This is a genomic window from Candidatus Omnitrophota bacterium (assembly GCA_040755155.1).
GTDB lineage: Bacteria > Hinthialibacterota > Hinthialibacteria > Hinthialibacterales > Hinthialibacteraceae > JBFMBP01.
In genome coordinates this window covers 1-57,671 of the sequence record JBFMBP010000130.1, presented here as the reverse complement: position 1 = coordinate 57,671, position 57,671 = coordinate 1, and the positions used below count along the sequence as shown (strand labels likewise).

At 51.3% G+C, this 57,671-nt stretch carries 46 protein-coding genes (1 of these 46 running past the window's edge); 23 read left to right on the top strand and 23 right to left on the bottom strand.

The window, feature by feature from the left end:
- Window positions 1-795, bottom strand: the 5' portion of a protein-coding gene (locus AB1656_19245) for a Gfo/Idh/MocA family oxidoreductase (GenBank protein ID MEW6237525.1). It extends 279 nt beyond the left edge of the window; 795 of the gene's 1,074 nt are visible here — the first part of the coding sequence; the start codon lies at window positions 793-795; its stop codon lies beyond the left edge, outside the window.
- Between the two features lie 14 nt (window positions 796-809).
- Window positions 810-1,973, bottom strand: coding sequence for a Gfo/Idh/MocA family oxidoreductase (locus AB1656_19240; GenBank protein MEW6237524.1), 1,164 nt, complete (start codon window positions 1,971-1,973; stop codon window positions 810-812).
- 594 nt (window positions 1,974-2,567) lie between these two features.
- On the opposite strand from AB1656_19240, the gene AB1656_19235 reads away from it, so the two are divergent.
- On the top strand, window positions 2,568-3,734 hold the full coding sequence (locus AB1656_19235) for a uroporphyrinogen decarboxylase family protein (GenBank protein MEW6237523.1): 1,167 nt from the start codon (window positions 2,568-2,570) through the stop codon (window positions 3,732-3,734).
- Between the two features lie 58 nt (window positions 3,735-3,792).
- Entirely contained in the window at window positions 3,793-4,785 is a 993-nt protein-coding gene (locus tag AB1656_19230; protein ID MEW6237522.1) for an aldo/keto reductase, read from the top strand.
- Window positions 4,786-4,905: 120 nt separating this feature from the next.
- Here AB1656_19230 and AB1656_19225 read toward each other — a convergent pair whose 3' ends face one another.
- The 3 genes from AB1656_19225 to AB1656_19215 form a co-directional block, all read right to left on the bottom strand.
- Window positions 4,906-5,319 (bottom strand): HEPN domain-containing protein, encoded by a 414-nt coding sequence (locus AB1656_19225; protein MEW6237521.1) that lies wholly within the window; start codon window positions 5,317-5,319, stop codon window positions 4,906-4,908.
- Window positions 5,316-5,636: a nucleotidyltransferase domain-containing protein gene (locus tag AB1656_19220; protein MEW6237520.1), complete on the bottom strand. Its 321-nt coding sequence runs from the start codon at window positions 5,634-5,636 to the stop codon at window positions 5,316-5,318. Before AB1656_19220 ends, AB1656_19225 begins: the two co-directional genes overlap by 4 nt.
- A gap of 343 nt (window positions 5,637-5,979) precedes the next feature.
- Window positions 5,980-7,071, bottom strand: a complete 1,092-nt coding sequence (locus AB1656_19215) for a polyprenyl synthetase family protein (GenBank protein ID MEW6237519.1) — start codon at window positions 7,069-7,071, stop codon at window positions 5,980-5,982.
- Window positions 7,072-7,476: 405 nt separating this feature from the next.
- Between AB1656_19215 and glp the strand changes: the two genes are divergently transcribed.
- Window positions 7,477-8,712: a gephyrin-like molybdotransferase Glp gene (glp, locus tag AB1656_19210; protein ID MEW6237518.1), complete on the top strand. Its 1,236-nt coding sequence runs from the start codon at window positions 7,477-7,479 to the stop codon at window positions 8,710-8,712.
- A 129-nt stretch (window positions 8,713-8,841) separates the two neighbouring features.
- Window positions 8,842-9,657, top strand: a complete 816-nt coding sequence (gene mutM / locus AB1656_19205) for a bifunctional DNA-formamidopyrimidine glycosylase/DNA-(apurinic or apyrimidinic site) lyase (protein MEW6237517.1) — start codon at window positions 8,842-8,844, stop codon at window positions 9,655-9,657.
- A 36-nt stretch (window positions 9,658-9,693) separates the two neighbouring features.
- Here the strand turns inward: mutM and AB1656_19200 are convergent, their stop codons facing one another.
- Window positions 9,694-10,098 (bottom strand): hypothetical protein, encoded by a 405-nt coding sequence (locus AB1656_19200; GenBank protein ID MEW6237516.1) that lies wholly within the window; start codon window positions 10,096-10,098, stop codon window positions 9,694-9,696.
- Between the two features lie 580 nt (window positions 10,099-10,678).
- Between AB1656_19200 and ligA the strand changes: the two genes are divergently transcribed.
- The 4 genes from ligA to AB1656_19180 all read left to right on the top strand — a co-directional run bounded on the left by ligA (window position 10,679) and on the right by AB1656_19180 (window position 16,384).
- Window positions 10,679-12,685, top strand: coding sequence for an NAD-dependent DNA ligase LigA (gene ligA, locus AB1656_19195; GenBank protein ID MEW6237515.1), 2,007 nt, complete (start codon window positions 10,679-10,681; stop codon window positions 12,683-12,685).
- 265 nt (window positions 12,686-12,950) lie between these two features.
- The gene (locus AB1656_19190; GenBank protein ID MEW6237514.1) at window positions 12,951-14,831 is read left to right on the top strand and encodes an SUMF1/EgtB/PvdO family nonheme iron enzyme; all 1,881 of its coding nucleotides are present in this window, start codon (window positions 12,951-12,953) and stop codon (window positions 14,829-14,831) included.
- Between the two features lie 102 nt (window positions 14,832-14,933).
- Window positions 14,934-15,155 (top strand): hypothetical protein, encoded by a 222-nt coding sequence (locus tag AB1656_19185; GenBank protein MEW6237513.1) that lies wholly within the window; start codon window positions 14,934-14,936, stop codon window positions 15,153-15,155.
- A 107-nt stretch (window positions 15,156-15,262) separates the two neighbouring features.
- Complete coding sequence (locus AB1656_19180) at window positions 15,263-16,384, top strand: hypothetical protein (protein MEW6237512.1); 1,122 nt, start codon at window positions 15,263-15,265, stop codon at window positions 16,382-16,384.
- Between the two features lie 28 nt (window positions 16,385-16,412).
- On the opposite strand, the gene AB1656_19175 is transcribed toward AB1656_19180, so the two are convergent.
- Genes AB1656_19175 through AB1656_19165 form a run of 3 tightly spaced genes read right to left on the bottom strand, consistent with a single transcriptional unit; the run spans window position 16,413 to window position 18,291 of the window.
- Window positions 16,413-17,357 (bottom strand): DNA-processing protein DprA, encoded by a 945-nt coding sequence (locus AB1656_19175; GenBank protein MEW6237511.1) that lies wholly within the window; start codon window positions 17,355-17,357, stop codon window positions 16,413-16,415.
- Complete coding sequence (locus AB1656_19170; GenBank protein MEW6237510.1) at window positions 17,344-18,066, bottom strand: hypothetical protein; 723 nt, start codon at window positions 18,064-18,066, stop codon at window positions 17,344-17,346. The genes AB1656_19175 and AB1656_19170 overlap by 14 nt, the downstream gene beginning before the upstream one ends.
- Window positions 18,067-18,078: 12 nt before the next feature.
- Window positions 18,079-18,291 carry a hypothetical protein gene (locus AB1656_19165; GenBank protein ID MEW6237509.1) on the bottom strand — a complete coding sequence of 71 codons (213 nt, stop codon included), beginning with the start codon at window positions 18,289-18,291 and terminating at the stop codon, window positions 18,079-18,081.
- A gap of 201 nt (window positions 18,292-18,492) precedes the next feature.
- Between AB1656_19165 and AB1656_19160 the strand changes: the two genes are divergently transcribed.
- The 3 genes from AB1656_19160 to AB1656_19150 all read left to right on the top strand — a co-directional run bounded on the left by AB1656_19160 (window position 18,493) and on the right by AB1656_19150 (window position 23,898).
- Entirely contained in the window at window positions 18,493-19,584 is a 1,092-nt protein-coding gene (locus tag AB1656_19160; protein MEW6237508.1) for a quinone-dependent dihydroorotate dehydrogenase, read from the top strand.
- Window positions 19,581-21,476 carry a glycosyltransferase gene (locus AB1656_19155; GenBank protein MEW6237507.1) on the top strand — a complete coding sequence of 632 codons (1,896 nt, stop codon included), beginning with the start codon at window positions 19,581-19,583 and terminating at the stop codon, window positions 21,474-21,476. Before AB1656_19160 ends, AB1656_19155 begins: the two co-directional genes overlap by 4 nt.
- 184 nt (window positions 21,477-21,660) lie before the next feature.
- Entirely contained in the window at window positions 21,661-23,898 is a 2,238-nt protein-coding gene (locus tag AB1656_19150) for a bifunctional (p)ppGpp synthetase/guanosine-3',5'-bis(diphosphate) 3'-pyrophosphohydrolase (protein MEW6237506.1), read from the top strand.
- Window positions 23,899-24,147: 249 nt separating this feature from the next.
- Here AB1656_19150 and AB1656_19145 read toward each other — a convergent pair whose 3' ends face one another.
- From AB1656_19145 to ggt, 4 genes are all read right to left on the bottom strand, one after another.
- Complete coding sequence (locus tag AB1656_19145; protein MEW6237505.1) at window positions 24,148-24,867, bottom strand: flagellar hook basal-body protein; 720 nt, start codon at window positions 24,865-24,867, stop codon at window positions 24,148-24,150.
- A 28-nt stretch (window positions 24,868-24,895) separates the two neighbouring features.
- Window positions 24,896-25,789: a metallophosphoesterase gene (locus AB1656_19140; GenBank protein MEW6237504.1), complete on the bottom strand. Its 894-nt coding sequence runs from the start codon at window positions 25,787-25,789 to the stop codon at window positions 24,896-24,898.
- A gap of 117 nt (window positions 25,790-25,906) precedes the next feature.
- Window positions 25,907-26,137 carry a DUF2283 domain-containing protein gene (locus tag AB1656_19135; protein ID MEW6237503.1) on the bottom strand — a complete coding sequence of 77 codons (231 nt, stop codon included), beginning with the start codon at window positions 26,135-26,137 and terminating at the stop codon, window positions 25,907-25,909.
- A gap of 315 nt (window positions 26,138-26,452) precedes the next feature.
- Window positions 26,453-28,141 (bottom strand): gamma-glutamyltransferase, encoded by a 1,689-nt coding sequence (ggt, locus tag AB1656_19130; GenBank protein MEW6237502.1) that lies wholly within the window; start codon window positions 28,139-28,141, stop codon window positions 26,453-26,455.
- A 378-nt stretch (window positions 28,142-28,519) separates the two neighbouring features.
- On the opposite strand from ggt, the gene AB1656_19125 reads away from it, so the two are divergent.
- The 4 genes from AB1656_19125 (at window position 28,520) to trpC (ending at window position 32,538) form a co-directional block, all read left to right on the top strand.
- Window positions 28,520-30,868 (top strand): DUF2298 domain-containing protein, encoded by a 2,349-nt coding sequence (locus tag AB1656_19125; GenBank protein MEW6237501.1) that lies wholly within the window; start codon window positions 28,520-28,522, stop codon window positions 30,866-30,868.
- An 86-nt stretch (window positions 30,869-30,954) separates the two neighbouring features.
- Window positions 30,955-31,317, top strand: coding sequence for a type II toxin-antitoxin system RelE/ParE family toxin (locus AB1656_19120; GenBank protein MEW6237500.1), 363 nt, complete (start codon window positions 30,955-30,957; stop codon window positions 31,315-31,317).
- Complete coding sequence (locus AB1656_19115) at window positions 31,289-31,651, top strand: helix-turn-helix transcriptional regulator (protein MEW6237499.1); 363 nt, start codon at window positions 31,289-31,291, stop codon at window positions 31,649-31,651. The genes AB1656_19120 and AB1656_19115 overlap by 29 nt, the downstream gene beginning before the upstream one ends.
- Window positions 31,652-31,752: 101 nt before the next feature.
- Window positions 31,753-32,538 carry an indole-3-glycerol phosphate synthase TrpC gene (trpC, locus tag AB1656_19110; GenBank protein ID MEW6237498.1) on the top strand — a complete coding sequence of 262 codons (786 nt, stop codon included), beginning with the start codon at window positions 31,753-31,755 and terminating at the stop codon, window positions 32,536-32,538.
- A gap of 166 nt (window positions 32,539-32,704) precedes the next feature.
- Here the strand turns inward: trpC and AB1656_19105 are convergent, their stop codons facing one another.
- Window positions 32,705-33,742 (bottom strand): zinc-binding dehydrogenase, encoded by a 1,038-nt coding sequence (locus tag AB1656_19105; protein ID MEW6237497.1) that lies wholly within the window; start codon window positions 33,740-33,742, stop codon window positions 32,705-32,707.
- Window positions 33,743-33,917: 175 nt separating this feature from the next.
- Here AB1656_19105 and AB1656_19100 point away from each other — a divergent pair, with 175 nt between their 5' ends.
- Together AB1656_19100 and AB1656_19095 are read left to right on the top strand one after the other, a co-directional pair.
- The gene (locus AB1656_19100) at window positions 33,918-35,639 is read left to right on the top strand and encodes an ADP-ribosylglycohydrolase family protein (protein ID MEW6237496.1); all 1,722 of its coding nucleotides are present in this window, start codon (window positions 33,918-33,920) and stop codon (window positions 35,637-35,639) included.
- A 169-nt stretch (window positions 35,640-35,808) separates the two neighbouring features.
- Window positions 35,809-37,350 carry a Na+/H+ antiporter NhaC family protein gene (locus AB1656_19095; GenBank protein ID MEW6237495.1) on the top strand — a complete coding sequence of 514 codons (1,542 nt, stop codon included), beginning with the start codon at window positions 35,809-35,811 and terminating at the stop codon, window positions 37,348-37,350.
- Between the two features lie 392 nt (window positions 37,351-37,742).
- Here AB1656_19095 and AB1656_19090 read toward each other — a convergent pair whose 3' ends face one another.
- The 8 genes from AB1656_19090 to AB1656_19055 all read right to left on the bottom strand — a co-directional run bounded on the left by AB1656_19090 (window position 37,743) and on the right by AB1656_19055 (window position 47,586).
- Window positions 37,743-39,290 carry a tetratricopeptide repeat protein gene (locus tag AB1656_19090; GenBank protein ID MEW6237494.1) on the bottom strand — a complete coding sequence of 516 codons (1,548 nt, stop codon included), beginning with the start codon at window positions 39,288-39,290 and terminating at the stop codon, window positions 37,743-37,745.
- 298 nt (window positions 39,291-39,588) lie between these two features.
- Window positions 39,589-40,686 carry a KamA family radical SAM protein gene (locus AB1656_19085; GenBank protein ID MEW6237493.1) on the bottom strand — a complete coding sequence of 366 codons (1,098 nt, stop codon included), beginning with the start codon at window positions 40,684-40,686 and terminating at the stop codon, window positions 39,589-39,591.
- 389 nt (window positions 40,687-41,075) lie between these two features.
- Entirely contained in the window at window positions 41,076-42,947 is a 1,872-nt protein-coding gene (locus tag AB1656_19080; GenBank protein ID MEW6237492.1) for a glycosyltransferase, read from the bottom strand.
- 280 nt (window positions 42,948-43,227) lie between these two features.
- A complete protein-coding gene (nth, locus tag AB1656_19075) occupies window positions 43,228-43,899 on the bottom strand; it encodes an endonuclease III (GenBank protein MEW6237491.1) in 672 nt (223 codons plus the stop codon).
- 13 nt (window positions 43,900-43,912) lie between these two features.
- The gene (locus AB1656_19070) at window positions 43,913-44,332 is read right to left on the bottom strand and encodes a secondary thiamine-phosphate synthase enzyme YjbQ (GenBank protein ID MEW6237490.1); all 420 of its coding nucleotides are present in this window, start codon (window positions 44,330-44,332) and stop codon (window positions 43,913-43,915) included.
- A gap of 204 nt (window positions 44,333-44,536) precedes the next feature.
- Window positions 44,537-44,827 (bottom strand): acylphosphatase, encoded by a 291-nt coding sequence (locus AB1656_19065; GenBank protein MEW6237489.1) that lies wholly within the window; start codon window positions 44,825-44,827, stop codon window positions 44,537-44,539.
- Between the two features lie 32 nt (window positions 44,828-44,859).
- Complete coding sequence (locus AB1656_19060) at window positions 44,860-45,540, bottom strand: glycosyltransferase family 2 protein (GenBank protein ID MEW6237488.1); 681 nt, start codon at window positions 45,538-45,540, stop codon at window positions 44,860-44,862.
- A gap of 447 nt (window positions 45,541-45,987) precedes the next feature.
- A complete protein-coding gene (locus tag AB1656_19055) occupies window positions 45,988-47,586 on the bottom strand; it encodes an ATP-binding protein (protein MEW6237487.1) in 1,599 nt (532 codons plus the stop codon).
- A gap of 327 nt (window positions 47,587-47,913) precedes the next feature.
- Here AB1656_19055 and AB1656_19050 point away from each other — a divergent pair, with 327 nt between their 5' ends.
- The 4 genes from AB1656_19050 to AB1656_19035 all read left to right on the top strand — a co-directional run bounded on the left by AB1656_19050 (window position 47,914) and on the right by AB1656_19035 (window position 54,080).
- Complete coding sequence (locus tag AB1656_19050; GenBank protein MEW6237486.1) at window positions 47,914-48,282, top strand: DUF4870 domain-containing protein; 369 nt, start codon at window positions 47,914-47,916, stop codon at window positions 48,280-48,282.
- Window positions 48,283-48,777: 495 nt separating this feature from the next.
- The gene (locus tag AB1656_19045; GenBank protein ID MEW6237485.1) at window positions 48,778-49,023 is read left to right on the top strand and encodes a hypothetical protein; all 246 of its coding nucleotides are present in this window, start codon (window positions 48,778-48,780) and stop codon (window positions 49,021-49,023) included.
- A 198-nt stretch (window positions 49,024-49,221) separates the two neighbouring features.
- On the top strand, window positions 49,222-50,355 hold the full coding sequence (rffA, locus tag AB1656_19040; GenBank protein MEW6237484.1) for a dTDP-4-amino-4,6-dideoxygalactose transaminase: 1,134 nt from the start codon (window positions 49,222-49,224) through the stop codon (window positions 50,353-50,355).
- Between the two features lie 107 nt (window positions 50,356-50,462).
- A complete protein-coding gene (locus AB1656_19035) occupies window positions 50,463-54,080 on the top strand; it encodes a S41 family peptidase (protein MEW6237483.1) in 3,618 nt (1,205 codons plus the stop codon).
- Window positions 54,081-54,276: 196 nt separating this feature from the next.
- Here AB1656_19035 and AB1656_19030 read toward each other — a convergent pair whose 3' ends face one another.
- Window positions 54,277-55,782, bottom strand: a complete 1,506-nt coding sequence (locus tag AB1656_19030) for a CehA/McbA family metallohydrolase (protein ID MEW6237482.1) — start codon at window positions 55,780-55,782, stop codon at window positions 54,277-54,279.
- A 155-nt stretch (window positions 55,783-55,937) separates the two neighbouring features.
- Between AB1656_19030 and AB1656_19025 the strand changes: the two genes are divergently transcribed.
- Window positions 55,938-56,510 (top strand): sigma-70 family RNA polymerase sigma factor, encoded by a 573-nt coding sequence (locus AB1656_19025; protein ID MEW6237481.1) that lies wholly within the window; start codon window positions 55,938-55,940, stop codon window positions 56,508-56,510.
- Window positions 56,500-57,528 carry a FecR domain-containing protein gene (locus AB1656_19020; GenBank protein ID MEW6237480.1) on the top strand — a complete coding sequence of 343 codons (1,029 nt, stop codon included), beginning with the start codon at window positions 56,500-56,502 and terminating at the stop codon, window positions 57,526-57,528. Before AB1656_19025 ends, AB1656_19020 begins: the two co-directional genes overlap by 11 nt.
- Window positions 57,529-57,671: the final 143 nt, after the last annotated feature.

Genomic DNA, 57,671 nt, shown 5'->3' with positions numbered 1-57,671 from the left:
GACGCGCAGGCCGTCCGGCGTAAACCAATCCACGCGGAAATAAAGCGACGCGCCGTTGCTTCCCAGCAGCAGGGCGTCGCCGAAATCTTCCAATTCGGGATAGTCTGGGTGGTTGTAATTGGCGATTTGACTATGCACGACTTCAGCTTCCTTCACATCGGCGTAATAGAGAAACTGCTCGATCTGGTGGCTGCCGATGTCGCAAAGAATGCCGCCGTATTTTTGCCGTTGGAAGAACCAGGCCGGGCGATTGGCGGGATTGAGGCGATGGGGCGCGATGGTCGTTACTTGCAAGACGCAGCCAATCGCGCCCTCTTTGATTAATTGCCCGGCGAAGACGGCGCTTTCGTTGTGTACGCGCTCGCTATAGCAGACGGCCCAGATCAATCCCGTCTGCGTAACCTTGGCGCGGGCTTTTTCCCATTGCTCCATCGTCGTAAAGGGAGCTTTGTCGCTGAGGTAGTGTTTGCCGTGATCCATAACCCGCAAACCCAATGGTCCCCGTTCGCAAGTAACCGTTGCGCTGGCGATCATGTTGAGGGATGCGTCTTCCAAAACCTGTTGCTCCGATGCTGCCGATTTGACTTGCGGATATTCCTTGCAAAAAGCGGCAACCTTGGCAGGATCGGGATCGTAAACCCAAATCAATTCCCCGCCCGCTTCGGTAAGGCCGTTGCAGATGCCGTAGATATGGCCATGATCCAAGCCGATGGCGGCGAAGCGAAAATCGCCTTTTTGACATACGGGATTCGGTTTGCCTTTGGGGGCGTACATGCCGCCGTCCGTTCTTGACATGGAAATTGCTCCTTCTATTTCTTTTGATCGCGGCTGGAGCCGACGATGATGCGGTCGTCGCCGAAATTCTCAACGGACGATTTTTTCTCGTGGAAATGAACGGCGTTAGCCAAGACGCCTTCTCTCGTATAAAAAGGATCTGCTGGCGTCATAGGCAGCTTGACCGTCTTATCCGTAAAGGCGGATTGATAGATGGCGGAGATTAGTTCCAGCGTTTTGCGTCCTTCCCGTCCGCTTATCAGAACCTCGCCGCCGCTTTCGATAGCCGTCAAAACGCCATTGAATTCGCCCTCATATCCCTCGAATTCCAGCCATGGGATGCCGTCATATAAATCTTGAATCTCTTTTTCCCGATCAGTATCCGCATCAGGAAAGCCATTGTCGCGGGATTTCATGGCGCAGACTTTCCAAGGGAAGGAGAGCCGCGCTTTTTCCGCCTGGAAGATCAACTGCTGCTCTTCGCCGTGATGAACGACGGAACTGGTAATTTGCGCGAGCGCGCCGCTGGGATATTTCAAAATGGCGATAGAGAGGTCTTCCACCTCGGCGTTGTCATGAGCTGTATTGGCCAATACGGCGCGCACTTCGGATGGCATGCCCATCATCCATTGAAACATGTCAATATGATGGACGGCGTGATTCAAGGTGCAGCCGCCGCCTTCTTTTTCCCAGACGCCGCGCCACCAGAGATCGTAATAACAATGGCCGCGCCACCAATAGGATTCCACCTGGGCGTGCAATACTTTTCCCGCCGCGCCGGAATCCAGCAGTTTTTTCAATTTCCAGACTGGAGCGCGAAATCGGTTTTGGGCGATAATGGCGAGAATTTTCCCATTGCGCTCGGCGGCCTCGAGCATAGCATCGCATTCAGCTAGAGAGGACGCCATCGGTTTTTCGCAGATGACGTGCTTGCCCGCATTGAGGCAATCGACGCTGATGGGAGCATGAAGGAAAGGCGGCGTGCAGACGGAAACTAGACCGATTTCGGAATTTTCCAAAATGCGTTTATAATCGTCATAAACTGCCGCTCCGAGTTGAAATTCGTCGTTTTTGGCTTGCGCTTTTTCCGGATAGGCGTCCGCCAGGGCGGCGATGCGGCAGCGTTGGGGAAATTGTTTATAGGTTTCGATATGAGTGCGGGAGATGCCTCCAGCGCCGATTATGGCTGTTTTTATCATGGACGATCATCCTTGAAAGAATGGGAATGAAAAAAAGCGCCGTTGTTTTAAGGAGGTCTTTCCCAGAATAATTCCATAAATGCCGCGATGTTCCACTTTGTTCAAAGCGCAAACCAACGATAATCTTGTCAAGAACATAAGTCAACGAATCGCGAAAAGAATAAGAGGCATTTATTAGGTAAAAGATTATCCGCCGCATTGCCTGAGGAACTCATGCTACGCGCGAAGGACAATTAATGGGAACTTTTTCAATTGTCGTTTGAATCACGAAAACGCGAAAGGAAAAAGAAAAACACGAAAAAAAGAAAAAAAAGTTGGAGCATGGGATCGCTTTATGAAATGCTTTTTTTCGTGAAATCCAAAAGAATCCGCAATATCCGCGATTCGAATATTTCGTGGAATTCGAGTGATTTCGTGGTTTCGTGATTCAAAAACGCAACAGATAGAAATCCCATTCGCCGCTCTGGGACGGTTTCTCCAACTTGCGGGTGGGACGCCCGTACTTCCAGGCGCGTAACATGAGTGAATAAGGCAGCGTGGCGATAGACGAAAAAGAATCCCTTAGAACGGCGCATTCAAAAACAGGGAGCGAAGATGACGAAACGGGAATGGATTCAAGCCATGCTGGAGGGACGTAAAGATATACCCGTTCCTCAGCATTGGATGTCGTTTTTCAACAGCGATCTGGCGAGAAGATTGTCGCCGGAGCCATGCCATTATTCTCCCATGTGGATTTACGATGTTCCTGATCGATTCGATTCCAGTGCGATGGGTGCAGACAATTTGGATCGGTTGATCCGATTCAACAATCATACGGGACGATGCTTTTCATGCCTGGGAAAAGGCGCCAATATCTGCTTCGGCCACGGCGGCCCCGGCGAGTTTTTCTGCCGCTCGATCAAGCGCGACGAGAATGAACTCGTCGTCGAATACGAAACTGGCGTGCGCGCCAAGGTGCAATTTCACCCCCATTTCTATCATCACTACGATCATCCGGTGAAATGCCGGGAAGATTTGCAGCGTCTGGAATTGCCCGATCCCGCCGCGCCGGAACGTTACGCAGGATTCACGCAAGACGCCGCCTATCTCAAATCGAAAGGCGAATACGTTCTCGGATCGCTGAACGGCTTCTTTTCGGGGCTGCATTATTTTCTTATGGAATATTCCGAGACGCTCATGAATCTCATTCTGGAGCCGAACTTAATCCATGAATTGGCGGAACGGTTGGGAGAGTGGAATTTGACGGCGGCGCGCAAAATGATAGAAGCGGGCGCGGATTGCATCGCGCTTTGCGACGATCTAGGAACCAAAAAATCACTCCTCATGAAGAGGGAGCATTATCGAACCTTCTTCCAACCTTGGCATATGAAACTTTGCAACGCCGTCCACGATTTGGGAGGCAGAGTTCATTGTCACAGTCACGGGGCGATAACCGCTATTCTCGACGATTTGGCGGAATGCGGCTTCGATTTTATTAATCCATTCGATCCCGAAGAAGGACATACTATCGAGCACGTTATGAAAACTTATTCGGATCGTTTCATTGTAACGGGCGGATTTCCTGCTAGCTTTTGGAATTGGGAAGCCGATCGGCAGAATGTTTTTTTGCATGAGATGGGAAGATTGGGCCAAAGATACGGACGTCTTATCTTCATGGATTCCGGCGGAGTGCCCGACGATGTTAGCCCGCAAGATTTCGAACGCATAACCCGCAAGAGCCGCCAGGCGCGAGGAGTAGAAGACGTAGAAGGCGCCGTTTAATAATCTCGCTGGCGGCGATAACGGCTTCCGAAAAGAACGCATAGAAAGGCGATGGATCATGGAAAAACAATCCAACGGCGTTTCTCGCCGCGACTTCATGAAGCAAGCAGCTATCGGCGCTGCCGGAGCGGCGTCGATGGAGTTTTTGTCTCCCGTCTCATCCACAGCGGCGGAAGCAGGAATGCCGTTTCGCATTTTGGGGAAGACGGGCATGAAAGTTTCTTTGCTCACTTTCGGCGGCGGCTCGCAGTTTTTGGAAAATAAGGACGGCGTATGGGAGCCGATGTTGGAAAAAGCCGTAGCGGAAGGCGTGAACCTATTCGATACGGCCCCCAGCTATCACTGGAATTATCCCCAAGCCAGCGAAGACCGTTTTGGAGCGATTTTGGCGCCCTATCGCAACCGCATATATCTATCCACCAAGATGGATTCCCGCGACGTAACGACGGCGTTGTCGGAATTCGAACGCAGCCTCCAGCGCCTGAAGACGGATTACGTCGATCTTCTTCTCATTCACGATGTCAACAATAACGACAGCTTCTCGGCGGTGGAACGAGGCGTTTACAAAGAGGCCGTTCGGCTGAAAGAAGAAGGCGCCGCCCGCTTCATCGGCTTTTCCAGCATGAGCAGCGCCATACGGTCGAAGGAATTCATCGAAGCGATGGATTTCGACGTCGTCATATTGGCCTTGACGCCGACGCTCTACGGCGATTACGCGGCGACGCCATTGCCCGCCGCGCGGGAAAGAAATATCGGCGTCTTGGGTATGAAAGTCATGCGCAACGTTGTAGGAGCGAATGCGGCGCCTAAAGAATTGCTGGAATACGTTTGGAATCTCTCCGGCGTAGCGACGACATTGGTAGGACATATCGGAATGGCAACCTTTGAAGAGAATCTCCAAATTGCCAAGACATACGGCGCCTCGAAAATCAAGGATAGCTATCGTTATTCCATGCAGAAAGAAGAACTGGAAAAACGCCTGGCGCATCTGGCGACGCCAGACGCCCTATGCTGGGCGAATTCCGATTACCGCGATAGGAAGTGGTGTTAGGACGATTTTCAAATAGGCATCGGCAGCCGTCGAACGTTCGCGCGTATTATCCTCAAGGCAATATCTCGGTAGGAGGATTTTTTTTACGATGAGTAGGAAACTACGATTCGTTTATAGGGACTATTCCTCAAGAAAACCTTCTTGGTGAAGATGCGTGCGTATAGCTTGAACAAATTTTTCGGATGTTTTCAGCGCTTGTTCGGATTCTTCGCGAGAGACCGGTTCCAAACTGATATAGTCCTCTTTATTTCGCGATGCGAAAAGCCAATGCAGCGCTTCGGAAAGTTCCTTGGGCAACAATCCCGTTTTAACGAATTCCACATCGAACAGGACAATGACGCCTCTATGTTTTCGGGGTATTTTTCCGAGGGTTTGGAGCAAAGCCAGAACCGAATAAAACGCTGCATAGTACGATCGATTTACGATGGTTCGCCATCCTTTTTCATAAGCGAAAAGAGTTCGAGCATCTTCCAAGCACTCATCGGCTTGGCTCATTCGAATATCGACCAATGACTTGACATCTTCCGGCGTCATACGCTCACTCCTTCTTCTTCCACGGCCATTAGAAGCAACGAGGATTTTTCCGGACCTTCCTTGGCTTGTTTATAGGTCATGACAACCGGTTGCACGATTACATCCGCCTCGAAACCCACTTCCCAAGCATAATGGCTAATCCGCCGATCCATCTCGGAAGTTTTCCAATCCAAAAGCACCAGCACATCCAAGTCGGAATCCTGGTCTGAATCTCCCCGCACGCGAGAACCGAACAGGAACATCTCTCGAACCGGTATCTGGTTTTCTATTAGTTTCTTTTTGAATTGTTCGGCAATTAGGCGATCCTTTTCGCACATGGGGATTTCCTCTTTGCATTCGAATTTCAGGATGGATTACGTTTTTCTAATTTATTCCAAAATTATTGTACCTAAAAACAGCGGTCAGTGGCCAGTGGTTAGTAAAAGAAATTCAATAGATTGCGAAATTTATTAAAAACTATATGTGGAAAATTTTTATTCTTGCGGAGAATTTCTTTGAGAAAAGACGAAATGCGGCGCGACGGGTGGCCGGGTGGCAAAGGCAAGACGTAATCTGCCTTTGATCAATCTTTCAAGGGCTGGCTAACGCCTAACCCATGCTACCCGTCCCGCTATTTAGCGAAGGAAATGGAAAGATGCGAGAAATTGAGAATTTGCTTTCCTAGCGTTCGCGGATAAGAATAAAATCGACGAGGTTGTTGAGCGAATGGATGCTATGGGAAGAACCGGCAACCTTTTCCACTTCGGCCAGGTTGTTTTTAGCGATTGCGCCGTAGCGAGAAGCGGCGTCGTAAGCGTAATCGATGGAACCCATCTCGTTCATGAGGGAGAGAAGGCGCGCCGCTTTTTCTTCGAAAGGCTGCGAACTCTCCAAAATTCCCCGCGCCGCCACGCCGTCGTTATGTAAAAGGTGGATGAGTGGAAGCGTCGTTTTGCCGTTGCGCATATCCCACCCCTGCTCTTTTCCCAGGATGCTCGTGGGAGCCGTGAAATCCAAAACGTCGTCCGTAATTTGGAAAGCGATGCCGACGGCATGGCCGTAAGCGTGCATGCACTCCGCCAGCCGGCTATCCAATCCGCCGAGATGGGCGCCGGAAGCGCTGGCGGCGGCCATAAGGGAGGCGGTTTTATTTTCGATCATCTCCATATAATCTTTTTCGGATATCAGCCCCTGATCCGAAATGACCAATTCTTTAATCTCTCCCAGGCACATTTGGCCGGTCGCTTGGGTTAACAGAGATTGAGAAGGCAGCGAGCCGCTGGCGAGCAGCAATTTGAATGCTTTGGAAAAGAGAAAATCGCCCAGCAGAACGGCGATGGAGTTGCCCCAATGCCAATGAACCGCTTCCACGCCCCGGCGCATAGGAGCTTCGTCGATGATGTCGTCATGGACAAGAGTAGCCATGTGGATCATTTCCACCGCCGCCGCTACTTGACGAGCGGGAAGTCCGTTGAATCCGCAGGCGTTGGCGGTAAGAAGAACTAGAGCGGAGCGGATCCACTTTCCGTCGCTTTCCAAGAGGTGTTCGGCGATCCGGTCGGCGGTAGCGATGCGGAATTCTTCCGGCAGGTAGGGAACTCCGCCGGAAATCAAGGTATGCAGATAGTTGCGTTCCGCCGTACGCAGAACGGTTTCCCGGTATAAGGAAATCGTCTCGGCCAGTTCATCCGCTATCGGTTCGAAGAGGTTGGATAAGGATAAATTCATGGAGGATGAACGTTCGTCGGGAAACGCGGAAGCGAAAGAGTTCATAAATACGCCTTATCGGTAAATTAGCGAATCTACCTGTTGGGATTGAAATGGAAAACGCAATCCACCGGTTTTTGCGCGGTTCGGGCGCGAATAACGCTTTTGCGAGAAGACGATTATCCAATCCGGCGGAATAAGAATATTATCTTCATTAGGAGTATTCTTCCAGCTTTGATCGACCTGTCAAGGAAGACTATTGCCGAATTGAATCGCTTGTCCGGAGACGCGCCGGTTGATTTCTACCTTGGATTTGCCTGTATCTCGAACGAAGTTGTACTTTGATCTCCCGCCCCATCGTCACTGTAGATAATTTAGAAATTTGGTAGACTTGTTTTAAGCGGGTAACGAAGAAACGATCTTTTTCTCGAAATCATCCATATACGCAATGAATTGGAGATATCCAATATTATGAATGAATCCCTCCTTTCTTATAGAGAAGCGTTGCGGTTGATAGAGGATCATCTGACGCCGTTGCCCATTCGCCGCATCAATTGGCGCTGCTCGATCGGCGCGGCGTTGGCGGAAGACGTAGCGGCTATAGAAAACCTGCCGCCCTTTACGAATACCTCCATGGACGGCTACGCCGTGCGATCCGAGGACGTCCAAGGCGCATCGGAAAACCGCCCCGTCCGTCTGCACGTCGCAGAAGCCATCTTCGCGGGCGACTCTCCTTCCCGCCAAACGCTTCAACCCGGTTGGGCGGCGAAGATTATGACTGGAGCTCCCTTGCCGCAGGGCGCCGACGCCGTGATCATGGTGGAATATACGAAAACGCATAACGATAGCGTGGATATTTTTTCATCGGCGCAACCGGGAGAAAACCTTCGCCCCGAAGGCGAGGAAATAAGGCGGGGCGACGTCTTGCTGCCCCTCGGAATTGCCGTCGGTCCCGTGGAACGGGGACTTTTGGCGCAGCAGGGTATCCGGGAAGTGAGCGTACGCCAACCGCCTCGCGCCGCTTTGCTGGCGACGGGAGACGAATTGGTGGAGCCGGAGTCGGAAATCGTTCCCGGACAGATCCGCAACGTGAACGCCTATACGCTTGCCGCCGAATTGGAACGCCTGCGTTGTCCCGTCGCCGATCTTGGAATCGGGCGGGACGATCCCGGCGCGCTGAGGGATTTGATCCGGCGCGGCGTGGAAGAAGCCGATCTGCTGATCGCTTCCGGCGGCGTTTCCGCGGGCGAGAGGGATTTTCTTCCCGGCCTGCTGCGGGATATGGGTATGCGGACGATTTTTCACAAAGCGTCGGTGAAGCCAGGGAAACCGATTCTCTTTGGCCTGTTGGACGAGCGTCCGATATTCGGGCTGCCGGGAAACGTCGTCTCCGTTATTGCCTCTTTTCATCTCTTCGTGAAACCGTCGATCAAACTAATGATGGGAAGGAAGGATTGGCGCAATACCACTATGTTCGCTCGGATGGGTCAATTGGTTCATAATCCCGGTTCGCGGACTCATTTTATGCGCTGCCGGCTTTCCCACATGCCGTCGGGAGCGCCGATCGCTTACCCAACGGGGAAGCAGGAATCGGGGATGCTCACTTCGCTATTGGGAGCGGATGGCTTTGCGGTGATCCCCGGCGACGTGGATACGGTGGAGGAGTTTACGGAAGTCGAATTCATCCCCCTGCGGGACGATCGATGACGCCGAGAATCGTTGGGAGCGATTCCAGCCGCCTCGTTATTGGCCGATAATAATAATCGTACGCGCTTAGACTCGCCATGCAGCTATGCGATGCCGAATTCCCTTCGATGGAATGCGCGGGATGGGAATATGCCCGAACTGCCAGAGGTGGAAACCATACGCCGGGCTTTAAACAACCGGATCGCCGGACGGCGGATTACCGAGTACGTTCTTCTTCGTAAGGATTATTTGCGGCGCGGAGGAGAGCTAATCCATTTGACGCCGGGCGAGACGATATTGCGGGCGGAGAGGCGGGGAAAATTCATCCTGCTGTATCTCACAGGTCCCTATGTACTGCTTCATCATCTGGGAATGTCCGGACGCTTGTTGTTGACGAAATCCACCGACGCCTTGGAGCCGCATACGCATATCCGCATCTTGTTGGATAAAGGTTCGCAGGAATTGCGGCAGCGCGACCCCCGGCGCTTCGGCTTCGCCGCCTTGTTCCGCCCGCATGAATTATCCCACTTCCCTCCCTGGGCGAATTTAGGACAAGACCCATTCGAAATCGATCCTCCCCAATTTTTCGATAAAATCCATAAACGGAAACGGCCGATCAAATCGCTTTTGCTCGATCAAAACGTCATAGCGGGCTTGGGAAATATCTATGCCGACGAATCGTTATTCCGAGCGGGCCTTTCTCCTCTGCGTCCAGCATGCGGATTGGAGGAGAAGGAAGCCGCTCAACTGCTGGATCGCATCCGCGAAGTATTGAACGAGGCGATCGACGCCGGAGGTTCTTCCACAAACGATTACCGGCATCTGGATGGGACATTAGGGGAATTTCAGCAGCGCCTTCGCGTATACCGGCGGACGGGACTGGTTTGCTATCGCTGCGGCAGCGCGATTGAGAGACGGCTTATCGCAGGCAGAAAGACGCATTTCTGCCCCTTATGCCAACGCTAGGGAGCTAATAAAAAAACGCAGGAATGCCGGCCGGAACTATGCGATATAGCTTTCCGCCTGATCCGTCCGTTGGTTTGGAGCGGTTCTTTGACCGAACAACATCCGATGGATGAACGCTTGGTATCGTTCTTCCGCTTCTTTAGAATTGTTGCTTAGCGAAAGGCGAACCTCATATTTCGGCGGCGATTTCCAGGTCCAGAAGTTTTTGGGGCGTTCGATGCGAGAGATGATGTCCACATTCAACTCGAGGAAACCACGGCCATTCCCCGTAGAGAATTTCACGACGCCTTTCGAAGGAATGGGGACTTTGTTGTCGCAGTAAAAATGCATGCAGGCCACGGTAAAACATGTCACTTCGCCCTCCACATCGATGGGAGGATTGTGCACGTTGTTGATATGAACGGTGGCAGACGCTTTCAACTGCAATTCATGAACAAACATATTTCCCTCCTGTTTATTTCCCATACTTGCTTTTTCTCCCAGGAACTGCGCGCTTTTCGCGATTCGACGCGATACGACAACTACCGACTTATTCTAAAAGCCCAGCGCCCAGGAAAAATCGAAAATAGAAAACAAAAAAAACGTCAAACAAATGAATACGCCCAACCACATTACCAATAAAATTAGATATTGTCTAATTTTAAAATTATTGTTTCGAGATGTCAAGTTAAAAATTCAGTAATTATTCATTATCGTTTCTTTAAGGCTTATTCATAAAGAATTTGCTCTTTTAAAGTCGCATTTCACCAAATATAATTTTACAAGAAAACCGGGAGGAGTAAAAAAAATCAAGTTCTATGGCTTGATAGGCTGAGAAAATAGGCGCTTTGCCGCTTTACCAGCAGATTCCGCTTTCATTCCTAATAAGATTTTGATCGTTATTATGCCTCCTATACAGCCGTCTATGATCTCCGGCTCCTATTCCAAATCGTTCTTCGCCAACTCGTCTTTCTTCTTTTTACGATGGCTATAGGATACATTTTCAAATACGATTCATTTTTCTATACGCAGGAAAATCGCAATGTCCGAAGACATCAAGGATAAAATCATCCAACTGCGAGATGATATCCGCAGGCATGAGTACTTATATTACGTATTGGCGCAACCGGAAATCGGCGACGAGGAATTCGATCGCCTGCTGAAGCAATTGGAGGATTTGGAAGAGAAACATCCCGAATTCCGCACGCCGGATTCGCCGACGCAGCGGGTCGGCGGGCAGCCGTTGGAATCTTTCGTTTCCTTCGAACATCGGGTTCCCATGCTTTCCATCGGCAATACCTATTCCGAGGCGGAGATCAGGGAATTTCATAACCGCACTGTGAAAGGACTCGGCGGAGCAGAAGTTACCTACGTCGTACAGCCGAAAGTCGACGGCGTGGCGGTTTCTCTTCATTACCGCCAAGGCCGGTTCGAACGCGCCGTAACGCGGGGTGACGGCAAGACCGGCGACGACGTAACGCAAAACGTCAAGACGATCCGGTCTCTGCCGTTGATTCTACGGGGAGAGGACTGGCCGGAATTCCTGGACGTACGCGGCGAGGTTTATATCCCTAGCCATGCCTTCCTTAAGATGAACGAAGAACGCGAGGAGGAAGGCGAGATGCCCTTCGCTAATCCCCGCAACGCCGCCGCCGGAACCCTGAAATTGCTCAATCCCGCGCAGACGGACAAACGTCCGCTTGATCTCTTTATCCATACGATTGGCGAAATCGCCGGGAAAACGTATGCGGAGGATTTCGCGCTGCTGCAAGCGCTGGAAACATGGGGATTGAGAACCGTTCCCGGCTGTACGTTGGAATTGGGCGTCGAGGGCGTGATTGAACGGGCGCGGCAATGGGATATCAAGCGGCGCGAGTTGGAGTTTGAAGTAGACGGGCTGGTCGTCAAGGTCAATTCTTACGCCGCCCGCGAAAGGTTGGGGTATACCTCGAAAAGCCCGCGTTGGGCCATCGCCTATAAATTCGCCGCTGAAGAGGCGGAAACAACGCTGTTAGCCATCGAACTGGGCGTGGGCCGCACCGGCGCCGTTACGCCGCGCGCTATCCTGGAGCCGGCGCCGTTGGCGGGTACCGTCATCCGCCATGCCACGCTGCATAATTTTGAAGAGATCAAGCGCAAGGACATCCGCGTCGGCGACCGAGTCATCATTCAGAAAGGCGGAGAGATCATCCCCAAGGTAGTGCGCGTCCTGGCGGAGAAGCGCGACGGATCGCAGAAGCCTTACGAGCTGGAAACGAAATGCCCTTCCTGCGGCGGCGGGATCGTGCGGGAGAGGGAGGAAGTGGCGTTCCGCTGCATCAATCTCTCCTGCCCCGATCAGTTGAAAAAACGCATCGAACATTTCGTAAGCCGCAACGCCATGGATATCGAAGGCGTCGGGGAAAAACTGGTGAATGTATTAGTCGAGAAAGGATTAGTCGCCCGCCTATCGGATTTGTACCGCCTTCAACATGAACAACTGGCGTCATTGGAACGCATGGGGGATAAATCCGCGCGAAACACTTGCTCCGGCATCGAGCGGAGCAAGTCGCGGCCCGTCGATCGCATTCTCTTCGCGCTGGGCGTGCGCCATGTGGGCAGCCATCTCGCATCGGTGTTAATGCAAAACCGGAAAAGTCTATGGGAATTGAAAGACCTGTCGGAAGAAGCGCTATCGTCCATCGACGAAATCGGTCCTACCGTCGCCGAGAGCATCTACCATTTTTTCCATCGAGAATCGAATTTGGAAGAATTAAAGCGTCTGGAGGAAGCGGGATTGCGCTTCGAACAGGAGATCGCCGCACCCCCCGCCGCCAATTCGCCCTTCGCGGGGAAAACCTTCGTACTCACGGGAACGCTGGCGAAATATACTCGCGAAGAGGCTTCGGAACTCATCCGCCAACGAGGAGGCAGAGCGACCAGTTCGGTGAGCGCAAGCACCGATTTCGTCATAGCAGGAGAAAAAGCCGGTTCCAAAAAGTCCAAAGCGGAGAAATTGGGCGTTACGATTCTTTCGGAAGAGGAACTCGAGAAAATGATCGGGCGATAGAGGAACGCTGAGGCGCGCCTGTGCGTCTATTCATGTAATATAAAGGAATGATATAAAGGAATTCACCCCGAAGGGGTGATTTCTTTTATTTAATCCTTCTCCAGGGGCGTTGCCCGCTGGCTGTTATATTTCGCCCCTTTGGGGCTAGGCGTCGAGAGCCGAACGTCTCGTTATATAGAATAGGCTCAAAACGAAGCGCAGCCTGCCATAACGGCTATTCGATCTCGAAGCGATCAATCTATATGGGAAAGAAGAAAAACCCATCATGAAGAAAAATATCGTTTCTCTCTTGGCCATATTCTTTGGGATGATGTTAACGGATGTAACGAGTTTTGCGCTTTCCCAAAATACCGTCGAAGTCTTCGATGACGAGCGCAGTCAAGAACCGCTTTCCGGATCGACCGATTTCGACGACATCGGCAACCGTTTGATCGATATTCGTTGGAATTACGACGGCGATTTACCGGTTTATGCTTGGCAGATTTATGTCCGCAGAGGCGATGGCGGTTATTTTTTTCTGGGGAGTACCACCGATGGAACCTATCGCCGCTTTGTCTGGAAAAATCCGGATGTAAATGCGCAGTATCAATTCCGAGTTTGGGGCTTATATAAAAACGACAAAAATCAAAATCGGTCGACCGTGTTAAATCAACCTGCGCCCATAGGTTTCAATTTAACGGGAGGCGCTTCCATCGCTCTGAAAAAGATCGCCAATCCTGACGATATTCCCGCGCATAAGGCCATTGTAACCGACGATTTGTATCATGGAACGGATTTAAGCGGCGGTTTCGACGCCGATTCCTCATTGGAAAGAGCCTTGGCGATCAAGTTCAATCCAGGGACGGAAGAGTATGCCAACGTTCATATTTACATCAGTAAAAATGGCGCGCAGTACGATTTTCTCGGCCAGACGGGCGCACCGGATATTTATTATTTTCGCTTTGATGGCAATAGGACGTTTCTATTGAGCGATAATTATTCTCAAGGGCCGCAGCCATTTGAAAAGTATTGGTTTCGCGTCCTGGCGATAAAAACCGAAGGCGGCGTTTCGCAAATGGAGGCTGGCCCAGTGGCCTTTGCCGTAGAAGGGATTCCTACACCGACGCCGACAAACACCAATACTCCCACCGCAACGCCATCGCCTACCTCCACTCCTACAATGACCAACACGCCAACAGCTTCTTCTACGCCTACGAAAACGCCCATCCCGGTTAAAACGCCGACCCCCTCCCTAACGCCGACAATTAGGCCAATATTCACTCAGACGTCTACTCCCAGATTAACGCCAAAGATGACTCCGACGCTTACTCCAACGATTACTCCCGCCTTGGCTTCGACGGCGACGCCGACGATGGCTCCATCGTTTACGCCAACGAAAACCTCCATTCCATTTACCTCAACACCTACGTCCAGAGTCTCCGATAATCAAACCATCACAATTCCTCTTCCCCTTCCTGATGGCGTCAAACAATTAGAGATGTCGTTGATCCCCGCCGGAACCTTTATTATGGGCAGCCCCAGCGATGAGACGGCTCGCGATGCGGATGAAGGGCCGCAGCATCAAGTTACGATCTCTAAAAGTTTCTATATGGGAAAATACGAGGTAACACAGGCGCAATGGCAAGTGGTGATGGGGAACAATCCTTCCAATTTTAAGGGATTAAACCTTCCAGTGGAAAAAGTGTCCTGGTTCGATTGCCAAACCTTCCTCGTAAAATTGAACCAGTTGGGGCTAGGAACGTTTCGCTTGCCGACGGAAGCGGAATGGGAATACGCCTGCCGTGCGGTTACCGTGACGGCGTTTTATTGGGGCGACGATCCGAGCAATACGCAAATCAGCGACTATGCGTGGCAAGCGTCCAATTCAAAGACGAAAACGCATGAAGTAGGATTAAAGACGCCCAACGTCTGGGGACTGTACGATATGAACGGCAACGTTTGGGAGTGGTGCCAGGATTTGTATGGGAGATATCGCGATGAATCCCAAATTGATCCAACGGGTCCAACCGGCGGCTCGTTCAACGTGCTTCGCGGCGGCAGTTGGAACGACTACGCCTGGACTTGCCGGTCGGCATACCGAAACAATAACATCCCATCCAACCGGGATAACTCCAGTTTTGGCTTTCGTATCGTGAAAACGCAATAGCGGCGCAGCCCCGCAGGGCAGGCTCATAGCGAAGCGCCGCAAGATCAATAGTAAAATACCTGCGATGAATCCGGCGCAGTTTTGCTTAAGTGAGGAATTGCTATGAAGCCAGAACGATATCTTGAGGACGATCTAATTGTAAAGAAAGGGATTTACGCCTTACTGGATCAGCTGGGTCCAGTCGAGACGGATCGCTTCATCGCCCTGGCGCGAAAGAAACGAGAAGAATCGCTTAAAAGACATCGCCGCTGGCAAAAGGAAATAGTGAAAGAAACCTTCATGCAAGAAATTCTTAACGAACAGGATTTTCTGGAAAAAACATGAAACGGCGCAGGGCAGGCTCAAAACGAAGCGCCGCCCGCCGCGCAACTGGCATAAAATCTGCACTAAGGATCGGTTGAACTCATGCCATGCCGAAAGGAATGGAAAAAATGGCCGATCCTTATGTTTCCCTGGGGAAAAATCTTCACTCCATCCATAACGGTGGCCAATTATCGCCATCCGCTGTCCAAACTCCTAAAGCGCCGAGCGATCTCACCTTTCAGAATGTGCTCAATCGGACAAAATTGACTTCCGCCCAATTGCAAGCGCTGGAGCCGCCTACTTATCGCCCATCGGCGCCGATGGCGTCGAATTTAGCGGCGGCGAGACCGGCGGCAAGGACCGCCGATGCCGTTTCAGATTCAAGCGCTTCCCTTCCCTCCCTCGCGGCGGAAACGAACGAAGAATATTTGAAATATATTCCCTACATGCCCGCTGATATTCCGCAAGGCGAAGAATTCGAGAAAAGGGTTTTGAACGATTTGAATAACTATATGGCTTACCGCAAGGCGAAAGCGGAGGAAATCCAATCGAACTCTCTAAATGCGCCTTCCTTATCGCCGCGAAAAGGGGGGGCTTTCGGCTTGATCCCCAAATCCGCCCCGGTTCAAACGGCCGGAGCCTTGAATGCGCCTGACGTTTCCGCTAGTTCGTTCAATTCCGTCTTTTCCAAAACGCCGGAGCCGGTCGATTCGGGCATATCAACATCATATTGGGACGACAAGCAGAAGGAGGATTCTGCTTCGCCCTCGATGACGGAAGAGACCAAGAAGACGGTGAAAAGCCGCTCGCGGACCCGCGCCGGATTTGGCCGAGTCAACGCTCGGAAGACGAAAACGGAAAAATCCGTCGAATCCAATGCGGCGGCGGACAAATCCGCCGAAACCATAACGGAAAAAAAGCCAGGCGGCTTCGACGCCGTCTTTTCATTCTTCAAGGATGTCGCCAGCGGAGTTACTCTTGGTTTTTATCAACCGGAGGGAGACAAGGCGCCGGCGGGAGTAGGCCGGATTCTCTATCCCTTCAAAAAATTGTTGATCGACGCGCCAATTAAAGACCTGGCTATCGGCGTACCTGTCGGATTAGCCCGTACGGCGGGATCGGCATTCCATAAAGAGAAAGAATCGGCGAATGAGGCCCAGCAAGATCAAGCCGAAACGAAATCCGTTCGCCGCCGCAGCGCCGGTGTGGGATCCAAACCGTGGTTATTAAGCCGAACCGATCGTTTTTAATTGGAAAAATTAGCAATTCGCAGGCGTTTCAATCGAACAACAGTGGCTGCTCTTCGGCGGCGGCGGAAATTTCTTTTTTGCTCAATGCCTCCAAAATCGAATCGATAACGGCGCCGTCTTCATCGCCGTAAGGCAATAAATCCGCGCCGTGATCAAGAAAATATCGTATTCCCTCGCTGCCGGATTTTCGGTCCGCATCCCCTATAACAAACAACGGACGCTTCAACCTTAACGCCGCCTGCGCCGTGGCGTAGGCGCCGCCTTTCACGCCCGGCTCTACGGCGATTACGGCTTGGGATAAGGCGCAGATAGTTCGATTGCGCTGCATGGCGCATCCGGCCAGCCATGCGCTATTGGGGGAAAATTCCGAGACGACGAGATGATTGCCCTCGCGCAGGTAAGGCGCGATTTCCTTCTTTATACGGAATTGCAGGATGCCTTCAGCCAAAACCAACGTCGTCGTTCCGCCGCTTTCCAACGCGCCCTGATGGGCGGAAAGATCGACGCCATCTGCGTAACCGCTGACGATGTTGGCGCCGATTTGCGACAAACGCGCCGCATAGCGGTTGGCCGCTTTGGCGCCTTGCGGCGTGGGACGCCGCGGTCCTGTGAAACCTATGGCGCTTTGAGGAAAGAGCAATTCGTTGCCGCGCGCGAATACCGCCGCTGGCGCATCTTTTCCCCGCGATTGTAGACGATGGGGATATTCAGCGCGGCCTTTGATAAGCATTTTGATGCGATGCTCTTCCAATCGTTGCGCCATACTCTGCGCCTGAGCGAGCAATTCATGAAGAACGCGGACGATCTCCGGCTTTAGAGCGTATTCCAAGGCCATCGCTTGCGGGGAGAGACTAAGAAAATCTGCAGGAGAAAGATTTTCTCGTTGGATTTTAGTAAGAATCCGCTCTAAACTTCTTCCCCCCAATCCGGGCGTCATTACCATCTGCAAAATGGCGATTTCATCCGGCGTCATCGCGTTGCTCCTTGATAAGGCCATCCGCCGTCAAACCGAAAATCGCTGCGGCGCCCGCTTGCCGCAACGCTTTTTCCGCTTTGTCGAGGCCGATTTCTGGATGAGACAAATCGTCCACTAAAACAATGGATTTCTCTGCGAAAATAGAAGTTTCCGCCTTCATAGCTGAGTCTTGGCGGGAATATTCCAGAAAGCCAGCGGCGTTATATAAACCCGTTTCTCTTGCTATCCATTTTAGCCAAAAGGCGGATTGTCTTGATTGTCCGGCGGAATAAGAAGGAACGGCGGCGATGACGGAAGAATCGCGGTAGATGGGATAGCGCCGGATGAAATCCGTCAGCTTCCAGGCGATCCGCTTCGCCTCGCTGCGGTCGTCCGTTTTCCGCTTCTCCGCGTCATCCCATGCTCTGTCGGAAGATTGAAATGATAGAGCAAAGCAGAGATCGAGAACGCCGCGGCGATAAACAGCGTCGCGCAGAAGCGATAAATAATCCTCCAACAGATCGCAGGTGGAATGGGAGAGCGGCTTGAACTGCACGCCCCAGGAAAAATCCGATGGAAGGGACAGCGTCGCATCCATGAAGAAAAGAGCGGGGAAAGCCTCTTCCAGCAAGCGCCGGAAATGCCATGAACCTTGAATGAAGAGGCGCCAATCGCCCGCGGCGCCATCTTCTTTCAAAGAATAATCGATTAGTTGGAAAGATTCCACGTTGGATAATTGTTAGCGGTTAGTAAAACCCGCGCTGACGCTGCCGCCCGCATGGATAGAACTTTTCTCTGAAATCGAGGCGGAATCTTTGCCCGCTGAACTCGAAAACGATTTCGTGGAACTGGAATTCATAGTACCGCCTGAAGCCGTGGCGCATCCCGCCAGGAAAATCGAAGCGGCGCAGAGAAGCCCGAATGCCATACTATACTGTTTTATTTTCTTCATAATTTTTACCTGTTTTCATTTTCCATACGCTGAGATTATATACGGCTTCGTTGGCGCTTCCCAAGGTTTCAACGATCGCTCCAAACCGTCCATCTTGCTCAATGGGCGGCGGCGAGGCAACATGATTTATTATGATGGCTATCGATTTTTTGATGAAGGCTCTATTTGCGCTGAATACTTTGCGGAGCTGGCGATAGTACGATGATGACGCCTTTCAATCTCTTCTACCAATACGCCGCCAAGCCGATTCTTTTTCGGTTCGATCCAGAATTCATTCATGAACTGGTTCTTTCTCGCATGGGATTATGTCGTCCTTTTAAGTCCATCATAAATCGCATGCTGGCGCCGCAGGATTCGCGGTTGGAACGGACAATCTGGGGGCGGCGGCTGCCGCATCCTATCGGGCTGGCGGGCGGCTTCGACAAAAACGCCGTTTGTACGGACTTGTGGGACGCATTCGGCTTTTCTCATTTCGAAATCGGAACCTTGACGCCGCGTCCTCAGCCGGGCAACCCCAAACCCCGCCTTTTCCGCTATCCTGATAGCCGCGCATTGGTGAACCGCATGGGATTCAATAATGGCGGCTCGCAAGCGGCGGCGGATCTCTTGACGCGAAAGCAAAGCCAAAACCGTTCACCCACCGCGATGATGGGCGTCAGCCTCGGCAAGCAATTCGATACTCCGGCGGACGATATAGGCCGCGTGATTGAGGATTATACGATTTCGCTGGAACGACTCTACCGCTTCGGTGATTTCTTCGTAGTCAACGTCAGCTCGCCCAACACGCCCAATCTGCGGACGCTGCAAGAGGGAGAGAAATTAGCTCAACTGCTTGCGGCGATGCAAAAGAAAATGGACGAAATCGCCGCCGGAGAAAAACGCAAGCCGCTATGCGTCAAACTTGCGCCCGACTTGAGCGGCGAGCAAATCCGGGAAGCCCTCGGCGTCATTCGGCAACTGCGACTGGACGGCGTCATCGCTACCAATACCACTAACCAAACCGGCGGACGCGAAAGCGGCGGCATGAGCGGCGAACCGCTGCGGCAGCGTTCGACGGAAGTTGTACGATTGGCGGCCTCGGAACTGAAGGGTAAGATTCCCATTATCGGCTGCGGGGGAATTTTCAACGCCGAAGACGCCGTGGAAAAACTGGCGGCGGGAGCGCAGCTGCTGCAAATCTATACCGGCTTCGTCTATCAAGGCCCGGCGATCGTGCGCGATATTCTGAAAGGCATTCTGCGCATGATGGACGAACGGGGATTGAAGCAATTGGACGATTTCCGCGATGGATGAATATGGCCTGGATTCCCTTATCTAAACTCGAAGGCGATTGTCGGCGCCGCAACCTGCAAGCGCTGGCGGCTCGCCGTCCAGACTTGGCGGAGTTATTGCGCCGGCAAACGGTGAGGGAAGACATTCTCGTCGAAACAGCGTCAAGAGAACTGCATCGCTGCAAAAAGATACTCCTCGATGGCGGCGAATATTGGACCGACCTCGAGCAGAGCGGCGCAGCGGAGACGCAGGCGTTTCTTCAAGCGATGTCAACCTGGAAGCCGGATCAAGCCTGGACGTTTCTCTTCCATATAGGCGCAGGGCATGGTTTGAATTTTTTCCAACGCCGCCCCATCCAATCCCGGCCGCTCATTATAATCGAACCCGATCCCGGTTTTTTGCTTGCGGCTTTTTCCCTATTCGATCTATCGGCGCTGATCGCTTCTCCCTTGGTTTATTGGATCGTTGGAGAAAATGTAGAAGGGCAATTGCGCCAGGCGTTGGAATCGGAACTGTATCCCTTTCATCTCGTCGATTCCGAATATCGCAGCTTCCCTGGCGAGTTGGTTGGAGCGTTGCATCCCCGCCCCGTCTGGTTGAATTATGAAGCAATCGTCAAAAAATCCTTTTCGGAAGCAGGTGTAAAATTTCCAGCGTTGCGCGAGGAATTCGCCCGTCATTACGAGCATCATCCCATTCGCCGTATCGAAAAAATCGCCGTCCTCGCGCTGCAAAGCGGCTGCTGGGAAACATTGGCGCAAGGACTGGCCGAGGGATTCGCCAGCGAAGGCAAAGAGGTTCGCATCCTCTCGCTGGAGTCGTTGGCAGACGCCCCCGCCGCCTTAAAAGCCAATTTGGAAGTTTTGCGATTCCGTCCCGACGCCATCGCCATCGTCGATTTCCCCTCCACCCACTTTTTCGGAGGATCGATTCATGACGCGCCGATTCCCCGCATGATTTGGTACGTTGACGATCCCGTCAACTTGCCGCCAGGCCGCCACGGCCCTTTCGACATCGCCTTTCCCGTCGATCCCTCCCAGGCGCCGGATTTGGAACGCATGGGCGCTCGAATGGGCGGCGATATCCCATTATGCGCTTCGCCGAATATTCAGGCGAATTATCGTCCCGAACTGGCGAGCGTCGTTTCCTTTGTGGGATCGATATTCGATGTCAGCCGCATTCGCCGCCATCTGCCAAACTCCACTGTCGAACGAATCGAATCTATCGTCGATGAAAAACTGAGTGATTTTAAATTCGATGCAGCGCGTGCGATTCAAGAACGATTTTCCCCCGGCGAAGAGCGCGATAGCCTCTTGCGGATTCTGCGCCAAACCGTCGCCAAGAAGAATATGACGGATGAAAATTTGCTGCGCTATTATTTCAACCTGGAATTCAATTGCGCCCGACGCGCGCAAGTCATCGCCGCATTGAAAGATTTTCCCATAAAAGTCTACGGCTCGCTGGATTGGGGCGCCATTTTAGCGAAGCATGGAATGCAGGACGCCTATCAAGGGCGTTATCTGACAATGCAGGAAGGCTTCGATCTATTCCGCTCTTCTCAAATCAGCCTCAACATCCATACGATGTTTACGCATTCCTCGCCCAACGAAAGGGATTTCGAAATCCCTCTATGCGGCGGCTTCGTCTTGAGTGATATAATTTCCCATGCGCAAAGCCGCATGGGAGAGTTTTTCGCCGTAGGAAAAGAGATGGAGGCATATGGCAATCTGGATGAGTTGAAAACGAAAGTAGATTATTACCTATCTCATCCCCAGGAACGGGATGAAATTACGCAAGCAGCGCGTGAACGCATCCTCCGCCAGCATACCTTCGCCCATCGCGCGCGGGTGATGATCGCGGGCGCAGAAGCGATGATGACGCAATGGAAAAAGTTAGTAATTAAAAATATCTAATCTCTCAGTCTCCTAGTCGGGGTGGCAAGGGCAAGGTTGTTTGTAAGTTATCAAGAGATGCTGAACAACCTTGCCCTTGGCGCCCGCCTTGAAACAAAAGAGATATAATGTTAACCAAGGAGGGGTTGAGCTGCTATAAATTATTGTTGGGATCAAGCAAAATGGAGTCCTGGAGGAACTCCTCATGACGCCGCAGGCCGATACGTTACTTCCTATTCCTACCTCAATGGATATCGAAGACGATTTTCCTATCCTGGAACTCATTCTGCGCAATTATCTTCCTGAAAACGACATTTTACGCATCCGTAAAGCCTATTTCTTCGCTTACGCCGCGCATAGCGAGCAAAAGCGGGTCAGCGGCGAACCCTATATCGTCCATCCTATCAGCGTCGCCGAAACGCTGGCGGAATATCAATTGGATGCTGATACCATAATGGCCGGACTTCTCCATGACGTTTTGGAGGATACCGGCTATAAATACGAGGACTTAAAGCGCGAATTCGGCGAAAACGTTGCGACTCTGGTGCAACAAGTTACCAACGTCAGCAAAAACGTCAATCAAATCAGTTCCGCCGACCGCAACGAAACCGAACTCGAAAATCTGCGCCGCATGTTGGTCAGCACCGCTAAAGATCCCCACGCCCTGGTCATCAAATTAGCCGATCGCCTTCATAATATGCGAACGCTTCAACACCTTCCGCGCAGCAAGCAAATTCATATCGCCAAGAATACCCTGCGCTTCTTTGCTCCTCTGGCTCACCGCTTAGGTTTGGGGCAGATCAAGTGGGAGTTGGAAGACCGCTGTCTCATGTTTCTCAATCCGGAGAAATACCGCTATATCAAAAAAAAGGTTTCGCTGAAAAGGCGGGAGCGGGAAGAGATCATCCGCCAGGCGCGCCGCGAATTGGAAAAGGCGCTTCTGGATAAGGGATTCCACGTCAGCGTTGAAGGACGAGCCAAGCATTTCTACAGCATTTATATGAAGATGGTGCGGGAGAACCGATCGTTCAGCGAGATTTACGATCTGATCGCCCTGCGGGTCATCTGCGAGACCATCGGCGAATGCTACGCCATTCTCGGCGAAGTGCATACGATGTGGAGACAGGTGGAAGGCCGTTTCAAGGATTATATTTCCAATCCCAAGCCCAATAATTACCGTTCCATTCATACGACCGTTCTCGGTCCGCACGGGCGCATGATGGAGATTCAAATCCGCACGCAGGAAATGCACCAGATCGCCGAGCACGGAATCGCCGCTCACTGGCGCTACAAGGAATCTCATCAACGCCGCGTAGGCCGCGACTTGCAATGGCTGGACCTCTCCACCAACCTGCCCGATACTCAAGATCCGGACGACTTTCTGAAATCGCTCTCCACCGATCTCTTTTCCGACGAGGTCTATTGCTACACGCCCAAAGGCTCCGTCATCGCCTTGCCCAAAAATTCCACGCCCATCGATTTCGCCTATAAAATCCATACCGAATTAGGCAACCGTTGCGGCGGCGCCAAGGTGAATGGACGCATTGCTCCTCTCAATTATTCCCTCAAAACCGGCGACGTGGTGGAAATCCTCTCTTATCAGAGCAGCCATCCCACTCACGCCTGGCTGGAGATCGTAACGACGGCTTCCGCCCGCAACAAAATCCGGCGCTACCTTCTCGAATCCGGCCGGGATCAGTTGCTGAAAATGGGTCAACACCAATTGACGCAGGAATTGAAGAAAGCGGGTTACAAGCCGTTGGAGTTCTATAATTCCCCGGCGGCGGAAGAGATCGTCGAATCGCTGGATCAAAAAGACCTCGACGATCTCTTCGTCAACATCGGCTTCGGGCGCATATCCACCAAGCAAGTGCTTTTTCGCCTGCTCAAACAAAAGGCCAAATCGCAAGAACCAGCGAAGGAGGCCGACAAAAAACCGGAACCGGCCAGCGACGAATCCGCCATCAATAAAACCGTCGTGCACATGGGAGACATCGACGACATTATGTATCGCCGCGCCCGCTGTTGCAGCCCGCTGCCGGGAGATGAGATCATCGGCTTCGTTACGCGGGGACGGGGCGTTACCATCCACAAAACGACTTGTTCCAATTTAAAATACGCCCGCCAAGACAACGACCGCATCATGCCGCTCTTTTGGGAAGGGGATCATAAAGAACGGATATCGGTTTCTTTGGAGATTCGGGCGCGGGACCGCCACAATCTGCTCAGCGATTTGTCGCAGATGATCTCTTCCACCGGAACCAACATCACCGGCTGTCAAAGTTCTACGACCAGCACGCAAGCTTCCTTTCTTTTCGACGTGGATGTGACCAGCATCAATCACCTGAATACGATCATGCAGCAATTGCTTGGCATCGAAGGCGTGAAAACCGTCCGCCGCGTCCGCGGCTATTCCCGCCGCAATCCCCGCCGCAAGCCTTAAAGACAGTGAACAGTGGTTAGTGGTTAGATGGCAGCCGTAGAAAGCGTCACACGCGGCGTCCCCATATATCTAAACGCGTAACAAGAGTTATATCAACCTGCATTGAGATTGTTGTTTTTAAATTCCTATCCCAAGATGGGGAGAGGTTAGGTGAGGGTTGATATTATTAAACTTATAATCCCCTCACCCTAACCCTCTCCCAGAGGGCGAGGGGACAATTATAAATGTCACAGAGTACTAGGAGCGGGATTACGCCTTAACGTCAAGGAGGGTTTTCTGCATCGCATCCGCCGTTCTAACGACGGCGGCGTTGGCTTTCGTCATGTTTTCTTCATTGAGCAGCGTAATGACCTCTTCCGCGATGTTGACATTGGAGGATTCCAGATAGCCGCTGAGGATGGCGCCTCGGCCTGCCGTTCCCGGCGCGCCCGATTGCGGAGTTCCAGCGGCGGGTGTGGGCGTCAATAGATTGCCGCCTTGCCGGGAAAGCCCGCCGGGATTGTTGAAGCGGGTCAATTGAATCTGGCCCAGATTGGCGGTGGTTCCATCCGCCATGTTCGCGGTAACGGTTCCATCCTCGCCGATGGAAACCCTGGCGGCATTGGGGGGAACCGTAATCGCTGGGGAGAGCGGCATTCCTTGAGAATTCACTAAAGTTCCATTGGAGTCAGGACGAAAAGAACCATCCCGCGCATATGCCACGCCGCCCGTTCCATCGGCGACTTGAAAATAGCCTTCTCCCGCAATCGCCAAATCCAACGGATCGCCGGTTGGAACTAAAGCGCCCGCTTGGGGAGAGAAGGAAACGCTGTCCGTCGCGGCGCCGTTGCCGCCGGGCAAAGCGGCGGAATCGGCGCGCTGCGCTTTGTAGCCGGGGGTGTTGAGATTGGCCAAATTATTGGCCGCCGTCAACATACGGTTGCGGGAGGCGTTCAAACCGGAAAGGGCAATGGAAAAAATATCAGCCATAATATTTTTTATTATAACGCAAAGAAATTCATTCGGCAAAGGAATTTTTCGGCTTATCTTCCTGAACGAATTCGATCTCGAATAGATTCACTTCCGGCGGACAGGAAAACCGGGGCCGCGTTAGGCGGCTGGAACCAGCGCCGCGCGTTGCATGATACAGCGTCCCGTTCAACCGGGCGAAGCCAGATGCGAACCGCTTCGGCGCCTTTGAGCGGGTGATAACCGGTCCGGCGAAGGGAATGCGAATTTGTCCACCGTGCGTATGTCCCGAAAACACCATGTCAGCGCCCGCTTCGGAGAGTTCCCGATAGCGGTCGGGCGCATGAACCAGCACGAAACAAGGTTCCTCTTTGCGATAGCCGCGAAAGGTGGCGGGTATGTCGTCCCTTTCGCTATAGGGATCGTCCACGCCGACGACGGCGACGGCGCCGCCATCAACGGCGATGCGCGTCCATTGGTTATGCAGCACGGAAATCCCCAGCGAATAGAGTCCCGCTTCCAAACGCTTCGAGTCGTTGGGACGGCGCTTCATCTCTTTCAATGGCTTGCCGGTGCGATGGAACAGATGGCGCCAATCGACGCAATCGTAATCGTGATTGCCGAAGACGCAGTATGAGCCGTACTTGGCGCGAAGCGGCCGCAAGGCTTCCAGGCATAAATCGATGCCGGAATCGTCGTCGATAAGGTCTCCCGTGATGAAGATCAAATCCACCGCCCATTTCGTCAATTCCTCGAGGAAGCGCTGGAGGGAGGTTTGCCCACGATAGAAATGTAGATCGGAAATCTGCAAAATCGCCAATGGCTTGATGGATGGGCCTTTCATTTGAATTTTATGCCGCATGATCCGGTATCGATGCGGTTCGATAAACCAACTGTATATCGATAAGCCCAATAGGGCTGCGGCGGACGTTTCTATTAACATGGCGAAAATACCTTCGTTACAATGGTGGGCTACGCTTCGCTTTAAGCCCACCCTTTTAACTAACGATGAACCGATAACTACGTAACCAATATCTATGGATCGAAACCGTCTACACCATCAAACTCGTTTACTGGCGTGAAGTACGGTCATGCCGATAATTTCCTCTTTTTCATATCGAACGATAACATCTTCTTCCGTCAATTCGCTGTCGGTCGCGCAACTTGGTTTTTTAAAATTAATATATAAAACATCAGCCTCTTGATCGTAAGAAACCCAAAGAGTATGTTGAGGCGTTTCTTTAATTGCGGGCATCAATTTTAAGTAATTCTGTATTTCCGCTATGGCCATAATTGATGTCTCCTTTCCATACTGCGAATCCTGCGAGTCAAAAATGCCGTAATTACAAAACCATCATTTTCCCATTCGCGATAAACGGCAACAAGATACAATCCATAAGAATATTCTCTAATTGCCAATCGTTCTTCATCGTTTCCTATAAATATCCGTTGAGGATTAGAAATCGTCTCAAGAATCTCTATCCGCAATCCCGCCATTTCGCAATGCTCTTCCGTTATATGCGTCCACCGTTCATCCGTTAACCGAATTGGAATCCCCATTTTGGATTGAACGATTGAAATCATATTTTCACCTTAACGCATTCGCTCAATAGCCTTCCGCCAATCCGTCTCCCCGACCATCCGAGTATCCCGCCAATACTCCATCGATCCGTTGGATTCCGGCGGCGAATCCCAATTGGTTCGTTTCGTCCAGTTTATAGCCCATCTCCACCAGTTTATCCATCGTCTCCGGCGAGAAGGCGTATTTCTCATGCGTTATTTTGTCCGGCAGCCATTGATGATGGAAGCGCCTGACGTCGATGGCTTCGCGGATGTTCATTCCAAATTCTACTATATTTAGAAAAATTTGCAGATTGGTCGTGATGATCGTCGGACCGCCGGGCGTTCCGATAGTAAAAGCGAATTGATTCTCTTTCGTGACGATAAGCGGCGTCATGGAAGAGAGCATACGTTTTCCCGGCGCGATGGCGTTGGCTTCGCCTTCCATCAGGCCGTACATATTGGGCGCGCCGGGCTTGGCGGTGAAATCGTCCATTTCGTTGTTCAGCAAAAATCCCGCGCCTTCCACAACGGCGCCCACGCCGTAGCCGCCATTCAGCGTGTAGGTGATGGCCGCCGCATTACCGGCGGCGTCGACGACGGCGTAATGCGTCGTCTCTAGCGATTCCGCTCCGCCATGCGCCGTTCCTTGGCTGTCGCCTGCGCGCAGAAATGGGATTAACTCCCGGCGCTGGTTGATGTACTCGTCCGATAGCAATTTTTCCATTGGAATATCAATGAAATCAGGATCGCCTAGGTAATAATTCCGGTCGGCGAAAGCCAGCCTCTCCGCTTCTACGATCGTATGAATGTAAGCGGCGGAATGATAGCGCATCGCTTTGAGCGGCAGCGGCTCGATGAGTTTCAAAATCTGAGCTAGGACAACTCCGCCCGAACTGGGCGGGGGCAGCGTCATCAGTTCATACCCTTTATAAGAAAAAACGATGGGATCGCGATAAACGCAGGAATAATTCGCCAAATCTTCCATCGAGACGATGCCGCCGAGTTTCTTCATATAGCCGGTCAGGCGTTGCGCCGTCTCTCCTTGATAAAATCCTTCGGCGCCATGATCCCGAATCAAGCGCAGCGTCTTAGCGAGATCAGGTTGCTGGAAGAGATCGCCGAAAGTTAGCGGTTCGCCGTTGGGATAAAAGACTGAGGCGGTGGTATCGAATTTCGTCAAGCGTTTTTTCGTCTTCTCGCCGGCGAGAGATTTGGCGAAGACGTAACTTACGGAGAATCCTTTTTCCGCCAATCGGATGGCGGGAGCGAGGATGCCGGCGCGGGGCAGCGTTCCGTAATCTTTCTGCATTGTTAGCAAGCCATGAACGGCGCCGGGAACGCCTACGGCTAGCAACGAATCGGCGCTTAATCCCGACACAACGACGCCCGTTGCGGATAGATACATATCCCGCTTCGCCGCTAAAGGCGCTTTTTCCCGGAAATCCAGCGCGATGCGGCGGCCGTCGGCGGTCAATCCCGTAAGAAAACCGCCTCCGCCCAAATTACCCGCTTCCGGGTAGGTTACCGCCAGCGCAAAGCCGATGGCCGCCGCCGCGTCGAAAGCATTGCCGCCGCTCCGTAATATTTCCACTCCCGCATGGACGGCGTTCGCTTCCGGTCCGGCGGCCATGCCTTGGCGAGAATAGACCGGCTTCAAGTCCGCGTTGGCTGAAGCGGCGGATAGAGTCAATGCAATTATTAATAGGCCAAATCGATTTTTACGAATATTCATTTTTCTCCGCTTCCTTATCGAGCCGATGGATCGTTAATCATGAGCCTCTTGCAAAACTCCATAATTCCTCCCCCATGCTTGGGGGAGGTTAGGAGGGGGTTGCTTTAAGTCTAACATAATCAACCCCTCTCTAACTCCCCCCAAGCTTGGGGGGAGAATTTAAAAGCGGATTTTATTAATTTTGCAAGAGCCTCTTATAATAGCCGAATTTTGGGTTAGCCGGAAAGCAATGGTTCGATCAGGGGCAAAATAACATTGCCTTGCTGCTCAGTCGAGCGTCCTTTGATTTCAAAGATATGGGTATACCATTTAAGGGTCTCAAGGCGGCGTTTTTTTTAAGAACTGCATGATTCGACGTTTCTTGCCGGAAGGGATGCTATGCTCAACGATCTTTTGCTCGCTTTAACCTGGTATATCGTTCTGACTGTATTCGGCGTTATTGTTTTGCCGATATCCATGAAGGCGTTCCGGCGGATGCCGGAAGGGGGGATGCTTGCCGCCCGCCCGCTGGGCTGGCTGCTGTTGGGCGTATTGTCATGGTTGCTAGCTTCGGTCGGGTTTCCTTTCAGCGCTTTGGGCGTTCTTTGCGTGGCGATTCTTCTCTTCGGCGCGTCGCTTTATCTTTTTATGCTCAATCCCGCTTGGATTCAAAAGCGCATACAACGGTTTTGGCGAACGGCTATAAACGGCGAGATCGTTACTATCCTTGTATTCGTATTAATCGTTCTGGCGCGGCGCGAAGACCCGAACATCGACTCTACAGAAAAGCCGATGGACTTGATGCTGCTCAACGCGCTGACCGCGGCGCGGCAGATTCCCCCGCCCGATCCCTGGCTGTTGGGCGCCAGCGTCAATTACCATTACGGCGGCTATCTGCTCCATTCCATTCCTGCGAAACTGACGGGCATTCCTACGGAATACGCCTACAACCTATCCATCGCGTCCGTGGCGGCGATGGCGGCTTCGATGGCTTTCGTCATCGGGCGCGCCTTGTTTGGACGCTGCCGCTGGGCGCTAATGACAGTCGTCTGCACTTTGTTTATGGGCAATATCGCGGGGGGAACTTTGATACTCAAATACGCCGGATTTCCTACGAATTTATATGAATGGCGCAATGGCTATCTTTGGAATACAACGCGCATCATTCAAGATACGCCGCAAAATCCTCTCATTAACGAATACCCCTTCTTTTCCATCGTATGGGGCGATTTGCATCCACATTATAACGACATGCCCTTCTTCTTGCTTTTCATTGCGCTGACCTACGCTTTTTACCGGGCATTCGTCCGGCTTTCCTTCGGTGCACTATTACGCTTCGAATGGCCGCTTCTGGTTTGCGCCGCCTTGTCGTGCGCCTTCCTTTTTCCTACGAATATGTTCGATTTTCCCGTGGCGGCCATCTTTTTCTGCGCCGTCGCCGTCAGCGGCCTATTGCGTTCGATCGTCAACAAAAACACAAGCTGGATGCGAACGAAAATTCTGGGGATTCCTTTCTATTACCCTATCAAGGGCGCATCACTCAGCCGCCTTATCATGAAGGCCGTTTTCCTGGCGCTTCCCATTCTCGCTTATTTTATTGCGGCGCCCTTCTGGCTTCATTTCGATCCGCCGCTGCATGGCCATCTTCTGCAATCCAGCCCCTACCGCACGGGCTTGGGCGAATTTTTCTTCGTTTTCGGCATTCATTTCGCCGTCAGCCTCGCGGTTCTTTACTTGATGGTTTACGAGATGCGCAAGACTTGGAGTTGGGAAGAGATCGGCTTTTTGGCCGCTATGTTCGGCGTCGCCTTCGTGATTATCTGGGGCTGGTATGGCTATATCGCTTGCGCCGCCGCCTTCGTTTTCGCTTTACTCTTTTGGATTTTCGCCGTCTCCAGCGTCTGGGCCAGCCGCCAGCGGCGCGCCTGCGGCCATGGACGGGAAACCTTCGCCCTGATCGCCTGCGCTTTGGCTTGGTCCGCCATCGCGGGTTGTGAAGTCATATATTTGCGAGACACCTATGGAATCAACCTGGCGCGCATGAATACGCTGTTCAAGTTTCATTTCGCCGCCTGGCTGCTGTTCGGCGTCAGCTTGCCTTATCTCTTGGTCATAAACATGAAAAGGCTGGACAATCGGCAAATCAAAACTTTTGTTTTGATTCCCGTCATCGCCGTTTTTCTCATCGGCCTGGCTGGACCGATATTCACGCTCGCCTCGCTCTTCGCTATGCCCACGCAAGGCCGATTGATTACGCTGGACGGATTGGCTTTCATGAAAGCTTCCATGCCCCAACAATACGAAATCATCCAATACGTACGCCAAAACACGAGACCTGATGACATCATCGTCGAACTTCCCGGCTGCGCCTACAGCCAGGAAAACGCCGTTTCCGCCTGCACGGGACGGCCAACGATCATTGGGTGGGTGAATCATGAAGGGTTATGGCGCGGCGGAATCAATGAAGTAACGGATCCCGCCAAGAGAGCCTTTCGCGCCGAAGTCGGCCATCGCAAAGAAGAGATGCTTAAACTCTACTCCACTCCCGATTGGGAAGAGGCGAAAGCCATTTTGAAAAAATATAACATTCAATACGTCTCCTATTCGCCTCCTCTTCCCACCTGCGACGTCAGCCAGCGAATGCCGCAAATTCAAAACGGCGTCCTGCGCCAGCATCTGGAACCGATTTTCGGGAATCAAACGGGGCTGGTTTCCTACGCTTTGTTTAGGGTTCCGGATAATTTATGATGTTATTCGTTTTCATGAACAAGTAATCTTGCGAACGGGGAGAGATAGAATCCTCTTTGCGAATAACCCGATAAAAGCCATAATGAATGATGAAAAAGATACGTTGGGTAGGTTCCTCTAAGGAAGATTTAAGAAAAATGCCAAAACCCGTAAAAGCCGTTTTCGGGCAAGCGTTATATGACGCCCAAAAAGGAGGACATCACCCCAACGCAAAACCGTTAAAAGGATTTCATGGTTCGGGAGTAGTGGAATTGATTGAAGATTACCGAGGAAACGCCTATCGGGCAGTGTATACAGTTCGTTTTAAAGATACGGTTTATGTGCTTCATGCGTTTATGAAGAAATCAAAAAAAGGAATCGAAACGCCAAGGGAAGATAAAGAGCGGATACGTCTCCGCCTTCAAGCGGCGCAAAAAGATTATGAACAGGAAAAAAAGTATTCCAACTGATGATTCCAAAATTTCCATTGAAGATAGCTCCGGCAATGTTTTCGAAGATATTGGCTTCCCTAATCCCGAAGAAGCGTTGATGAAAGCCGAACTATCCCATAAGATTCGCGACTCCATCCGTCGAAAAAAACTGACGGTGGAACAGGCGAGCGAATGGTTGGGAATCTCCCAAACTAAAATATCCGCGATCGTCAAAGGGAATACAGGAAGACTTTCCATAGATCGTTTAATCCGGTTTTTGCGAATACTAGGAAACGATGTGGATATCGTGGTGAAAAAGAAAACCCATGCTCAAAAAATCGGACATTTGAAAGTTATAACCATTCAACCGTGAAATATTGGATTTCATGGATAAAATCGTAAAAATCCACAGGTTTTTTAGTGTTATCGCATTTAAAATTCTCCCCATCAAAGAATAGGAATACCCGGTTCAGAATGAAAGGAATTTTACGGGAAATCATAGAAAACAAACGGCGGGAAGTGGAGGAGCGCCAACGTATCCGCCCTTTGGACGATTTGAAGCCAGCCGCCGCCGCTGCGCCGCCCGCGCGGGATTTCCGTTCCGATCTGCGCCGGGGCGGGGGGCCATTGAAACTGCTGGCGGAAATCAAGGCGGCCTCGCCGTCCGCCGGCGTCATCCGCGCCGATTTCGACGCGGCGGAAATCGCCCGCCTCTATGAACGAGCCGGAGCCTCGGCGATTTCGGTCTTGACCGACGCCAAGTATTTTTCGGGAAGCGACGAGCATCTGCAAGCCGCCCGCGCCGCCGTCTCCCTGCCGGTTCTGCGCAAGGACTTCACCCTCGGCGAATATCAACTCTACGAAAGCCGCATCCTCGGCGCCGACGCCGTCCTGCTCATGGCCCAGGTTCTCGATCGAGAAATTTTCGCAGCGCTTTTGCAGAAAGCGCGGGAACTGGGGCTGTACGTTCTGGCCGAAGGGCATACCGCCGAGCAGATTCAATTCATCGTCGATGTTGGCGCCGAGGTCATTGGCATCAACAACCGCGATTTCGAAACGCTGACCACGGATATCGAAACCACGTTGAACCTCATTCATCTCGTCCCCGAAGATCGCATCGTGGTCAGCCAGAGCGGCATCTTTCTTCGGGAAGAAGCGCAGCGTCTGGAAGCGGCGGGAGTAGACGCCATCCAAGTGGGAACCTCCATCATGAAAGAGGAGGATATGGAAGAGCAACTGCGGCGATTGCTGGGGAGATGATGTGGGACATTGGGGCTTTGAGTCTTCATCCCAGCCTTGAAAGGCTGGGCTATTATCAAATGCCCCTTTAAAGGGGCAAACGACAATAGCCCGCCGTTTCAACGGCGGGGCGGCAGGTCCTTTCTTCCTGCAATCGCCGAGAGCCTTTCCTCGGTAAGGAGGCTCGTCACTCTTCACTGTTTTTCAATACGATTTTGCCGAAGTTTTTCCTATCCAGCATTCGCTGTTGGGCGGCTTGGGCTTCCTGCAAGGGGAAAATCTTATCGATGACCGGCTTGATTTTGCCTTCCTCGGCGAGCTGCAAAACTTTTTTCTGTTCCGAGAGCGATCCCATATAGGAACCATGCACCGATAGTTGTTTGGCGAAAAAGGGCAAAAGATTGATCTTGGCTTCCATACCCGCCGTTACGCCGCAGATGCAGAGACGTCCAGTTCGGCGCAAGGCGTCAATGCTGCGCGTGAAGGTCTCGCCGCCGATATGTTCGAAGACTAGATCCACACCCCGCCCGTTAGTGATCCGCATCGTCTCCGCCACGAAATCTTTTTCTTTATAATTAATGACCTCGTTGGCGCCGAGTTTTTGGGCGCGTTTCAATTTCGCGTCCGTTCCCGCCGTGGCGATGACTCTCGCGCCCGCCAGCTTGGCCAATTGGATGGCGGCGATGCCCAGCCCGCTGCCCGCCGCTTGAATCAAAACCGTCTCGCCGCAGCGCAGTTTTCCTCGCGTAAACAACATATGCCAGGAGGTAACGAATACCAACGGAATCGAAGCCCATTCCTCGAAGGAGAGTTTTTCCGAAACGGGGATGACGTTGCGGGCGGGAGCCACGGCGTATTCCGCATAGCCGCCCTGAACCTGGAAGCCCATCAGTTTGTATTCCGCGCAGGCGCTGTCGTTGCCGTTCAGGCAATATTCGCACTGCCCGCAGGAAAGCCCCGGCGCCAGCGCCGCGCGGGTTCCGACGGCGATGTCTTTGACGCCGCGTCCTGTTTCCACTACCGTTCCCGCGATGTCGCTGCCGGAAATGTGAGGCATGGGGATGGGAACCGGACGTCCTCCAAGCCGCACCCAGATATCGAGGTGATTCAAGGCGCAGGCTTCGACCTTGATTTTCACTTCTCCCGGTCCCGGCTTCGGTTCTTTGACCTCGGCGCATTGCAGGCGGTCTACCTCTCCATGCTCGTGAAATATGACGGCTTTCATTTTCGTCCTCCTCGGCGATTCGCGAAAAATCGCAGGCGTTGAACATTTTTCATCGCTTCGCCTTCCTTAAGATTGGGAAGTTCAGCATAATCAAAATACACGATTCGATGCGGTTGTCAAAAGCTTATAGGCGAGAAAACCGCTGTTGTCAGTTTATAACAAGGAGATTCGATCGATGCGCGGCAAAGCTGTTGCCCTTTTTTCTATCTGTCTAACCGTTAGTCTCATTTCCTGCGGCGCCGGGAAACAAATCAAAGAAAAATTATCTTCTTTATTCCAAGACGAGAAAAAAGCCCCCGCCACCCATCGGCTTTCTTTTACGATCTACGAGGAAAAGTTACGCGGCGCCTGGGCGGGCAAGATGATCGGCGCTAGTTACGGCGATCCCTACGATCATCAATTCCAAGGACAGATCATGGAAAACCCGATCCGTCCCTGGAACGCTGAATACGCAGCCGCCGCCCTCGGCCATGAAGACCTTTGCGCAGGGATGACGTTTCTCGAAGCGCTGGACGCTAAGGGATTATTCGTTACCAGCCGGGAAGCGGCGGAGTATTTCGCCAGGACGAAATATTCCCTCGACGGCGCCAACGATGCGGCGCGGAAAAATGTCCGCGCCGATATTTATCCTCCCCAATCCGGCCAACCGCGATACAATCCTTACGCCAACGACGGCGATTTTCAAAGCGAAGCCGATCTCTTCGGCCTTCTTTGCCCCGGCATGCCCTTCACTGCATCAAAACTGGCGGCGCCGTTCGGCGAAATCATGAGTAGCGGCGACGGCTTCTGCGGCGGACTTTTTACGGCGAGCCTTTATGCGGCGGCCTATTTCGAAGACAGCCGCTCCGAAATCGTAATGCAAGCCTTGAAGAGCATTCCCGCGCAGAGCGATTATGCGCGCCTGATCGGCGAAGTTTTGGAGGCTTATAAGAAAGATCCAACCGATTGGCGTTCCTGCTGGAAAATGTTGGAAGAGAAATGGGGCAAGTCCGGCGTTGGACCCGCCGGGGATGAAAAGGCGGCAAACGCCGATGCCAAGTTGAACGGCGGCTATATCGTAACAGCGCTGCTTTACGGCGACGCCGATTTCGCCAAAACACTGGAAATCACCGTGCGCTGCGGCCGCCGCTGCGGCTCCAACGCCGCCATAGCCGCGGGCGTATTGGGAACTATCCTGGGATATGACAGCATTCCTAGGGAATATCGCACCGGCGTCGCCTTGATTACCGATAAAAATTTCGCATCGACTCCTTACCATTTCAATACCTTGATCGAATCCTGCCGCAAGTGGACCACGGACATCGTTCGCCGCCGGGGGGGCAGCCTGGAGACGTTAGGAGATCGTCAGTATTTGACGATCCCCATTCAAAAACCGGCGCTGATTGGTCAATACGAACCTTTTACGGCAAAGATGGCCAACGATTTGCAGGAAGAATGGAAAAATCTCGACGCGGTTCGCTTATCCGGCCTGCAACGCAAACTGCTAGCGGAGATTCCCGCTTTCGCTAAGGGATGGACCATCGCCAATTGCGGAACGAACAGTTATGCGGGCGCGCTGAAAGAATATCGCGGACGCTATGGCGTCTTCGCCACCAACCCCCTCAGCCAAGAGACGCCGTGCCGACTGACATGGAAGGGAGTCATCCCCGCAGGCAAACCCGCGTTGCGGTTCGCCGCCGCCGCCGATGCGAGTTGGACGCTGCGAGTTCTCGTCAACGGCGAGGAGTTGGCGAATAAAGTCATTAGCAATTCCGGCGGCGTTGTCGAATGGCAAACTCAAGAATTCGATCTTTCCCCGTATGCCGGCAAGAACGCGGCGATCACGCTGGAAAACGGGTCGAACGGTGGATCGGACGAATCCGCCTATTGGAACCGGATAGAAATTAATGCTGAGTGATAGTAGAAGAGCCATCCTGGCTCTTAAGAGGCTGGAAGCCTCTTCCACTCTTTTTTTTGAGGGAGACTGGCTGGCTAGGGCAAGTTTTTTTCTGCCCTAGAAAATATCCCTTATTTTTCATCATTCATCATTCATCATTCATCATTTGATTCTACGCATCGGGTGATATATGGAAGGAACGGTTTACTCTCTCGTCCCGCCGCTTGTCGCTATTGTTTTGTGCATTGTTATGCGCGAGGCGATTTTCTCTTTGTTTATGGGAATTTTCGTTGGGGCGCTTATCATCTATTCCTTTTCTCCACTAACGGCTTTTTATCGCTCCGTGGATGAAATCATTCTCTCGGTATTCATCCAATCGGACAACGCCGTCATTCTATTCTTCACCGTCCTGATGGGCGGGATGGTGGAAATCCTCAATCAGAGCCGCGTTTCACGCGATTTAGTCGAACGCATCGCCGCCCGCTTGCGTACGCGGGTGAGAGCCAACCTTTTGATTTGGCTGACCGGCGTCGTCTTTTTCATCGACGATTACGCCAACGCTCTCATCGTGGGCAACTCCTACCGCAAATTAGCGGATCGGCTAAAAATTTCCCGCGCCAAACTGGCTTATCTCGTCGATACCACTTCCGCCCCAGTTACATCACTGGCTTTCGTTTCCACTTGGATCGGCTTCGAGATTTCCGTGATTTTAAAATCATTGAAAGCGGAAGGCATCGAGGGCTATAGCGGCTATGAATTGTTCGTTTATTCCATCCCCTACCGTTTTTATCCTTTGCTGGCGCTGCTTTTTTGTTTGTATATCTGCGCAATGTCCCGCGATTTCGGGCCGATGAAGCGCGCCGAGCGCCTGGCGCGCATACGCGAACCGGAGGAGACGGAAGCCTCCTCCAAACGCCCAGCAGCAGCCTGGGATCCGTGGAATTATGCGATTCTGCTGCCTATCGCGGTTCTGTTGATCGCCGCGTTTATATCGCTGGCCGTAAGCGGCTATCAAAACGGCGCTGTGACGGATTGGGTGCATCCTTGGCAGAGCGTCATAGCCCTGCTCTCCAACGCCGATCCTTTTCGCAGCATTCTTTGGGCTACCATGATCGCCACGTTGGTTTCCTTCGCCGTGCATATCGGCGTTTTCTTCGAATCCTTCCGCTCCGTCTTTACCAGCTGGCTGGAAGGCTGCAAGGGCATGTTTACCATCTGCCTGATCCTGACTCTGGCTTGGAGCATCGGCGACGTTTGCACCCGCTTAAAAACGGGGGCGTATGTAGCGAGTTTGTTGGGGCAGGGATTCGATCCCCATTTTCTGCCCCTGCTGACTTTCCTCTTTGCGGCGGCAATCAGTTTCGCCACCGGCACCAGTTTTGGAACCATGTCCATCCTCATGCCCGTCGCGTTGCCGCTGGCGATTCATTACGGCGTCTCCGCCCATGACATCCTTTACGGAACCATCGGCAGCGTTCTCGGCGGCGCGATCTTCGGCGACCACTGCTCGCCGCTATCCGATACGACCATCCTCTCCGCCGGCGCCAGCGGCTGCTCCCTCACCGATCACGTCAACACCCAACTTCCCTATGCCCTAGCCGTAGCCCTCATCTCCGCCGGATGCCTCGCGCTGGTTCCCATCAAAGGAATATCGCCCTATTCGCTGCTGCTGATTGGCGCGGTGATTCTTTTGGGGGTGGTTTTTGCGTTTGGGAGGAAGATTCCCGAGTGAGTCATTAACTTATAGTTTAATCATCTTTGTTTAAGCTATGTTCGCAATAAGAACAAAACATTTCATCCATACAATCACCACATCGCAATTCCTTTTTCCCACACCGAGCGCAAACCACTACAGTAAAACCTGTTTTAATCCCGCAATATTCACAAATTTTTTCGAGTTCATCTTTTACATGGCTCATCATTTTTCTCCTTTTTGACTTATGGTTGATTGATGGATTTTTACGGCGTAAAGCAATAAGGCATAAGTATAATTGATTCTATATATTAGGAGCAAGACTTGAACCTTCAACCTCCTTATAGCATATCTGGAAGTATCCGTTTGACCTTCGCCACAAACCCAAAAATCCGCGATCTATGTTTAATCTCAAAAAATTTAAGACCGTTTCATTGATGAATCAAATTGAACAACCTATTTGCCTGTTCTGGGTCTAAATTCTTTAAAATCTTGTACTCATCCAGCGCCTCTCCTTTTCTATTAAGCATCAAATACGCCAACCCAAGAGCATGATGCGCATCTGCAAAGTCCGGCTTAAGGCGAATGGTTCGCTTGCATTCCTCCAGGGCTTTCTCCCACTGCCCTAGTTCTCCATACGCCAACCCAAGGCTCCAATGCGCTTCCGCAATGTCCGGCTTAAGGCGAATGGCTTGCTTGCATGCCTCAATGGCTTTCTCATACTGCCCTAGTCTTCCATACGTCACTCCAAGATTAGCATTCGCTTCCGCATGGTCCGGTTTAAGGCGAATAGCTTGCTTGAATGCCTCAATGGCTTTCTCCGGCCGCTTTAGATCGCTATACGCCACCCCAAGATTATAATGCGCATCCGCAAAGTCCGGCTTAAGGCGAATGGCTTGCTTGCATTCCTCTAGGGCTTTCTCATAATGCCCAAGTTTTTCATACGCCACCCCAAGACCATAATGCGCGTCCGCATAGTCCGGCTTAAGGCGAATGGCTTGCTTGTATGCCTCAATGGCTTTCTCATATTGCCCTAGTTTTTCATACGCCACCCCAAGACCATGATGCGCTTCCGCAATGTCCGGCTTAAGGCGAATGGCTTGTTTGTATGCCTCCAGGGCTTTCTCAAACTGCCCTAGTTTTTCATACGCCGCCCCAAGAAAGTAATATGCAAACTCTTCATTTAAATCCAATTCGATAACCTTCTTAAAATGAATTATCGCTGCGGTATAATCACCTTTAAAATAAGATGAAAAACCATCATCCATTTCTTGTCTAACTTTCTCGTTAGACAAAGCAGGTTGGCTTTTAGACCAAGCCGACAAGGTTTGAACCTTACCGATTTTCAGTTTTTGGATTTGGGAAGCGGGGATGGAGAAATTGAGATTTTGCCCGGCGGCGAATTGGGATACTACGATGCCGACGACTTCGCCGGATTTATCGACTACGGCGCTGCCGCTGGAACCGGGAGAAACCGGAGCGGTAATTTGAATGACTTCCTCGAATCCGGGCAAATCGCGGACGGCGGAAACGATGCCATTGGAAACGGTATGTTCCAAACCAAGCGGCGAACCGATGACGACAATCTCCTGCCCCTCTTTGGGGAGAGACTTGGCCAGCGTCAAAGGTTTGTATTGACTTTTGGGAACTTCCACGGATAAAACCGCCAAGTCTTTCAGTTCATCCTCTGCCAATAAGCCTTGAACGGGGAAGGTATCGCCGGAAGCGGTTTTGATCGAGGCATGATGCACTTTTACGATGACATGGCGATTGGTGGCGATGCGATCTGTTGAAATAAAGAATCCGCTGCCTTGGGAAACCACTTCATCTTTTTCATTGAAGAGGATAATCGTAACCACCGAAGGTTTGATTTTATCGACCAACGCCACCATTTCTTCTTCGGCGGCATAAACCGGAGCCAATGAACCTATAGATGCAACCATCAATAATAAAACCATCCCCCAAAGATTCTTTCTCATGGAAAACCTCCCGAAACGGCGCCGCCAAGCGCTTATCGCCTTTTATCTTAAAGCTGGCATATTCGCTATTATACTACAAAAAATAGCGTCAATAAAATAAATTATACTAAAAAATCAATATATAAGAGGCTCTTGCAAAATTGATGAATTCTGCTTTTAAATTCTCCCCCCAAACTTGGGGGGAGTTAGAGAGGGGTTGATTTTATTAGACTTAAAACAACCCCCTCCTCACCTCCCCCAAACTTGGGGGAGGAATAGGAAAAGCAACAAACTCCAAAGAGGCTTTGGTACGCGGCGGCTATTCCACTGGTTGGAGTTGGTCGAACCAGACGGCCTCGTCGTCGCGGTGAAAGAGGAGAATGCGCCCTACTTCTTCGCGGTCGGGAGAGCGATGGCGTTTGAGGTAAATGTATTTTTCGTCCACTCCCACGATTTCGATCTTGCCGGTTTCGTGGGACATCACGAAGCGCGTGCGCGACGCCAGGCCGGAGTTGCGCCTGACCGCATCCTGATAGATATGAAATCCGCGCACGATCGGCACTAAGAACGAATGGTTGCCTTGGGTGGGACGTCCCTGAAAGACGTAATAGGGCGGACATCCAGCGAAAGAAAGCAGCCGAAACAGTTCGCCCAACGCTTCGGGATCGTCGTTGATTCCCTTGACAATGGGGCACTGATTGCAGCAAATCACGCCCCGCTTCAAAACCCGGTCGATGGCGGCGACGGCGGGCTGAGTGAGTTCGCGGGGATGGTCGAAGTGCATCATCAGGTAGAGCCGCTTGTCCATCCAACTGACCCGCTCGAAAAGATCGAGCAGTTCATCGTCGTCCAAAATGCGCCAGGGATTGAAAGCGGGCATTTTGGAGCCGATGCGGATAATCTGCACGTGGCGGATTTTGCGCAGCGATTCGAGGATATAGGCGAGGCGGCGGGTGGAAAGTATCAGCGGATCTCCCCCCGTCAACAATACGTTGGTGATGCAGGGATTCTCGGCGATGTATTGCAACCCTTCCTCCACGTTTAGAGAGACCTCGCCGTTGGCTTCCATGAATAATCGTTTGCGAAAACAGTATCGGCAATAGGCGCCGCAGGTTTCGGCGCACAAAAAAAGAACGGTATCTTTGTATTTATGCTGGATGCCACGCGCCTTGGTGTAAGCGGCCTCGTTGCTGGCGTCTAACTCGCCCCAATCGTCCAATTCCTCTTCTCGGGGAATCGCCAGATTGCGGATGGGATCGTCGGGATTGGACCAATCAATTAAATCAAGGTAATAATCGTTGATGCGGAATACGTATTTTTCCGCCACCTTAGATAAGCGCTCTCGCTCCGCCAAGGAGAGTTGGGGGATGCGATCGAGATTGCGAAAATAATGGCTTATTCGAGTTCGTACGAACACGGTCGTATCTCCTTTCCGATAGGAATTTTCCAAGAACAAATCGGGAGGAGGTCTGGAAGAAGGGATAACAGTAAGCAGGAATCACTCAGAGTGGAGGGGCAAAGGCGGAAGCCAGACCATCCTCGTTTCTGCGTGCAACCCAATCATTCATAGTGGATATTCAAAAAGACAATCTCATTCATGGCAACTTCATTTTACCAGAAAATGAAAGCGATGGAAGTTAAATTTTAAAAAAAATTCCCCTATACAACGATAAAAGTTGATAATGGCATAATTATTGCTTGATTTTTGAATCACTGATTTCACTGATTTTTGGGATTTCACGGAAAAAACTTCTTCATTGCGGGGGACGTAGAGGGCAAGGTTTTTTCTGCAATTGGGGAATCCCCCTAGATGCGCACAATCACCGAAATGCAGCCTTCGGCAGATTGGATGCTTTCGAGGCTCGATTCGCCGAAGCGTTGCTTCCACCAGGTTTCACTTTTCAAATCCGGCGGCAGGGGGGCGTCAAGGGGATAAAGGCCGAGGAAGGCGCGGGCGTTTTTCTTAGTTAGCCGCTTCCATTCCTGCACGATAGGTTTTACGGCGGGAAAGCGGTTGGGGGGCGATAATAGAATTACGGCGTCGAATAGTCCGTCCGGTAACATCGCCGGGGCCGCCGAAAGAAAGCGCAGGTTCTCATGACCGTAGGTTTCGGCGGCGTAGTCCAACGCATACCATGAAGCTTCCAATCCCACCAGGCGGCAGCCGCTTTCCATTTGCAGCGCGAAAGGCCAATCGCCTAAGCCCGCCCACAAGAGCAACGCCGTTCCTTGCAGCAGGGCGCTGTTGTGAATTTCCCGCGTCAGGGGATGGTTCAGGCACCATTCCATAGAATACCAATCCACAGGTTTGGAGCCGAAGCGTACTTGGTAGGCGAGCCGCAATTGTTCGAACCAGCGATCCAGTTCCGTCTTCGGCATTTCTCTACGAATGAAGCCATATCGTTTTTCCTGCGATGCGGCGGGAGCGAATGCGAACAGCTGCAATTCTCTTCCCCAATCCAGCGGCATAGCCTCTCCCCGCAGCGCCAGCGTCCGCTGCGGTTGCAGCAAGCGGCGGCACTCGCGCCAGAGGTCGAGACGATCCAGCGTCTCCGTGGGGATCGCTTCCATCTCCAATTCCAGATCGAACGCGCCCGGCGCGAGAATGCCTACATCGTCGCGCCATAAGCGTCCTGCAGCGGGAAGCGCGGCGAACGGTTCGGCGCCGGAGGCGAGTAACAAACCATCGCGGCGGCGGCGCAAGGTTTCGAAAACGGGATGAGCGGGGAAGATTTTTTTATCGCTTCGTTCCGAACGGACGGCTTGCGCTTCGTTCAAGATTCTCTCTACGGATTTATCGTAGGTATACTTGGCGTAAACTTCTTCATGGCCGTTTTTGCCCAACCGCTCGCGCAGAGCCTCGTCCCCCAGCGCCAGTTCGATGAGTTCGAACAATTCCTCTTCGGTTTTATAAAGCAGCGCATGCTTGCCGTGTTCGAAGACTTTTTCCAAATCGGGAGTGTAGGTTTGCACTACGGCGGCGCCGCAGGCCAGGCTGTTGATGAGACGGTTGGAGAAGCATTGCTTTAGATGGCGCCATTTGCGGCTGAAGTGGCTCAAAACCACCTTGGAGGAAGAGACGATGCGCCGGAATTCGTCGTGATAGCCCGCCGGTTCAACCTTCAATCCCGTCCCTTCCCAGCCGCTGCCGTAGATGGTCAGATCGAAGCGCTTGGCCAATTCGCGCAATAAGGGCGGGCGTTCGGGATCGTTGTTGTTGCCGGGAAAAACCACGTCGTGGATTTTGGGCAAATCGAGGGGATAAAAAATGGCGGGATGCGTGGGACAAGGCAAATAGCGAAAATGATCCATCCCCCTCTTCTGCGCCCATTCGCCGAAATTGGTATTCGTCATATACAACCGGTCGATGATGTTGGCAGTGCGGAAATGATAGGGCAGAAAGCGGGCGTCGCCGTAGAAATGGGAGATGGTGCAACCCAATTCCCGCTTGGCGGCGGCCAGCAGTTCGATAGGAACGGAATCGCCCTTGGCGCTCATGCCCAGATGGATATGCTGAGGCCGATGGGCGCGGATAACGTTCCACAATTCCTGCGGCGAGCCGGCGACGACATCGAAGGGAAGCAGATCCGACGCGCGTGCGAAAGCGTCGCGCCAATGGTTGTTCGATCCCTCAAAATAAAAATGATCGCAGTGAATCGTTCGAATCCGTTCGCTCATTCCTCTATCCCAAAAAACAGAAAAGTAGGATGGGTCGCGTTTTTTGACCCATCGATAATTCAACTCAACTCCTCATCCCAGCCTTGAAAGGCTGGGCTATTATCAAATGCCCCTTTAAAGGGGCAAACGCTAATAGCCCGCCGTTTTAACGGCGGGTTTATATAGGGATGCGTTTTCGAGACGCAAACCTAGTTTTGGATCGTAATAGAAACTTTCATCGCACATAAGATGAGACTTTACCTTCGATGGGTCGAAAATCGCGACCCATCCTACGATCTCGTCACTCGACACATGTCACTGTATTCAATCCCTCGGAGGGGCAATATGGCGCTAACGGACAACCGCCGCAGAGTGGCTTCTTCGCTACGCAAACTTTGCGGCCATGCCAGATCAGGCGGTGGGAAAAAGCCGTCCGTTCTGCGGCGGGAATAATCGCTATCAAATCTTGTTCGATTTTATCGGGATCCGATTTTCCCGTCAGTCCCAGCCGGTTCGCCAGCCGCTTGACATGCGTATCCACCATGATAGCGGGAACGCCGAAGGCTGTGCCTAAAACCACATTCGCCGTTTTTCGTCCGATGCCGGGCAGCGAGGTCAGCGCCTCCATATCCTGGGGAACTTCGCCGCCATGATCTTCCGCCAATCCTTGGCTGACGTCGAGCAGGCTCTTGGCTTTCTGATGGAAGAATCCCGTCGAGCGAATCAATTCTTCCAATTCCGCCAAGTCCGCCTGAGCCAAGGCGCAGGCGTCGGGAAATCGCTTGAAAAGTTCCGGCGTTACTTGGTTAACGCGCTTGTCGGTGCATTGAGCGGAAAGGATGGTGGCGATAAGCAGTTCGAAAGCGTTGCGATGATGCAAGGCGCAGACGGGTTCGTAATGCTGCGCCAGAACCTCTATGATCTTCTTAGCGCGGTCGTGCGGCGGCGCTTTCTTCCAGTCCTTGCGAACCATAGTACTCTCGCTTTCATTCGCCCATAATCTGAACTACCACGCTGCGATGACGGGCGCGGTTGTCGAAATCCAATAGGACGACCTGCTGCCAGGTTCCTAGAGTCAGCGATTTTTTTTCGAAGGGGATCGTCAAGGACGGCCCGATCAACGTGGCGCGCAGATGGGAATGGCCATTGCCGTCATGCCAGGTCTCGTCGTGATGATAGGTTTTCTTGGAGGGGATCAATTCTTCCAGCATTTCGGGGATGTCGCGCAGCAATCCCGGCTCGTATTCCACCGTACTCAAGGCCGCCGTCGCTCCGGGAACGAACACGGTAACGATGCCGTCATTCACGTCATGGTTCGATACGATTTTTTGGATTTCCGGCGTCAAGTCGATAATATGCGTATTGCCGTTGGAATTGACGTGAATCCGCTCCGTGATAACTTGCATGATCTGCACCTGGGAGTTTCAAGGGCAAATACTTTGGTCTTGCCACCCACCTCGTAAAATGGTGGGCTACGCTTCGCTTTGAGCCCACCCTACACGACTTTTAGCCCACTCTACGGTTCTACTCTTGGGAAATTCAAGGGCAAGAAAAACTTTGCCCTTGCCACCCAACCAATAATCAAGTATTTCATCATTCATCATTGTCTTTCAAAACGTAATCGAAAATTCTTTATAATGGCCGTAGGCTTCCGTCCAGTCCACATCCATCTTTGCGACATAGGAAAGCGAGGTGGGACCAGCTTTGATCTTTTCAAGAAAATCCAATAAAACCGATTCCTCCCCCTCGGCTACGATCTCCACCCGCCCGTCCCAAACGTTTTTCACTTCCCCCGCCAGTCCCATCGATTGCGCCAGTTTTTGGGTATAATAGCGGAAACCAACGCCTTGCACACGCCCGCCGACGAAAACGTGAATTCGTTTTTTTTCGCTCTTCTTCATAGCCGCCTCCCACGACCGTCCGTAAGACGAACTCATCGAAAGAGATTGAATTTGATGATAAACCACAAAGCGGCGGCGCCGTCCTTCCAAGTAATTTTCTTGCCTTCTGAATACTCCCGCCCATAATAGGAAATCGGCACTTCATACACGCGGCAACCCAATTTCGCCACTTTGGCGGTAACTTCCGGCTCAATGCCGAAGCGGTCGGATTCGATTTGGATCTTTTTGACGATTTCCGTTCGGAACGCTTTATAGCAGGTTTCCATATCCGTCAGGTTGAGATTCGTGAACATGTTGGAGATCAGCGTGAGCGTTTTGTTCGCCAAGGCGTGCCAGAAATAAAGTACGCGCTGCTCCGGGCCGGAAAACCGCGAGCCGTAAACCACGTCCGCCATGTTTTCTTGAATGGGTTTGATTAAATGGCCGTATTCCTCCGGATTGTATTCCAGGTCGGCGTCCTGAAAAATCACAATATCGCCGGAGACCTGCTGCAAGCCGGTGCGAATGGCGGCGCCTTTTCCCTGGTTTTTATCATGCATGAAAACTTTGACGCCATTCAAGTTGACTGTATGAAGATAATCCCGAGTTCCATCGGTGGAACAATCGTCCACGACGATGATCTCTTTGGGAGTTTTTTCGGCCATGACGCGGCGAAGAATCGTCTCGATCGTCTTATTTTCGTTATAGACTGGGATGATGACGGATAAGAGCATGATAATCCTCGTTGATTGGGATTTTCGCAGCCAGTAACATTAGAACAATTCAAGTTAGGATAGATTCCAAACCATTGAGGATTCGCTCCCTCACCCTAGCCCTCTCCCAAAAGGAGAGGGAATTTTTTCGTGAAGTTGAGGAAGCAGCGAAATATGTTTACCCAATCCTGAAATGTTCCATTTGAAGCTTTAGCGCTATCCGATTATGAAAGAATCGATGCGGATGGACAAGGATTTCGCTCTATTCTTGAAAAATTGAGCCTCTTGCAAAATTCCATTATTCCTCCCCCAAGCCTGGGTGAGGTTGTAGGAGGGGATTGCCTTAAACCTAATAAAATCACCCCCCCTCTAACTCCCCCCAAACTTGGGGGGAGAATTAAAGCGTAGACTTTATCCATTTTGCAAGAGCCTCAAATTGATAGCGAAATCTATTTTACCGCTTCCGCCTTATTCCTCGATTTGCAGAGGCATATGAATTGTAAACGTAGCGCCGGAAGGGCCGTTTCTCGTCAGTCTGATCTCCCCTTTATGTTCTTCGACGATGCGGCGCGAAATCGGCAATCCCAAACCTGTGCCCTTGGTCTTGGTGGTGCGGAAAGGCTTGAAGAGTTGTGGCAGCGCCGCTTCGGGAATGCCCGGTCCGGAATCCGCCACATCGATGGTCATTGCATTCTTCTGAGTTGCAATCTTTATTTCGATGCTTCCCCCTTCGGGCGTAACGTCCAGCGCATTCAACAGAATATTGAGAATGACTTGTTCCATCCGTTCCCGGTCGATGGGAATCGTCAAATGCGGCGTTTGAATCCGCTTCTTCACCGCGGCCCGTTGGTTGTTGATGCGATGGCGCAACAAGCGCAGCACCCGGTCGATCATCTCTTCGATATTGTGCGGACGCCGATCCAACGGGCGGAAACTTCCCAAATGGAGCAAATCGGCGACCAGCGCATTGAGATCGCTGATCTTTTGCGCGATTACGTTGAGATCGTGTTCGAAATCCTCTTGTCCGGGAGATGAAGCCTTCCAGGAATGAATCAGCATATTGATGACCGCCAGCGGATTGCGTATTTCATGAGCCAATCCCGCCGCAAGTTCCCCCAGCGTCGCCAGTTTGGAAGAAGCGTGCAATTGATCTTCCATCGCCAGGTTCTGTTCGTGAACGCGGGCGTTGTTGATGGCGATGGCGGCGTGATCGGCGAAAGTTTGGAGCAATTCCCGTTCCGACTGCTGCCAGGTGCGCGGTTGGGAGGAATAGATATTCAACACGCCGAGCACTTTTTTTTGAAAGGAGATGGGAGCAGCCAGGAGAGAGGCGACGCCCTCGCGGGCGGCAAGGTCCTTGTGCAGGTACAGCGGTTCCAGGAAGATGTTTTCCACTTGCCGCATTTTATTCTCTTTGGCTACGCTCCCTAGGATCGAGCCGTCCAGAGGCAGGTTCGGTTTATCCAGGTAATCCAAGCTGCATCCATAGGCGGTGATCATCTCCAACTCGCGCTTCTTATCGTCCACCAGCATCAACGAACTCATCTTCGCCCGAAACAAGCGCGTGGCCTGTTCCACAACGCTTAAAAGCACGCGATCCAAGTCCAAGGAGGAGGAGATGCTTCCCGCAATATTCAACAGAACTGACAACGGCTTCGATTGTTCCGCTACCAGGAATTCAACCCAGCCGTAAAACAATTCCTTCGATTTTTCCTGCGCCAAACGCCGCAGGACGTCCAGTTCATCCTTCACGCCGTTTTCGTAACAATGGACGATAGCGCCGATGACGGCGTCGCCGTTCGCGATCGGAACCGCGACGATGGTCTCCCCCGGTTCTGCGATATTCTCTCCCGCAAAAATCGTCGGCGTCCGCGTTTCCCGCAGCCGGGCGACGGCGTCCACCTCGGCGAAATGAGGCCGCCAATAGCGCTCCCCTCGCTCTTTTCTGCCCACCGAGGCCGTCAGAATCAATTGGTCGAATCCCGGATAAGCCAAGTAATAGACCGCCGAGCGGTCGGCTTGCGTTTTTTCGTGAATTTCATTTAAGTCGGATTGCGATGGATTCATCTTTCGTTACGATAATGGCGGATGCGGCGCGCCGCCAGGGAAAAAAAGGGATTGTCGTTCTTCATCATAGCAGAAACGAAAAGAAAACAAGACGTTCCTCATTCGATTCGGCCAATGGGATTCTTCGGTTTTTTTTCTTCTTCGCGCCTGGATTTATCTTGTAATCCCCCTACATGCGATAGATAATATTCTTCAGCTTTCGAGAATGCCAAGGACGCGGAAACCGCCGGGAAATTGCCGCTCCTTGGACAAATGCATAGCTTTTTATTCTCATGGGGAAATCCAAACAACTCCTGGCGTCAACGACATCCTTCATAGGAGCTTGGAATGCAAACGTTTTTCGAACCCGCCAGGGAAGTTTCCAAGGAAGAGCGCCTATGGGCTACCTTTTGCCACTTGGGAGCGTTGGGCGTCTTTATCATTCTGGGCATCGGCCATATCGTTGTCCCATTGGTCATATGGCTGATTAAACGCGAGGATTCTCCCTTCATTAACGAGCATGGAAAAGAGGCGCTTAATTTTCAAATCAGCGTTACCATCTACGGCCTGGTTTGCGCCCTCTTGCTTTTCGTCGTCGTCGGCTTCTTTCTTCTGCCTGTCCTTGCCGTTTTCTGGTTCGTCGCCATCATCGTCGCCGCCATCAAGGCCAACGATGGCAAATCCTTCCGCTATCCCATCACTATCCGTTTTTTTTGAACGTAAAAGAAAATAGGCCCGTCGTTGCGACCGGCCCATAGAATCCAGGATTGAACGAATTTCGCCTATTATTCGCTCTTGCAATTGGATGCGAATAATAGAAAAGCAAAATATCCTCAACCCAAAACACTTCACGGAGGTTATATTGCATTATTTCTAATATAATGTCAAGCGCATGAATTCATTTTTTTTAATAAATTTTTAACAATCACGTTTATCTTGTTTTTTAAGATCAGCCCTCTGGGAGAGGGGACAATTTCAAATGAAATAAAGCACTGGAAGCCCAATCGCCCTTTCGTTAACGAGACGTTAATGATATACATCAATAGCTATTTTTCGGATTGAACGTTTCGGCAAATCGAACCGGTCTTGCGCGATGGTTGAAACGAAGAGAAGCCAAGCCATCGTAGATTTTTCTATCGTTTTTCATAAATCGAACCATTATCTCAATGGAGTTGAATTGACGAGATTTGCATTGCCTTTGGGAGTCCAATCATGATAAAAATCAATCTCGCCACCTTCGAGCGGGGCGACAATGAGGAGATTCGCATTACGCTGAATGGAGCGGTACGCGATGCGCTTCAAATCGGCGCCTGGAAGAAAAACGAAAAAGGGGAATGGCAATTATCCTACAAAAACATCGCCTTCCGCGCCGAAGAACTTCTCGCCTTAAGCGACGCCTTCAATGAAGCCGCCCGGTTGTCGGAATGCCATTCCAAGATGTTCCTGGAAGTGGGTTAAGGTCTAAGAATTAGTACTTTAGCGTTTGAAATGCGTACAGCTTATGCTCGGAACGCCGCCATTACGGAAGATGAATTAATCGTCGATCTTGAAGATGGACGCAGGATATCCGTTCCTCTTGCTCATAGTCCCGTAGGGTGGGCTCAAAGCGAAGCATAGCCCACCACTCAGTCCCAATGTCCTAACAGGAGATTCTACTTGCACCGCATTCCCCTTTATCGCCCCTACCTGACCGGCTCCGAATTGGATTACGTTAAAGAAGTTTTCGCCAACCGCCGCTTATCCGGCGATGGACCGTTTACGCAGAAATGCCAAACGTTGCTGGAAGAAGCTTTGGGCGTCCCCAAAGTCATGCTCACAACGTCCTGCACTCACGCCTTGGAAATCGCGGCGCTGCTGTTGGGTATTCAGCCGGGGGACGAAGCGATCATCCCCTCGTTTACCTTCGTTTCTACCGTCAACGCTTTCGTTCTGCGCGGCGCGCGCCCCGTCTTCGCCGATATCCGCCCCGATACGCTCAACCTGGACGAGAAACGCCTGGAGAACCTGATAACCGAGCGCACAAAAGTTATTGTTCCCGTCCATTATATGGGCGTCGCCTGCGAGATGGATGCGATTATGGAAATTGCCCAGAAGCACAAGATCGCCGTCATCGAGGATAACGCTCACGGCCTCTTCGCCCGTTATAAGAACCGCAGCCTCGGCGCTATTGGGTGTATGAGCGCCTTGAGTTTCCATGAAACCAAAAACTTCATTTGCGGCGAGGGCGGCGCGCTGCTCCTCAACGATCCCCGCTGGATCGGAGCCGCCGAAATCATACGGGAAAAAGGAACGAACCGCTGCCAGTTCGTACGCGGCGAAGTCGACAGATACACGTGGGTGGCGCTGGGTTCCAGTTACCTTCCTTCCGATCTTCTCGCCGCCTGCCTTTATGCGCAGCTGCAAATGCGGGAAAAAATTCAGGAGCGCCGCGCGCGCATGTGGCGGTTTTATTACGAAAACCTTCAAGAATGGGCGGAGTCTATCGGCGCGCAGCTGCCCGCCGTTCCGCCCTATTGCGAACAAGCCTATCACCAATTTTATTTTCTCATGCCCACGCCGGAACAACGGCGGGCGCTGATCGCGCATCTGAAATCCCAAGACATCGAAAGCGCCTTTCACTACCTGCCATTGCATCTTTCGGATATGGGGCGCCGGTACGGGGGCCGAGAGGGAGACTGTCCGGTAACGGAAGATATCTGTTATCGCCTGATCCGCATCCCGTTTTACTATGGCCTCTCGGAAGCCGAACAATCGCGCGTCGTGGAAGAGATTGTTCGATTCGATGCGTAATAGTTATTTATGTATCTTTATATTTTTTCTTCTATTGCCATATCTTCCCTGATATGATAACGTTATCCTAATAATATCTCATAAATCACAGAAAGCGGATAACGGGGATGAAAAATTTATTGATTAATGCCATAGTACTCCTGATTTATTTTTCAAATGATGGGATTACTCGTCCATTATTCGGTGAAAATTCTGTAAACGCACAGACCACGGTAGACCAAACAATCCACGTCAACGCTCCAACACCAACGCGAACGTATACGCCAACGATTACAGCAACATTTACTAGAGCGCCCTATAAAACTCCAGTATTAGGTGTAACGCCAACGCCAATTCCGACTTTAGATCCCAATCTTCCGTCGCCAACGGCGATTAGCGGGAATGCGAAAGTCCTATGGTTGGTTCATCCAGATGATTTTCCAGGAAGCGCTTGGCCCGACTATGAACCGCATAGTAATATTTTTTTGAATTATGGCGCAACGAGTGATTTTCATTCCGTTATCGACACGAAAATAACTAATGAACTCCTACGCGATTATAATGTTGTCATTTTCGCCGATTCGAATTCCAGAAAGAGTTTAACATCGGATGAATCGAACGCCATTGTACAGTTTGTTTATAAAGGCGGTTCGCTTTTTGTGACCGGAGATAATCATAAAACTTCGACGAATGCAGAATCCGCTTCCTCATTAACTAGGCCTTTTGGAATAGAATATGGAGAACTGCGCATCAGCGATGAAATTAGTAAATCTATCGATCACGAATTACTGAATGATCTTCAATTCGATTCACGTTTTCGCATTGGCGGCAATTTTTATTTTAATGTTGTTCCTCCGGCTAAAACTTTAGCAACAGCATCTGGCGCTCCTGTGCTTGCCATTGCCGATTATGGTTACGGCCGTATTATTGTTTTTTCGAATGAACTAGGTGATTATTTACAACTAACTGGCGATTATCATACTTTCATCAAAAACGCTGCGGCTTGGTTGTTGAATAAAGACAATTTTATCGGCGCGACGCCGACGCCGCCCCATCAACCGTATATTCGTTGGAGTGCAGAATTCGCTTCGTATAATGGAATACAATTTACTTTACACGGCGGTTCATTGATGCATCAACTTAGCGAAGGAACTACGCTTAACAATGAAAATACAATCATCGAAGGTCAGCTGCCAGACTATCCAGTTAATATAAACGTCGATATCGTACGAGGAGATAGTTTTGCGCAAATCATTCAACAACCAAGAGAATATAATAATTACACAGCAATATTTGTTATTAAGCAGAAAATGATGAGCTTCAGAATGCATGATATTGTTATTACATGGAGCGAAAAGTTAGAAGTTACGCCTACTCCTACGCCGACGCCTATTCAAACTTGGCATGGTCCAACTCCAACGCCGAATAACAGCAAGAAAAAAGTACTGTGGTTTGCAGCATCGTTTTATTTTTTAGATAATCAAGCGGTGTTCGAACGATTACTCGATTTCGCCAAAATATTCACTGATATGGGAGCGGAGAATACCATTGTGGAAAAATATCGAACCACAATAACCGACAAGTTGTTGGCGGACTATTCCGCCGTCATTTTTGCTCCCTCCTTTGACAATACTACGTTGCCACAAGAAGAACGTCTACCTATAAGCAAATTTATCCGCGGCGGCGGATCGGTTCTCGTAATGGGCGGCGATCAATGGAATGGATTTACTATTTCGGATCAACCGCTTTTTGCTGCATCCGTTACTGCACCATTTGGAATAAAGTATTCTTTAACCACTTCGCAGGACGCAATCGATTTCGAACAACATCCTATCGTAGACGGCGTTGAATATTTGCGGCTTGAAAATCCGAGTACGCTTATAATAACTCCTCCAGCCAGAGCGTTAGCTTACTCAACCGAAGGCGATCCGATATTAGCGATTTCAGAAGTTGGGTACGGACGATTAATTGCTTACGGCGACGAATTGGCTTTTTTAACCGGCGGGAAAAATAGTGAGAATCCGATCGGCATTGAATTCGTATTTCACCGTAAATTCGCAGAAAACGTCTCCGCATGGTTGTTACGGCAAGAAAAACCGCTTCCTCCAGAAGCGACCTTTACGCCGACGCCGCCGCAGCCAGATATTACCCCCTTGCCGACCGTCGAACCAACTCTTGTTGCAAGTCCAACGCCTGCGCCTCCCGGCGAATTAGTCAATTTATTAGAGATATATCCCAATAACCTTCCCGACAGCGGCGATGAAGATTCCGACGGCAATATTAATTGGGGAGCAGCGAGAGAATGGACGTTTATACTTGACGATATATACCGTCTAACCGAATTTACGTACAAATCCAAAGATGGTTATGAAATTTCGACTGGCGAGGCGGATTTAGGCGTGGGAAAAACAAATGATGGTTCGGTTCTCGCCGTACTTATTCCAAGAAATGGCGGTTGGCTGCAAACGAACTTTTTGGATGAGAAAGAAGAAATCGCCAGCATTTATTTCCGCTTTCATCCAAAAGACGTAATTACGCTTTTCCCTGTAGGAACGGTGTATTCCAATGGCGATCCGAATCAATTCAACGAATTGCAACGAATCGCCAATTTCAAGTTTTATAACAGCTATCATGCCGGATCGAAAGCCGTAGTTCAACGCTTACATCATATATTGCTTGATATCGACACGCTTGCTGGCGTTCGACGCTTTGTTTGGTTTCAAGATGGCGTATCGGAATATTTTGACCGTTTTGAAAATAGAGCCATAGCGAAACCGGAAAAAATTCCAGCCTCCCTTAGGGAAACAATGTTTGACATAGTTTGGGGGGGATATGATGAGTCATATCCGATGTTCATCTTGCGGCCGGAAGTAGATTGGGACGCCATGAGAGAAAAATACCTCCCAAAAGTGAACGCCGCCGAAGATACCTATCAATTCGCCGATATCATCGCCGAGATGTTGCGACCATTTCGCGATTTGCATATATGGGTGAATATAAATACGCTGCCTGTTAGCGTTTATTCCAGCAGCGCGCCTACAAACTATAATTTATCCGCTTTCAAAAACTACATTGGCGAGATGCATAAGGTGGATGATTATTTTCAATGGGGCCAGACAGAACCGAATATTGGATTCATTCTTATTGGCTCATGGAGTAATGACAGCATTCCCGCTTCGGTTGATCAGGCGTTAGAGCAATTGAAAGATACGGATGCTTTGATTGTTGACGTGCGATCCAACGGCGGCGGCAGCGAACCATTAGCGAGACAGGTTGCAGGAAGATTCGCCGATCAAGAATATATATACGCATATAGTCAATACCGCAACGGACCAAATCATAATGATCTAACGGAAAAATATCCTCGTAAATTTTCGACAAACGGCTCATGGCAATACGATAAACCGGTTATTTTGTTGATCGGCCAACGCTGCATGAGCAGCAATGAATCGTTCATTGCGATGATGAGCATGTGCCCGCAAGTAACGTTAATGGGCGATCATACTCGTGGTTCAAGCGGCAATCCGAAATTCATCAACTTGCCATTTAATATCCAGGTAAGTATGCCTCAGTGGATCGATTATCTGCCTGACAGCGTGACGCCTTTAGACGAGCACGGCGTTCTTCCTGACGTTTGGTTCGTCCCCGATGACGCAAACGCTTTCAAAAACGACCGCGACGATCTACTGCAATCGGCGCTAGATCGTTTGCGGATTACTTCTGTGAAGGAATCATTAAAATACTGATTCGTCATCATACATCGAATCCAGCGATAATTTGATCCAATATATGATTAAAGTTGGTATCTCAATTATCGATATAAAGACGATGGCGTGGTTCAGACTCGTAGAATAGGTCACGCCGTTTGACCCATCATTTACTTCGTTTCTTATATATTGAGGGTCAAAAAACGCGACCCATCCTACGATCCTTCATGCGCCTTTATGCGCTCATGACGCCGCGGACGAAGATGGGGTTGGTTAGCGCCGCCAGTTCGTCGAGCGGGCGGCCGTATTGGTAGACTTCCGCGCGGAACCAGCGCACTTCCGTTTTGCTGAATTCGATGAATTCCAAATGGGAGTCCTTCGTGGAGGAGAGGGGCATTTCGCAGTAGATTCCTTCGTTGCTCTTGATTCTCACGAATCCTCTTTTTTCCATCAGGGACACATCGAGAACCAGTTGATAGGGTTCCCCGGCGGGAAGGCGCAGTTCGTCTCCCATCATGGCGCCGCCATGATTGGAGTAGGCCCAAAAACTCACGCCCGGCTCCCGCGTAGAATAAAACCGCCCTTGCTTGAGGGCGCCGAGCAGTTCCGTTTCGTTCGGCCCCTCGCTGAAGACGGCGGTCTTGGGTAAGGTTTCCACGCTCCGTTCGTTCATCGGGACGCCTGATCCTTTGCCGCAGACGCCGTAAATCCGCAAGCCCCGGTTCAAAAGCGAATCCCACAAATCGAGCGCTTTCAAGATTTCCGGGAAGCGCTGGCGCCAACGTCCCGGCCATATTTCCAAGAGATCGATGCGAGACCACGAGGCTTCCGCACCCTGCCAGGAATCGCTTTTCCCGTCCGCACTCATAGCGAACGGATGCAGCGCGCAGAATAATCCGCCCAGCCGGTGGGTTTCATAAATGAGAACGTCGAGATCGAAGGGTTCGTTTTCGCTGCGCCAACGTAAATAGTCTTTTATTCCTAAAAGCAAAGCATGGCCGAAGAAGGTTCGAATTTCCTGGCCGCGAATCAATTCCAGGGGCGGAGTCTTGCCAAACGTTGCCAGCGGGCGGAAGTCATGATCGGTCAAAGCTAAGAATTGATAATCGAGGGACTTATAAAGATCGGCGGTTGCTTCCGGGGATAAAGCGCCGTTGCTGTTGCTCGTATGTTCATGCAATTCGCCGATATACCACCGCTCATCTCCCGCTTGCGGTTCATGATCCGGCCATTGATAGACCATTGCGCTGACGGAGGATTCTTCATCCTCCGCGCTGGATTCCACTTGCAGATGCGCGCGCAGGGACGCGCCGCCTAGCGCAGGGACGAGAATTTGCGCCTTCCATTCGCCCGCCGCGACGGGTCCGGCGGCGAATCCATCGGACGCCTTTTTTGCACTGATGGTTTTCCAATCGGAAAAAGACGCATCCCATCGGCCGCGAAAGTTTTTTTTAGGGTCGAAAAATAGAACGGAAGGGGAATTTTTTTTTATTTTATGAAGAACGGCGGAAAATTCGTTCTTCAACATTTGTTTTTGCGCCGCCTGAATATCGGGATGATTCGCATACAATATAAAAGAGGAATCGGCGTTGTCATCCGAATAGGCAATGATGGTAAATTCCACGCGGAAGCGAAGAAGCAGTACATCGGATTCTAAACGGAAAGAGATGATGCGTTGAGCTCCCTGGGAAGAAGCGGGATGCGTCCATTCTTCATCGATAAGGGGATTCCATTGATTCATTTAAAGTTATGCTATCCTTTTTCCAGAAGATGGATGCCAAGCCGCTATTCAGTCTTTCCATTGACGATGAAATCGAGGAAAATGTAAAGAGACAAACAGGATTCCTGACATTTAATGCGATTTGTGATACTACTATAATTATCAATGGGTAAAGGATGATGATCGAAAACGCCGAAGCCACATTAGTACAGCAAGTATTGGCCGGAAAGCGGGAATGCTACCGCCCTTTGGTGGAGAAGTATCAAAAAAAGGTATTTCTCCTGGCCAATAGCATGATTGGCAATGCGGCGGAATCGCAGGATATCGCCCAGGAAGCGTTTCTTTTAGCTTACAGCAAGTTGCGCGAATTGAAAGACATAAACAAATTCGGCTCCTGGCTGTTTGGCATAACGAGAAACCTCTGTTACGCCTGTTTGCGAAAGAAAAAAGTCGAACCGGAATCCTTTGACGACCTTAAATACCAGGAACGGATTCCCAACGTTGTTCCTCTGGCGCCCACGACGGATGACGGCTTGCGGTTGCAGGAAACCTTAATGAGCCGGTTGGAGCAGTTGCCGGAGAAATATCGAACTTTACTGAGATTAAAATATCTGGAAGATTATTCTTACGAAGAAATTTCTGAATTGTTGGACATGCCGGTCGACCTGGTGCGATCCAGGTTATTCGAAGGCCGGCGGATGCTGCGCGAACAAGTGGAAAGAATACGGAGCGCGAATAATGAACGCTAAGGGTTGCTGCACCGAATGGGAACAAGAAATTATCCTTTACCTGGATAACGAACTGTCCTCTGACGGTTGCGGACGAGTCGAGAAACATCTTAAACGGTGCGAAAATTGCGCCAATTTCTACTACGGCGCCGAGCGGGAAGAACGCTTATTGGCTGGAGCGTTGCGGCAACAAGCGAAAACGGGATATCATACGCTGGCTATCGCCGACAACGTTATGGACGCTTTGCCCGGTTTTCAACCTATTACTCTTAGCCGCCGTTCTAAAGATTTAGGCTTATTCTTCTCCCAATTCCTCATGGATCAGGGACGCCGACACGCCGCCATCGCCGCTTCCATCCTGGTTTGCATCCTAGGCATGTACGCTACCTTGCAAATGGGATACGTTACCGAGGAACCGTTCATCCATATTGAAAGAAGCGGCGTACTTGTCAGTTCCCCCTACCGCCAACCGTATTTTATCGTGCGTCCGGAAGGAGAATTCTTCGAATTCCCAGACGGATCCGTGATTTACGCCTCTCCCAATACGCTGTTCTCGGTGGAGAACTATCCGGAAATCGAGGAAAAGAACAGCGTAGGAATGGAAAGACGCATCCGATTGCAGTCAGGCGAGCTGTTCATCGACGTTCAGCCTCGCGAAGAAGGCTTCACCGTAGTCTGCCCCAACGGGACAGCTAAAGTTGTTGGCACACAGTTTTATGTCAACGTTACATCCGGCGCCACTAAAATCACGACTGTCGCTGTTCGCGAAGGCATCGTATTAGTGGAGACGAAAGGACGGAATACTCGCACCGCGGCAGGGCAAATGACACGCTTATGGTCGATGAGCAACGGCAAGAAAATCAGTCTGCAATTGCCGGAACCCACCCGGCTCGATCTGAAGCGGCGTTTGGATGTTTTCAATCAATGCATCGGCGACCGCAGCGCTCAGATGCTGGTTCCGCAACGAGAACTTTACGATCTCGGCCATCCTCTCGACCTTGATACCATTGTTTCGCCGTTCCTCACCGATCGGGAATAATCATATATCCATTCCTATTATGATCGTCGCGTTGAATCGCCGAGTAAGGAGCAGGTGCGGTAATGTTTAGGTCAACGACTTCCGATGTATCAGCCGTTTCCAGCGTCGTGGCAAAAGGTCGTCAGACCATGCACCCCGTCCCC

Bases quoted from the DNA above. Each gene is read 5' to 3' on its own strand.
- AB1656_19240 (MEW6237524.1), bottom strand. From the start codon at position 1,973: ATGATAAAAACAGCCATAATCGGCGCTGGAGGCATCTCCCGCACTCAT.
- AB1656_19235 (MEW6237523.1), top strand. From the start codon at position 2,568: ATGACGAAACGGGAATGGATTCAAGCCATGCTGGAGGGACGTAAAGAT.
- AB1656_19230 (MEW6237522.1), top strand. From the start codon at position 3,793: ATGGAAAAACAATCCAACGGCGTTTCTCGCCGCGACTTCATGAAGCAA.
- AB1656_19225 (MEW6237521.1), bottom strand. From the start codon at position 5,319: ATGACGCCGGAAGATGTCAAGTCATTGGTCGATATTCGAATGAGCCAA.
- AB1656_19220 (MEW6237520.1), bottom strand. From the start codon at position 5,636: ATGTGCGAAAAGGATCGCCTAATTGCCGAACAATTCAAAAAGAAACTA.
- AB1656_19215 (MEW6237519.1), bottom strand. From the start codon at position 7,071: ATGAACTCTTTCGCTTCCGCGTTTCCCGACGAACGTTCATCCTCCATG.
- glp (MEW6237518.1), top strand. From the start codon at position 7,477: ATGAATGAATCCCTCCTTTCTTATAGAGAAGCGTTGCGGTTGATAGAG.
- mutM (MEW6237517.1), top strand. From the start codon at position 8,842: ATGCCCGAACTGCCAGAGGTGGAAACCATACGCCGGGCTTTAAACAAC.
- AB1656_19200 (MEW6237516.1), bottom strand. From the start codon at position 10,098: ATGTTTGTTCATGAATTGCAGTTGAAAGCGTCTGCCACCGTTCATATC.
- ligA (MEW6237515.1), top strand. From the start codon at position 10,679: ATGTCCGAAGACATCAAGGATAAAATCATCCAACTGCGAGATGATATC.
- AB1656_19190 (MEW6237514.1), top strand. From the start codon at position 12,951: ATGAAGAAAAATATCGTTTCTCTCTTGGCCATATTCTTTGGGATGATG.
- AB1656_19185 (MEW6237513.1), top strand. From the start codon at position 14,934: ATGAAGCCAGAACGATATCTTGAGGACGATCTAATTGTAAAGAAAGGG.
- AB1656_19180 (MEW6237512.1), top strand. From the start codon at position 15,263: ATGGCCGATCCTTATGTTTCCCTGGGGAAAAATCTTCACTCCATCCAT.
- AB1656_19175 (MEW6237511.1), bottom strand. From the start codon at position 17,357: ATGACGCCGGATGAAATCGCCATTTTGCAGATGGTAATGACGCCCGGA.
- AB1656_19165 (MEW6237509.1), bottom strand. From the start codon at position 18,291: ATGAAGAAAATAAAACAGTATAGTATGGCATTCGGGCTTCTCTGCGCC.
- AB1656_19160 (MEW6237508.1), top strand. From the start codon at position 18,493: ATGATGACGCCTTTCAATCTCTTCTACCAATACGCCGCCAAGCCGATT.
- AB1656_19155 (MEW6237507.1), top strand. From the start codon at position 19,581: ATGAATATGGCCTGGATTCCCTTATCTAAACTCGAAGGCGATTGTCGG.
- AB1656_19150 (MEW6237506.1), top strand. From the start codon at position 21,661: ATGACGCCGCAGGCCGATACGTTACTTCCTATTCCTACCTCAATGGAT.
- AB1656_19145 (MEW6237505.1), bottom strand. From the start codon at position 24,867: ATGGCTGATATTTTTTCCATTGCCCTTTCCGGTTTGAACGCCTCCCGC.
- AB1656_19140 (MEW6237504.1), bottom strand. From the start codon at position 25,789: ATGTTAATAGAAACGTCCGCCGCAGCCCTATTGGGCTTATCGATATAC.
- AB1656_19135 (MEW6237503.1), bottom strand. From the start codon at position 26,137: ATGGCCATAGCGGAAATACAGAATTACTTAAAATTGATGCCCGCAATT.
- ggt (MEW6237502.1), bottom strand. From the start codon at position 28,141: ATGAATATTCGTAAAAATCGATTTGGCCTATTAATAATTGCATTGACT.
- AB1656_19125 (MEW6237501.1), top strand. From the start codon at position 28,520: ATGCTCAACGATCTTTTGCTCGCTTTAACCTGGTATATCGTTCTGACT.
- AB1656_19120 (MEW6237500.1), top strand. From the start codon at position 30,955: ATGATGAAAAAGATACGTTGGGTAGGTTCCTCTAAGGAAGATTTAAGA.
- AB1656_19115 (MEW6237499.1), top strand. From the start codon at position 31,289: ATGAACAGGAAAAAAAGTATTCCAACTGATGATTCCAAAATTTCCATT.
- trpC (MEW6237498.1), top strand. From the start codon at position 31,753: ATGAAAGGAATTTTACGGGAAATCATAGAAAACAAACGGCGGGAAGTG.
- AB1656_19105 (MEW6237497.1), bottom strand. From the start codon at position 33,742: ATGAAAGCCGTCATATTTCACGAGCATGGAGAGGTAGACCGCCTGCAA.
- AB1656_19100 (MEW6237496.1), top strand. From the start codon at position 33,918: ATGCGCGGCAAAGCTGTTGCCCTTTTTTCTATCTGTCTAACCGTTAGT.
- AB1656_19095 (MEW6237495.1), top strand. From the start codon at position 35,809: ATGGAAGGAACGGTTTACTCTCTCGTCCCGCCGCTTGTCGCTATTGTT.
- AB1656_19090 (MEW6237494.1), bottom strand. From the start codon at position 39,290: ATGAGAAAGAATCTTTGGGGGATGGTTTTATTATTGATGGTTGCATCT.
- AB1656_19080 (MEW6237492.1), bottom strand. From the start codon at position 42,947: ATGAGCGAACGGATTCGAACGATTCACTGCGATCATTTTTATTTTGAG.
- nth (MEW6237491.1), bottom strand. From the start codon at position 43,899: ATGGTTCGCAAGGACTGGAAGAAAGCGCCGCCGCACGACCGCGCTAAG.
- AB1656_19070 (MEW6237490.1), bottom strand. From the start codon at position 44,332: ATGCAAGTTATCACGGAGCGGATTCACGTCAATTCCAACGGCAATACG.
- AB1656_19065 (MEW6237489.1), bottom strand. From the start codon at position 44,827: ATGAAGAAGAGCGAAAAAAAACGAATTCACGTTTTCGTCGGCGGGCGT.
- AB1656_19060 (MEW6237488.1), bottom strand. From the start codon at position 45,540: ATGCTCTTATCCGTCATCATCCCAGTCTATAACGAAAATAAGACGATC.
- AB1656_19055 (MEW6237487.1), bottom strand. From the start codon at position 47,586: ATGAATCCATCGCAATCCGACTTAAATGAAATTCACGAAAAAACGCAA.
- AB1656_19050 (MEW6237486.1), top strand. From the start codon at position 47,914: ATGCAAACGTTTTTCGAACCCGCCAGGGAAGTTTCCAAGGAAGAGCGC.
- AB1656_19045 (MEW6237485.1), top strand. From the start codon at position 48,778: ATGATAAAAATCAATCTCGCCACCTTCGAGCGGGGCGACAATGAGGAG.
- AB1656_19035 (MEW6237483.1), top strand. From the start codon at position 50,463: ATGAAAAATTTATTGATTAATGCCATAGTACTCCTGATTTATTTTTCA.
- AB1656_19030 (MEW6237482.1), bottom strand. From the start codon at position 55,782: ATGAATCAATGGAATCCCCTTATCGATGAAGAATGGACGCATCCCGCT.
- AB1656_19025 (MEW6237481.1), top strand. From the start codon at position 55,938: ATGATGATCGAAAACGCCGAAGCCACATTAGTACAGCAAGTATTGGCC.
- AB1656_19020 (MEW6237480.1), top strand. From the start codon at position 56,500: ATGAACGCTAAGGGTTGCTGCACCGAATGGGAACAAGAAATTATCCTT.